Genomic DNA, 53,878 nt, shown 5'->3' with positions numbered 1-53,878 from the left:
GCGGAGGGCGATCCGGAGCGGCATGTGTTCTCCGAAAAATTCGCCTGCCCGGTGTCGGGCTTCACCATCGCCGAGATCGAGCCGCGGCTGTTCTCGTTCAACGCGCCCTTCGGGGCCTGCCCGAAATGCGACGGGCTGGGCGTGGAGCTGTTTTTCGACGACCGGCTGATCGTGCCGGACGAGAGCATTTCCATCTGGGACGGGGCGTTGGCGCCTTGGGCGAAATCCAAGAGCCCCTACTTCAAGCAGACCATCGAAGCGATTGGGAAGCATTACGAATTCAGTTATCGCACGCCCTGGCGCGACCTGCCGGAAAAGGTGCGCGAGGTGTTCCTGCGCGGCTCCGGCAAGGAGGAGATCGCGTTCCGCTATGATGAAGGCGGGCGGGTCTACTCGGTCTCGCGCCCCTTCGAGGGTGTGGTGCCGAACATGGAGCGGCGCTGGCGGGAGACGGACTCGAACTGGGTGCGCGAGGAGTTCGAGCGCTACCAGAACAACCGCCCCTGCGGGACCTGCGGTGGCGCGCGGCTGAAGCCGGAAGCGCTGGCCGTGAAGATCGGCGGCGATCACATTGGAATCGTGACGCAAAAATCGATCCGTGAGGCGCTGGCCTGGATCGAGGCCGCGCCCGAGAAACTGTCGGTGCAGAAGAACCAGGTCGCCGTGGCCATTCTCAAGGAAATCCGGGAACGCCTTGGATTTCTTGTGAATGTCGGGCTGGATTATCTGACGTTGTCGCGCGGCTCGGGCACTTTGTCCGGGGGCGAGAGCCAGCGGATCCGGCTGGCGAGCCAGATCGGCTCGGGACTGACGGGGGTGCTTTATGTGCTGGACGAACCCTCCATCGGCCTGCATCAGCGCGACAACGGCCGGCTGCTGGAGACGCTGAAGAACCTGCGCGATCAGGGCAACACTGTGATCGTGGTCGAGCATGACGAAGAGGCGATCCGCGAGGCCGACTATGTGGTCGACATCGGCCCCGGCGCCGGCGTGCATGGTGGTGAAATCATCGCCGAAGGTTCGCTCGAGGACATAGTTTCGAACCCGAAGTCTCTGACCGGCATGTATCTTTCCGGGGCCCGGGAGATATCGATCCCGACCAGGCGCCGCAAAGGCAATGGCAAATCGCTGGTGGTCGAGGGCGCGTCCGGCAACAACCTGCATGACGTGACCGCCGAATTCCCGCTGGGCGCGTTCGTCTGCGTGACGGGGGTGTCGGGCGGCGGCAAGTCGACCCTGACCATCGAGACGCTGTTCAAGACCGCCTCGATGCGGCTGAACGGGGCGAAGCAGGTGCCTGCGCCCTGCAAGTCCCTGAAAGGGCTGGAGCATCTGGACAAGGTGGTCGACATCGACCAATCTCCGATCGGACGCACGCCGCGGTCCAATCCCGCCACTTACACCGGCGCCTTCACCCATATCCGCGACTGGTTCGCCGGCCTGCCGGAGGCGAAGACCCGCGGCTACAAGCCCGGCCGCTTCAGCTTCAACGTCAAGGGCGGGCGTTGCGAGGCCTGCCAGGGCGACGGCGTCATCAAGATCGAGATGCATTTCCTGCCCGACGTCTATGTCGAATGCGAAACCTGCCACGGCAAGCGCTACAACCGTGAGACGCTGGAAGTTTTGTTCAAGGGCAAGAGCATCGCCGATGTTCTTGATATGACGGTCGAAGACGCGCAGGTGTTTTTCGCCGCCGTCCCCTCGATCCGGGAGAAAATGGACACGCTGATGCAGGTGGGGCTCGGCTATGTCCGGGTCGGGCAGCAGGCCACCACGCTTTCGGGCGGCGAGGCGCAGCGGGTGAAGCTCGCCAAGGAACTCAGCCGGCGCGCCACGGGCCGCACGCTCTATATCCTCGACGAGCCGACCACCGGCCTGCATTTCGACGACGTCCGCAAGCTGCTGGAAATTCTGCATCAACTGGTGGAGCAGGGCAACTCGGTGGTGGTGATCGAGCATAATCTCGACGTGGTGAAGACTGCGGACTGGCTGATCGACATCGGACCCGAGGGCGGCGACGGCGGCGGCGAGATCGTGGCGGTCGGCACGCCGGAGGAGGTGGCGCTCGAGCCGCGATCCCATACCGGGCGCTACCTGCGCGATATCCTGGCGTCCAAGGGGCGGGTGGCGGCGGAATAGGGCGACGGTTCAATTCCCGATTGCATCTCGCTTGACGGATGCGATCCTTGGGCGTCACGATCCGGCGGACAGGAACCGTGGACCCGGGAGGACCGCCATGACCGTCGCCAGAATTCTCCGCCTCAAGGGATCGGCCGACGTGGCCACGATCACCGCCTCCGAGACGGTGGCCGACGCCGCCGCGACGCTGTCCAGCAAGCGAATCGGCGCGCTGGTGGTGTCGAGCGACGGCAAGACGGTGAACGGCATCATCTCGGAGCGCGACGTGGTGCGCTGGCTGGGACGCGAAGGGGCGTCCTGCCTCACCCGGCCGGTGGCCGACGTGATGACCGCCAAGGTCGTGACCTGCGGGCCGAATGACGACGTGGCCGAGATCATGCAGCACATGACCAGCGGGCGCTTCCGCCATATCCCGGTGATCGACAACGGTCGGCTGGCCGGCGTGATCTCCATCGGCGATGTGGTGAAATACCGGATGGATGCGCTGCAGCATGAGGCCGAGGCGCTCACCGACATGATCAAGGGCTACTGAACCGCGCTGGCCCGGCGACGCGTCCGAGGCCCGGGCCGCTCTTGACCGCGTGGCGCGGATGGTGTCGCTTGCGCGGACGGCCGCTTCGGGAGCGACCGATAATTCGGGCGCCCGCGCGCCGGGCGTCTGCGCGACCCCGGTTCCTGCCGGGCGAACCGGCAGGGAGGGGACATGACGCGCATCTTGCAGCGCACGGGCCTGTATCCGGGCACGTTCGACCCGGTGACGCTGGGCCATATGGATATCATCCGGCGCGCGGCGACCTTGGTCGACAAGCTGGTGATCGGCGTCGCGATAAACCGCGACAAGGGTCCGCTGTTTTCGCTCGAGGAGCGGACGGCGATGATCGAGGAGCAGGTCAAGCCGGTGGCCGAACAGAGCGGCACCCAGATCGTCTGCGAGCCGTTCGAGAACCTGCTGATCCACTTCGCCGAACAGGTCGGCGCGCAGGTGATCATCCGCGGCCTGCGGGCGGTGTCGGATTTCGAATACGAATTCCAGATGGTCGGCATGAACCGGGCGATGAACGACCGGGTCGAAACCCTGTTCCTGATGGCCGATGCGCATCATCAGGCCATCGCCTCCAAGCTGGTCAAGGAGATCGCGCGCCTGGGCGGCGACGTGTCCAGCTTCGTGCCGGAAGTGATCGAGCAGAAGCTGCTGGCCCGTCTGGGCCGCTGAACCTCGCCTTCATCTTCAAGACAGGGATCGGCGGCGGGCTCAGCGCGCGCCGCCGATTCGGCTTTCCTGGCGCGTGCCGGCGCAAGGCGCGTCCATGGTCGGGCGATGCGGGGCGAAGGCGTCGGGGCGGTTGCGCGGCTCGGCCATATCATGCGCGGCATCGGCCTCCCAGCGCATGACCTCGCGCAGCTGGGCCTCGGGCATCGGCACGCCGAAATAGTAGCCCTGGAGGTTGTCGCAACCGAGTTCGGTGAGCGCGCGGGCCTGCGCCTCCGTCTCCACCCCTTCGGCGGTCACCTTCATGTCGAGACGCCGGCCCAGAGCCACGACGGCGGAGATGGTCGAGCGCGCGCGCTCCGGCTTCTGATCGAAGGCCAGCATGAAGCTGCGGTCGAGCTTGAGGCGATCGAAGCGGAAGCGCCACAGATAGGACAGGCTCGAATAGCCGGTGCCGAAATCGTCCATCGCCAGCGAGACGCCGATGGCCTTGAGGGCGTCGAGCTGCGCCTCCACCTCGTCGACATTGGAGATCAGGAGCGACTCGGTGATTTCCAGCTCCAGCCGTTCCGGGGCGAGGCCGGAGACGGCGAGCGCGTCGAGCACCATGGAAACCAGGTCGCCGGTGCGGAACTGCTCCACCGACAGGTTGACCGCGACGCTGAGCGGTTCGGGCCAGTGCGCGGCGGCGGCTGTGGCCTCGTGCAGCGCCCAGGCGCCGAGCTGGGAGATGGCCCCGATATCCTCGGCGGCGGGGATGAACTCGCTGGGCGCGATCGGCTTGCCGGCGTCATCGTTCAGGCGCATCAGCGCCTCGAAGCCCCGGGTGCGGCCGTCGATCGCGCGGATCAGAGGCTGATAGTGCAGCAAGAATCGGTTGCGCTGGATGCCGTCATGGATGCTGCGCTCCACCTGCCGGCGACGGCGCATCCGCGCCTCCATCTCCGGGAGGAAGATGCGGACGTGGCCCCGGCCGTTGGTCCGCGCCTCCTGCAAGGCGATCTCGGCGCGGCGCAGGCCGCCGTCGATGCCGATGTCGCCCGGCGCCAGGCGGCAGGCGCCGATCGAGACGCTGACCGAGATGGCGCGCCCCGCCGCCGCGATCGGGGCGGAGGCGCGGCCGGACAGGCGCGCGAGGATCGGCTCCAGCTCCGCCCCCGACGACAGGCGCACCACCAGGCCGAACATGTCGGAGCCGAGCCGGCCCAGCACGTCGCCGCGCCGCAGGCCGTTGCGCAGGGCGGCGGCGACGCGGCGCAGGACCGCGTCGCCGGTCTCCGCCCCATGCAGGTCGTTGACCAGGCGAAAGCCGTCGATGTCGATGCAGACCACGGCGAGCCCATCCTCCGCCCGGACCGCAGTCTGGGCGAGGCGGGCGGAATCGGCGGCGAAACCCGAGCGGTTGGGCAGGCTGGTCAGCTGGTCGCGCTGGCTGATCCGCAGCATCTCGTCTTCGGCCCGTCGGGATTTGCGGCGCATGATCACCCAGCCCAGCGCCGGTCCCCCGAAGCCCAGCGTCGCAACCAGCGCCAGGCCCATGCCGGCGATGCGCAGGGTGCGGGTCATCTCCTGCGAGAACCGGGTGATGTCGAGATAGACTTCGACATAGCCGACCCGCTCCCCCAGATCGGAGCGCAGGGGCAGGAAGATCTCGGCGTAGCGGGGCGGGCGGTTGCGGTCCGCGTCTTCGGCGGCCCCGGCGTCGGCGAGCTCGACCACCGTCCCGCCGCGGATCAGCGTCTCCCAGATCTCGGGATGGTCGTCGGGCAGCGCGTCGTCGCCCGCGCTGGCGAAGAGGTCGGCGACGCGATCGAGATCACGGAGGCGCCGCCGCGGATCCGGGGCGTGGATGGCGGCGGCTTCGGCGTCGCGCGTGCGGTCGGCGTCTGCGGGCAGGGCTTCGGGCTGCGCGGCGACCTCGGGCGTCGTGCGGAGGCGCACCACGGCGATGCCGTTCCAGCTGCGCAGCGCGGCGGCTTCCGTCCCGTCGATATCGAAGAGCCTGAAGGCGAAGACCTCTTCGGTCAGGCCCGCGTCGCGCAGGGCGTCGGCGTCGGCCGCGTTCAGCCGTCCGTCGCGCAGGCGCGGCGGCAGCTCCGGCATCGCATGGCGCATGCTCCCGATCCAGGACGTCGTCAGGTGGGCGGCATGGGCGTGCTGGGCGCGTTCCCCGGTCCAGGCCATCAGGCTTTCCAGCGACGCGACGATGCAGAGGGACGCGACCACGAGCAGGGCCGGCATCCGGAGGCCGGGGCCCCGTTCCGCATCCGCGCGGCCGTATCCGCCCCTCATCGAAATCTCCTCCGCCGCCTGGGACGGGTCCTGCACCGCCGGGTGGGGCGCCCTGGCCGCCCGGGATGCGGGCCCGGCGCCCGGCCCGACGCGGTCGCGGACACGGCGCGCCGAAAAGACCTAAGGCCTTGATGCTTACGGGACGCTTAATCCTGCGGCGCCGGAGCGCCGTTTGACCCCGGCCCCGATCCGCGTTACCTCCCGTTTCCCGGCGCGCCGATCCGCGCCGCGTCCCCAGAGCAGGCAGGAGCCTCCGGTGATGAAACGACTGATCGCCGCGCTGTTCGCGCTGACCCTTTTCGCCCCCCACATGGAGGCCCTGGCCGTGGAGCAGGACCCGCAGAACACCCTCGTCATCGAGCTCAAGGACGGAAACGTCCTGATCGAGCTTTTGCCGCAGGTGGCGCCCAAGCATGTCGAGCGCATCAAGACGCTCGCCAAGGAGGGCTTTTACGACGGCGTGGTGTTTCACCGCGTGATCGACGGCTTCATGGCCCAGACCGGCGACCCGACCGGCACCGGGCGCGGCGGCTCCAAGCTGCCCGACGTGCCGGCCGAATTCTCCTCGATGTCGTTCGAGCGCGGCACGGTGGGCGCGGCGCGCTCGCAGAGCCCGAACTCGGCCAACTCGCAGTTCTTCATCATGTTCGCGCCCGGGCACTTCCTGAACGGGCAGTACACGGTGTGGGGCCAGGTGATCGAGGGCATGGAGCACGTGGACAACATCGCCAAGGGCGAGCCGCCGCGGACCCCCGACAAGATGATCAAGGTCTACCTGCTCGCCGACAAGAAGTGAGCTTCGACTGACCGTTGCGGGCCGGGCGTGTTTTTCGCGCCCGGCCTTTTTCGTTCCAGGGGCCGGTCGAGGTCCGCAGCTTTCCCGGACAATCCCGATGCGCGTGGACGATTTCGATTTCGATCTGCCCGACGACCTGATCGCGCTGCGTCCGGCGCGGCCGCGATCCTCGGCGCGGCTGCTGGTTTCGAGGCCTGGCGGGATCTCGGATCGTCGGGTCTCGGACCTGGCGGAGATCCTGCGGGAAGGCGACCTGCTGGTGTTCAACGACACCAAGGTGATCCCGGCGCGCCTTTTCGGAGAGCGCAGGCGCGAGAGCGCCGACGGGTCGGGCGTGGCGCGGGTGGAGGCGACGCTGATCGCGCGCGACGGCGACGACGCCTGGCGGGCGCTGGCGCGGCCGGGCAAGCGGCTGCGGGTGGGCGACCGGATCTTCTTCGGAGCGGAGGGCGCGCTGAGCGCTGAGCTGACCGAAAAGGCCGAGGGCGGCGAGGTGCGGCTGCGCTTCGACCGGGGCGGGCCGGCGCTGGACATGTCCATCGCCGAGGCCGGCGTGATGCCGCTGCCGCCCTATATCGCCCAGCGCCGCGCGGCGGATGAGGCGGATCGGGACGACTATCAGACCGTGTTCGCTGAGAAGCTGGGCGCGGTGGCGGCCCCCACCGCGAGCCTGCATTTCGACGCGGCGTTGCTGGGCGCGCTGGCGGCGGCGGGGGTCGGCTCGACCCGTCTGACCCTGCATGTCGGCGCGGGGACCTTCCTGCCGGTGAAGTCCGACACGCTCGACGGCCACAAGATGCATTCCGAATGGGGCGAAGTGCCCGAGGCGGCGGCGGAGGCGGTGAACGCCGCGCGCCGCGCCGGAGGCCGGATCATCCCGGTGGGCACCACCGCGCTGCGTCTGGTGGAGACGGCGGGGGGCGAGGACCGGTTCCTGCGGCCATGGGTCGGCGACACCGACATCTTCATCCGCCCCGGCCACCGTTTTCGCATCGCCGACGGGCTGATGACCAATTTTCACCTGCCGCGTTCCACCCTGATGATGCTGGTGGCGGGACTGGTGGGGATGGAGCGGATGCGGGCGCTCTACGCCCACGCGCTCGCCGAGCGGTATCGGTTCTATTCCTATGGGGACGCGTCGCTGCTGTTCCCCTGAGCGGGGGAGGCGGGTTTGCACCCGCCCTACGCTAGCCCTCGCAGGCGGCTTTCAGCAGGGTGAGGGCGTACAGGATCGTGCCCTCGCGCACCTTGCCGCGGCCGAGCGCGCCGAACTGCACGGTTTCCGTCCGCACCGGGGCGGTTCCGGAGACGATGCCGAAGCAGACCATGCCCTCGGGCTTCGGGCCGGACGCGCCGGGGCCCGCGACGCCGGTGACGGAGACCGCGATCTGGGCGCGGGAGCGTTCCAGCGCGCCGGTGGCCATGGCCCCGGCGGCGGGCTCGGACACCGCGCCATGCTCGCGCAGGATCGCGCCGGAGACGCCCAGCGCCTCCTGCTTGGCGTGGTTGGAATAGACCACGTAGCCCCGCTCGGCGACCGCCGACGACCCGGCGATGGCGGTCAGCGCGCCCATGATCAGGCCGCCGGTGCAGCTTTCGGCGGTGACGATCTTGACGCCGGCGGCCCTGGCGGCGTCGAGCACCTGGGCTGCCAGCGTCAGGATCTCGGGCGGCAGCAGGTCGTCGGCGTAAAGGTCGGCGGCGGAAGTGTCGGCTTGCATAAGCTCAGAGCCATCCATGCGCGATCGCGGCCGCGGCCGTGACCAGAATCGCCGAGATCAGCCCCGCCACCAGATCGTCGGCCATGACGCCGAGCGCGCCGGGAAGACGCTCGGCCGTGGAAACCGGCGGGGGCTTCAGTATGTCGAAGGCGCGGAACAGAAGGAAGGCGCCGACCCAGCCCGGCCAGGGAAACACATGCGGCGCGGCGTTGGCGAGCCAGAGGCCCAGCGACAGAGGCGCGAGGGCGAGGAGCTGGCCGGCGAGCTCGTCGGCGATGACTTCGCCGGGATCCTCCTCGCCATGATCCGCGAGATAGCGGTCGATGGAGGTGAAGGCCAGCATGGTCACGGTGATCAGTCCGAAGGCGAAGAGCGGGAAGCCCCCCGCCCAGTGCAGCGCCCAGCCGAGGGGCAGGGCGGCCAGGGATCCGAAGGTGCCGGGCGCGAAGGGCGCGCGCTCGCCCAGGCCGAACAGGGTCGCGAAGCGGGATGTGATCATGCTCATCTCAGCTGGCGCCCTCGCCGGTCGCGACCGGGTCGGGCACGGGTTCGAGGCGTTCGGCAGGCAGCGCAAGACTGACGCAGGCCTGGGCGGCGATGCCCTCGCCGCGACCGGGAAAGCCGAGCCGCTCGGTCGTCGTGGCTTTCACCGAGACCCGGTCGGCGTCGATCCGCAATATCGTTGCAAGACGATCTTTCATTAGCGCCGAATGCGGGCCGATTTTGGGCGTCTCGCAGATGAGGGTGACGTCCGCATTGACGATGCGCCCACCGCGCGCGGCCACCCGTTCCACGGCTTTTTCCAGGAAGATGGCGGAATTCGCGCCCTTCCATTGCAGGTCGGAGGGGGGGAACCACTGGCCGATGTCGCCTTCGGCCAACGCGCCGAAGATGGCGTCGGTCAGGGCGTGCATGCCGACATCGGCGTCGGAATGACCCATGAGGCCCCGGTCGAACGGGATCGCCACGCCGCAGAGCGTGACATGGTCGCCCGGCCCGAAGGCGTGGACGTCGAAGCCGGTCCCGGCGCGGTATTCGGGCGGGGGCGGGCGAAGAGCTGCCTCGGCGCGCATGAAGTCCTCCGGCGTGGTGAGTTTCAGGTTGGCGGGATCGCCCGGGGTGAGGGCGACGGCGAGCCCGGCGGCACGGGCGAGTTCGGCATCGTCGGTGGCTTCCAAGCCGGTCTCGGCCGCGGCGCGATGGGCGGCGAGGATCGGGGCGAAGCGGAACCCCTGCGGGGTCTGGGCGCGGACGAGGCCGTCGCGGGGCAGGAGATCGCCGGCGAGCCCGGCCTCATTTCGGCGCAGGGTGTCCACCAGCGCCACGCCGGGGAAGGCGGCGGGGTGGGTGCTCAGCGCCTCGACCACGCCCGCCACAAGGCGGGGGGTGACGAAGGGGCGGGCGGCGTCGTGGATCAGCACCAGGTCGTCAGGGGCGCAGGCGAGCGCCTCCAGCCCCAGGTGCACGCTCTGCTGTCGGGTGGCGCCGCCGGCGACGGGCGGGGAGAGCGGGGCGACGAGGCCCTCGACCGCGGCGGCGTAGGCGAGGGCGTCGTCGGCGTGGATCACCACCGAGATCCGGTCGACCCCCGCGGCGGCCAGCGCCGCCAGCGTCCGGCGCAGCACCGGGACCCCGCCGAGCGTCCGGTACTGCTTCGGCCCGCCGGGACCGGCGCGGGTTCCGCGACCGGCGGCGACGACCAGCGCGTGCACCGTCGGGCGGTCCGTGCGCGGCGAAGGGTTGGGAACAGGCGCGGCGGGCTGCATCGCGTCGGGAACGCTCCGATGGGGAGGCCGGACCGGCCGGCTCGCGCTTGAGGCGAAGGACGGGGCTGGCGGAAAGACGGGTGCGAGGTGTCGCGGGGCGGACGCTACAGCGCGGTCTTGCCACGCTCAAGACCCAAGGCTATGCGTTACGCAGTGACTAAGGAATGAGCAGATGTCCGTCGACATAGGCAATCTTTCGCTCCGAGACCCCGTTCTGCTCGCGCCGATGGCAGGTATCACCGACCTGCCCTTTCGGCGGCAGGTCGCGCGATACGGCGCGGGCATGATGGTGTCGGAGATGATCGCCTCGCGAGAGATCGCGACCGGCGACGCGCGCGCGCGCGCCAAGGCGGAGATCGAGGGCGGGATGGGCCTGACCTCGGTGCAGATCGCGGGGCGAGAGCCTCATTGGATGGCGGAAGCCGCGAAGCTCGCCGAAGGGCTGGGCGCGCCGGTGATCGACATCAACATGGGGTGCCCGGCGAAGAAGGTCACCGGGGGGCTGTCGGGCTCGGCCCTGATGCGGGTTCCGGACCTGGCGCTGCGGCTGATCGAGGCGGCGGCGGAGGCGGTGTCGGTCCCGGTCACCCTGAAGATGCGGCTGGGTTGGGACGCGACGACGCGCAACGCCCCCGACATCGCCCGGCGGGCCGAGGCCGCGGGGATCGCGATGATCGCGGTGCATGGCCGCGACCGCTGCCAGTTCTACGAGGGCCGCGCCGATTGGGGCGCGATCGGGGCCACGGTGCGCGCCGTCTCGATCCCGGTCATCGCCAATGGCGACATCGCCAGCGCGGCGGATGCGCGCGAGGCGCTGGCGCGGTCCGGCGCCGCAGGCGTGATGGTCGGCCGGGCCGCCCGCGGGAAACCCTGGCTGGTGGCGCGGATCGCGGCCGGGCTCGCCGGACGGCGCCTGCCGGACGAGCCCGACGCCGCGGCGCAGGTCGAGCTGATCTGCGCGCATTACGAGGACATGCTGTCCTTCTACGGCGTCGACGTCGGCCGGCGCTGCGCGCGCAAACATCTCGGTTGGCGGCTTGACCACGCGCCCGGCGCGAAGCCGCTGATCGCCCGCATGATGCGCGAGGAAAGCCCGGACCGGGTCCTCGCCGCCCTGCGTTCGGAGCTGCCGGCGCTGCTGGCCGCCCCTGCGCCGGACGCGCGCCTCGCGCGCCGAACCCACCCCATCGAGGACGCCGCATGACCCAAGAGGCCCGCTGGTCCGCCATCTGGAACGCCGTGCCCTTCGCGGCCGTGCTGTTCGACGCCGAGGACCGGATCCTCGACGTGAACAGCGCCGCCGAGGTGTTCTTCGACCTGTCCTCCAAGGTGCTGGAAGGCCGTTCGCTCGAAACCATGTTCGGGCCGAGCTCCCGCATCGCCGATCTGGTCGGGCAGGTGCGTCGGGGCACGCTCTCGGTCGGGGAGCATGACATGGAGCTGAGCTTCGCCGATCGTCCGCCGCGGATCGCCGACATCCATATCGCCAAGATCGCTGAGGCGGGCGGCGAGATGCTGCTGCTGATCCAGCCGCAGTCGATCGCCGAGAAGATGGACCGGTCCCTGACCCACCGCGCCGCCGCGCGCTCGGTCTCGGGGATGGCTGCGATGCTGGCGCATGAGATCAAGAACCCGCTTGCCGGGATCTCGGGCGCGGCGCAGCTGCTGGCCATGCAGCTCGGCGACGAGGAGACCGAGCTGACCGACCTGATCCGCGAGGAGGCGGACCGCATCGCCAAGCTGCTCGACAAGGTGGAGCTCTTCGGGGACAACCGCCTCGCCCAGCGCGTGCCGGTGAACATCCACGACGTGCTCGACCGCGCCAAGCTGTCGGCCGCGGCGGGTTTCGCCAAGCATGTGCGCTTCGCGGAGGAATACGACCCGTCGCTGCCGTCGACGCCGGGCGATTCCGGGCAGCTGATGCAGGTGTTCCTCAACCTTCTGAAGAACGCCGCCGAGGCGACGCCGCAGGTGGGCGGCATGATCACCATCCGCACGTCGTATCGGCCGGGGATCCGCATGGCCTCGCCCGGCGGCGGGCATGAGAGCCTGCCGCTGCAGGTGACCATCACCGACAACGGCTCCGGCGTGCCGGAGGCGCTGAAACGCGACATCTTCGAGCCGTTCGTGACCTCCAAGGCCACCGGATCCGGGCTGGGGCTGTCGCTGGTGTCGAAGATCGTTGCCGACCACGGGGGCGTGGTCGAATGCGAGAGCGATCCGGGCTGGACCACCTTCCGGGTGCTGCTGCCGGTCTGGACCGATCCGGCCGAGGGGAAAGCGCGCAGCGCACGGGCGCGCGCGAAGAAGGAGAAGAAGGCATGACCGGGGGTCGTTTGAACGGGACGGTGCTGGTCGCGGACGATGACCGCGCCATCCGCACCGTGCTGAGCCAGGCGCTGAGCCGGGCCGGGTGCCGCGTGCGCTCGACCGGATCCGCCTCGACCCTGTGGCGTTGGGTGGAGGACGGCGAGGGCGATTGCATCGTCACCGACGTGATGATGCCCGACGGCGACGCGCTGGACCTGCTGCCCGCGATCCGCAAGAAGCGACCCGATCTGCCGGTGATCGTGATGTCGGCGCAGAACAACATGCTGACCGCGATCCGCGCGGCCGAGGTCGGGGCCTACGAATACCTGCCCAAGCCCTTCGACCTGCGCCAGGTGATCGAGCATGTCGAGCGCGCGCTGGAAGGCGCGCGCACGCCGGAGATGGCCTCCCCCGACCATGGCCGCGACGAGGGGCTGCCGATCATCGGCCGCTCCGCCGCCATGCAGGAGGTCTACCGGATCATGGCCCGCCTGATGAACACCGACCTGACGGTGATGATCAACGGCGAGAGCGGCACGGGCAAGGAATTGGTCGCGCGCGCGCTGCACAGTTTCGGTTGGCGCAAGGCTGGGCCTTTCGTGGCGGTGAACATGGCCGCGATCCCGCGCGACCTGATCGAGGCCGAACTTTTCGGCCATGAACGCGGCGCCTTCACCGGCGCGACCGAGCGCATGGCCGGCAAGTTCGAGGCGGCGGCGGGGGGAACGCTTTTCCTCGACGAGATCGGCGACATGCCGCTCGACGCCCAGACCCGGCTGCTGCGCGTGCTCCAGGATGGCGAATTCACCCGCATCGGCGGCCGCACCCCGATCAAGGCGGACGTTCGGGTGATCGCCGCCACCCATCAGGACCTGCGCGGGCTGATCAACGAGGGCGCGTTCCGCGAGGACCTGTTCTACAGGCTCAACGTGGTGCCGGTGCGCCTGCCGCCGCTGCGCGACCGGGCCGAGGATATTCCGGATCTGGCGCGGGCGTTCCTCAGAAAAGCCGAATCCGAGGGGCTGCCGCGCAAGGCGGTGAGCTCGGAGGCGCTGGAGGCGCTGAAGGGCCAGCCCTGGCCGGGCAACGTGCGCGAACTGGAAAACCTGATGAAGCGGTTGGCGGCGCTCTGCGCCGACGACGTGATCAGCCTTGCGGATGTGGAGAAGGAGCTGGCGGCGCGCCCGTCGGCGGCGGCGCCGGATGTGGAACGGGGGGCGTCGCTGGGAGCCTCGGTCGAGGCGCATCTGCGGGCCTATTTCCAGCTGCATGGCGACGCGCTGCCGCCGCCGGGCCTTTATGACCGGATCCTGCGCGAAGTGGAGCTGCCGTTGATCGCGCTGACCCTGTCGGCCACGCGCGGCAACCAGCTTCGCGCCGCGGATCTGCTCGGCATCAATCGGAATACGCTGCGCAAGAAGATCCGGGAGCTTGACATTCCGGTCACGCGCGGCAAGACGTTGATGTAATCTCGCAACAGTGGCGATGGTCGAGCGTGCGATCCGCCTGCGCCGACGGCGTCGCCACGAGCCGACCCGGCCTCCGCCGGGCCCAGCAACCTAGCCCGAGAGGCCCCTTTGGCCCCGCGCAGCGTCCGCGCCGCAAGATCGATGGTCGACAACGTCGCCGCCCTTCCGGGGGCGGTGATGAAGGGCGGCTGGTCGCGCGCCACCCGTCTGCGGGTCACCGTGCTGGTGGTGCTGATCGGGCCGGTGCTGGCGGCGCTGACCGGATGGGCGCTGTCGGGGGGCGTCGAGGGGCCGGTGCGGCAGGAGACGTTGCGCAGCGTCTTCCTGCTCGACGTGGTCTACATCCTCGTCATCTCGGGACTGGTGATCTGGCGGGTCACGGCGCTGATCTCGGCGCGCCGGGCGCGGTCGGCGGGATCGCGGCTGCATCTGCGGTTGACCGGCGTCTTCGCGGTGATGGCGCTGGCCCCGACCATCCTGGTCGCGGTCTTCGCCACGCTGACGGTCAGCTTCGGGATCGAGGGCTGGTTCTCGGACCAGATCGGCTCGGTGGTCCGCAACTCGCTGGTGACGGCGCAGAGCTACGAGCAGGAGCACCGCCGCCGCATCCGGGCCGAGATCCTGGCCATGGCCAACGACCTCAACCGCGCCGGGGATCAGGGGATCAACGACGGTCAGCTGGGCGAGCTGCTGCGCGCCCAGGCGCGGCTGCGCGAGTTCCCCGAGGCCTTCGTCTTCGATGGCGGCATGGAACTCAGGGCGCGGGGCGAATTCTCATACCTGTTCTCGTTCACCCCGCCGGGGCCGGAGGCGCTGAGCCGGGCGCGGGCGGGCGAAGTGGTGATCGTGTCGGACAGCGACGCCAACGAGATCCGGGCGCTGGTCTATCTGCGCTCGTTCTTCGACTATTACCTGCTGGTCAGCCGAAACGTCGACGGCGAGGTGCTGCGCCTGCTGGACGAGACCCAGGACACGGTCCAGCTCTATGAGCGGCTGGAGAAGGACCGCTCCACCATCCTGCTGGAATTCGCCTTTCTTTACGTGGGCTTCGCGCTGGTGGTGACGCTGGCCGCGATCTGGGCGGGGCTCTATTTCGCCGAACGGCTGGCGCGGCCCATCGGGCGGCTGGCCGGGGCCGCGGAGCGGGTTGGCGCGGGCGACCTGGATGTGCGTGTGCGCGAGGAGCGCGGCGACGACGAGATCGCGGTCCTGTCCCGGATCTTCAACCGGATGACCGAGCAGGTGAAGGGTCAGCGCGACGCCCTCGTTGCGGTCAACCATGAGACGGAACGGCGGCGCCGCTTCATGGCCACGGTGCTGTCAGGCGTCACCGCGGGGGTGGCGCGGCTCGATGCGCTCGGGCGGATCGAGCTGCTGAACGAGGCCGGCGCAAGAATGCTGGGCGTGACCCCGGTGGAGGCGGCGGGGCGGCCGCTGGGAGAGCTCGCGCCGATGTTCCAGCCGCTGCTCGACCAGGCGCGGGACCGGCGAGCGGGCCATGCCACCGACCGGGTCCATGCCAGCATCCAAGGCGCGGACCGGGACTTCCTCGCCCGCGTGGCGCGCACCGCGCCCGATGGCGACGCCGAGGCCTTCGTGCTGACCTTCGACGATCTCACCGAGCTGGTCGCGGCGCAGCGCATGGCGGCCTGGGGCGACATCGCCCGGCGCATCGCCCATGAGATCAAGAATCCGCTGACCCCGATCCAGCTGTCGGCGGAACGGCTGAAGGCGAAGTTCTCGGCCAAGCTGGAAGGGCGGGAACGGGAGCGGTTCGACGGCTATTCCGACATGATCGTGCGCCAGGCGGGCGACATCCGGCGGATGGTCGACGAATTCTCGCGCTTCGCCCGGATGCCGGCGCCGGTGCTGGAGCGCAACCGCTTGGGCGACATCCTGCGCGAGGCGGTGCTGCTGCAGTCGGAGGCCGGCGGCCCGGTGGGCTTCGAGCTGGAGGAGGAGGGCGAGCCGCGCGCCCTGCGCTGCGACCGCGGTATGCTCGCGCAGGCGGTGACCAACCTGCTCAAGAACGCCGGCGAGGCCGTGGAGGCGCGGCTTGCCGCGCGCCCGGAACTGGCGGGCAAGGTGCGCGTCGAGCTGACCCATCTGGCCGACGCGGAAGTCATCCGGATCATGGACAACGGCGTGGGGCTGCCGGAGACCGGCCGCGCCCGCCTGCTGGAGCCTTACGTGACGACCCGCGACAAGGGCACCGGGCTCGGCCTCGCGATCGTCAAGAAGATCGTGGAAGAGCATGGCGGGGGATTCGCGCTCGACGATGCGCCGGAGGGCTGGGACGGGTCGCCCGACGACAGCCCGCGCGGCGCGATGGCGGTGATCCGGCTGCCGGTGACGGCGGGACCGGGGAGTGCAGGTCGGGACGCGGGCGAAATGACAGGCGGCGCCGCCGGACGCGGCGACGCCGCGGAGCGCATGACGGGGCATGGGACGGGGCGTTCAGACCTCGCCGGCCCCGGAGAGGCAGGAGCAGGGCAACATGGCTGATATTCTGGTCGTCGACGACGAAGCGGACATCCGCGAACTGGTCGCCGACATCCTGGAGGACGAGGGCCACGCGACCCGCAAGGCCGCCGATGCCGACGGGGCGTTGCGCGCGGTGGAGACGGCGCGGCCCGACCTGATCATCCTCGACATCTGGCTGCAGGGCAGCCGCATGGACGGGATCGAGATCCTGAAGACCGTGCGGCGCAACCAGCCGGACATTCCTGTGGTGATCATCTCGGGCCACGGCAATATCGAGGTGGCGGTCGCCGCGGTGAAGCAGGGGGCCTACGATTTCATCGAGAAGCCCTTCACCACGGACCAGTTGATGCTTGTGGCGACCCGGGCGCTGGAGGCGAGCCGCCTGCGGCGCGAGAACGCCGCGCTGAAGATGTCGGACCAGCAGCAGGCCGAGATCCTGGGCGCCAGCCACGCGGTGACGGCGCTGCGCCAGAAGCTCGACCGTGTGGCGCGGACCGCGAGCCGGGTGCTGCTGTCGGGGCCCTCGGGGTCGGGCAAGGAAGTGGCGGCGCGGTATATCCATGCGCGGTCGGAGCGCTCGGGCAAGGCCTTCGTCGTGCTGAACTCGGCCACCATCGAGCCGGGCAAGATGGAGGAGACCCTGTTCGGGCGCGAGCGCGAAGATGGCGGGGTGATCCCGGGCCTGTTCGAGAAAGCCCATGGCGGGACGCTGTTCCTCGACGAGGTGGCGGAGATGCCGCCGGGGACCCAGGCCAAGATCCTGCGGGTGCTGGTCGACCAGCGTTTCGCGCGCGCGGGCGGCGCGGATGTGGTGCAGGTGGACACGCGGGTGATCTCGGCCACCACGCGCGATCTGGAGGCGCTGATCGCGGCCGGGAAGTTCCGCGAGGATCTTTACCATCGGCTGTCGGTGGTGCCGCTGGAGACGCCGGCGCTGTCGGCGCGGCGCGAGGATATCCCGATGCTCGCCGCGCATTTCCTGGCGCGGTTGTCGGAGACGGAGGGGCTCGCCCTGCGCAAGCTCTCGACCGATGCGGCGGCGCTGCTGCAGACCCAGAACTGGCCGGGCAACGTGCGCCAGCTGCGCAATGTGATGGAGCAGGTGCTGATTCTGGGCCAGGGCGCCGGCGACATCCGGCCCGAAGAGCTGCCGTTGCAGAGCGGCGAGCCGGCCGAGGGCGGCACGATCCTGTCGCCGGCGATGGCGACGCTGCCGCTGCGCGAGGCGCGGGAATTGTTCGAGCGGGACTACCTGATCGCGCAGATCAACCGCTTCGGCGGCAATATTTCGAAGACCGCGGCCTTCGTGGGGATGGAGCGTTCGGCCCTGCATCGCAAGCTCAAGAGCCTCGGCGTCGCCACGGTGACGCGCGGGGGGGCGCGGGTGGCGGTGGCGGGCGAGGGCGACGAAGAGGATTTCGAGGATTGATCGGGGGCGGGGTCAGACCCGCTCCAGCGCCTGGTGAGGCGGAGGGGGGAGGACGAGCGCGATCGGCGCGCCGGTCCGGATCTCTCCGCCGGTCAGCACCACCGCCATCACGCCGGCGCGCCGGATCAGGGCGCCGTCGCGGCGCAGCAGGACCTTCGCGAGCAGGCCGGGGCGGAAGGCCTCGATCTGGGCGCAGGGGTTTCGGAGGCCGGTGAGTTCGATCTCGGCGCCGGACGGGAAGCCGAGACGCGCGCCGCGTGGGAGGGCGTGAAGGTCGAGGCCTTCGGTCAGGATGTTCTCACCGAGATCGCCAGGGGCGAGGGGGAAACCCGCCTCGGCCAGCATTTCCAGAATTTCGAACGGGATCAGGTGGACCTGGCGCAGGTTGGGCTGCGTGGGGTCGATGCGCACGCGGGAGCGGTGTTTTACGGTGACGCCGCGATGGGCGTCGCCCGCCACGCCCTCGCCGGCGATCAGGGTGATCGCGACGGCGGGAGTTTTGGAGAATCCATGAGCGGCGGCGCAGGACAGGGATGCCACGCGCGGCAGGGGCATCAGCCCAGCAGCTCGGGCAGCAGCGCCTCGGCGGCGGCGGCGGGGGTGGTCAGCGCCTCGCGGTCCTCGCCGGGACGGAAGCGGGCGCGAAGCGCGGTGGGCATCGCCGGGGGGGTCAGGTGCTTGACCTGGTGGGGGAACTTGGCGATCTCCGCCGCCCAGGCGGCGGTCAGCGCGCGCCCGGCGGACTTGGAGGCGGCGTAGGTCCCATGGAAGGGGCCGGCATTCGCGGCGTCGTCGAAGAAGATCGCCCGACCGGCGGGGGCCATGCGCAGCAGCGGGTCGACCACGCGCACCAGCCGGCCGGTGGCGCGGGCGTTGACCGCGAAGGCCTTGTCCCAGTCCTTGACGTCCGCGTGCTCGGCCGGCGAGAGGGGCGGCGCGTGAACGGCGCAATGCACCCAGAGGTCGAGCCGGCCCCAGCGGGAATGGATCGCGGCGCCCAGCCGTTCCAGCCCCGCATCGTCGGTGATGTCGAGCGGCACGAGCGTGGCCGCGGGGCCGCCGGCGGCGCGGATGGCGTCGTCCAGCTCCTCCAGCCCGCCGACGGTGCGGGCCACGGCGATGACCTCGGCCCCGCGCGCGCCCAGAGCGAGGGCGATGGCGTGGCCGAGGCCGCGGGAGGCGCCGGTGACCAGCGCCGCCTTTCCGGAAAGTTCCAATGTCATAAGGGTCTTACTCGGCGGCCTTGAGCGTGATCCGGCCCATCTCGATCATGTCGGAGGGCTGGACGGGATATTCGCCCGAAAAGCAGGCGTCGCAGTATTGCGGGCGTTCGTCGTCGCGACCCGCCTCCTCGCCCACGGCGCGGTAGAGGCCGTCGAGCGAGACGAAACGGAGCGAATCCACGCCGATATGGTCGCGCATCTCTTCCTCGGTCATGCTCGAGGCGAGAAGTTTCTCCTTGTCGGGCGTGTCGACGCCGTAGAAGCAGGGCCAGGCGGTGGGCGGGGAGGCGATGCGGAAGTGCACCTCCTTCGCGCCGGCGTCCATGATCATGTCCTTGATCTTCATCGAGGTGGTGCCGCGCACCACCGAGTCGTCGACCAGGATCACCCGCTTGCCGCGGATGATGGCGCGGTTGACGTTGAGCTTGAGGCGCACGCCCATGTTGCGGATCTGCTCGGTCGGTTCGATGAAGGTGCGGCCGACATACTGGTTGCGGATGATCCCCATCGCGAAGGGGATGCCCGATTCCTGGGAATAGCCGATGGCGGCGGGGGTCCCTGAATCGGGGACCGCGCAGACCAGGTCGGCGTCGACCGGCGCCTCGCGGGCCAGCTCGACGCCGATGCGGCGGCGGCTTTCGTAGACCGAGGCGCCGCCGATGACGCTGTCGGGGCGCGAGAAATACACATGCTCGAAGATGCAGAAGCGCGGGCGCTGCGGCTCGAACGGCATGGTGGAGCGCAGACCGGTGTCGTCGATGGTCACCATCTCGCCGGGGAGCACGTCGCGGATGAACTCGGCCCCGACGATATCGAGCGCGCAGGTCTCCGACGCCAGGATCCAGGCCTCTCCGATCCGGCCCAGCACCAGCGGGCGCACGCCCAGCGGGTCGCGGACGCCGATCAGCGCGTCGGAGGTGAGGGCGAGGACGGAGAACGCCCCCTCCACGCGCCGCAGGGCGTCCTTGAGGCGTTCGGGGATGGTGCGGTGGAAGGAGCGCGCCATCAAGTGCAGCACCGCCTCGGTGTCCGAGGTGGTGTGGAAGAGCGATCCACGCTCGATCAGCTCGCGCTTGATCTGGAGGGCGTTGGTCAGGTTGCCGTTATGCGCGATGGCGACGCCGCCGACGGCGAGATCGCCGTGGAAGGGCTGCACGTCGCGCATCGTGGTCTGGCCCTTGGAGCCGGTGGTCGAGTAGCGCACATGGCCGATGCCGGAGCGGCCGGGCAGCTGCTCCATGGTCTCGGCCGAGGTGAAGTTGTCGCGGACATAGCCGAGCTTCTTCACCACGCAGAAATTGCGCGCGTCGTCATGAGTGACGATGCCGCCGGCCTCCTGGCCGCGATGCTGGAGCGCGTGGAGGCCGAGGGCGACGAAGTTCGCGGCGTCGCCGAGGCCGTAAATGCCGAACAGGCCGCATTCCTCGCGCAGCTTGTCGCCATCGGCGGTCTCGAACGGGTCGGAGAGCGGAAGGCGGCGGGGCTCTTGCATCGGCTGGAGGCTCCCAGGTGCGGAATCGTCGGCGAGCGGGAACATAGGTGTCTTCGCCCGGATTGTCATCGCGTCGTCATGTAGCGTCGCCGGAAAGCGCGGGAACGCCGCCGCATTCGGCCATCAGTCCGTTGACCGGTTCGAACAGCCAGCCGGGCAGGGTGGTGGGCAGCTCGGCGCTCAGCATTTCTGCGGTGTCGGAGATCATGCCGATCAGACGCGAATCGTCGATCATCGCCATCCGCTCCGACGGGGGGACCACCTGATCGTAGATCAGGTAGACCACGGCGGCGAGCACCAGCCCGCGCGCCACCCCGAAGACGAAGCCGAGGCCCTTGTCGATGGGGCCGAGCACGCTGTCCTGCACCGCCGAAGAGAAGAGCGGCGTGAAAATCGACAGCAGAATCAGCGCCACGGCGAAGGCGACCGCGAAAGCCGCGATCTTGGAGAGCGTGCAGGACGAGGCGAGCATCGGGCCGATGCCCGGGATCTCCTGCAGCAGCGGCTCGATGAGGAGCGAGACGTGCAGCGCCGCGATGGCGGCGAGGATCCAGCCGAGGATCGACAGCGCCTCGCGCGTGAAGCCGCGCGACCAGGCCAGCAGGCCGGAAATCAGCAGCACGGCGAGGATGACCCCGTCCGCGATCGTGAAGCTCATGCGTTCTCGTCCCTCGCCAAGCGCGCCGGAGACCCATCGCCGGGTCGGCTCGTCCCACCTGAGCGGGGGCGCGCATCGTGCGGTCCCCACCCGATTCCCCCATCCGAATTCGCGCGGGCGCTCAGGCCTCTGCGTCGAGGATGCGGGCCACCAACCCGCGCAGATCCTCGATTCGGTGCACCGTCATGCCAGAATCCGCCCCCGGCTTCACCTGCGAAGGGGCGAGCGCGACGTTGAAGCCGAGCTTCGCCGCCTCCCGCAGCCGGACGTCGGTCTGGGGCGCCGGACGCACCGCGCCTGACAGGCTGATCTCGCCGAACACCACGGTGTCGGGTTCCAGCGCGCGGTCCTGGGCGGCCGAGAGCAGCGCCGCGGCCACGGCCAGGTCCGCCGCGGGCTCCGACACGCGAAGGCCTCCGGCGACGTTCAGATAGACGTCCCGGCCGCCGAGCGCCACCCCGCAGCGCGCCTCCAGCACCGCGAGGATCATCGCGAGCCGGCCGCTGTCCCAGCCGACCACCGCGCGGCGGGGCGATCCGGGGGCGTTGGCGCCGACGAGGGCCTGGATTTCGACCAGCAGCGGGCGCGTGCCCTCGACCCCGGCGAAGACCACGGTGCCCGGCGAGGCGCGGCCGCGCTCCGACAGGAACAGGGCGGAGGGGTTGGAGACCTGGGCGAGGCCGCGGGCGGTCATCTCGAACACCCCGATCTCGTCGGAGGGGCCGAAGCGGTTCTTCACGGCGCGCAGGATGCGGAACGGGTGGCCGCGCTCGCCTTCGAAATAGAGCACGGTGTCGACCATGTGCTCGATCACCCTCGGGCCGGCGAGCTGGCCGTCCTTGGTGACGTGGCCGACCAGAATCACGGCGGCGCCGCGGGTCTTGGCGAAGGCGGTGAGCGCATGGGCCGCGGCGCGGACCTGGGAGACGGAGCCGGGGGCGCTGTCGACCGAGTCGAGCCACATGGTCTGGATCGAATCGACCACGACCACGTCGGGGCGTTCCTCCTCCAGCGTGGCCAGGATTTCGCGCAGGCCGGTTTCGGCGGCGAGCTGGACGGGGCTGTCCTGCAGGCCGAGGCGCGCGGCGCGCATGCGGATCTGGCCGGTGGCTTCCTCGCCGGACACATAGATCGCCTTCGCGCCCTGTCGGGCGAAGGCGGCGGTGGCCTGGAGGAGGAGGGTGGATTTGCCGATGCCGGGATCGCCGCCGACCAGCACGGCCGAGGCGGTGGCGAGACCGCCGCCGAGCACGCGGTCGAGCTCCCCCACGCCGGCCGACATGCGGGTGGGCGCGGCCTCGGAGCCGGACAGCGGGACCAGCGGCACGCGGCGGATGCTGCGGTTCTTGCCTGGGCCGGTGGGCGCGGGGAGGGCGGGGCCGAGGCCCGCGTCCTCGGTGATCGAGTTCCACGCCCCGCACGCGTCGCAGCGCCCCGCCCATTTGCCATGGACGGCGCCGCATTCGGCGCAGGTGAACTGGGGGGCGATGCGGGCCATGGCGCGGTTGTGGACGTTCAGCCCCCGAAGGGCAAGCCGGAGGCGATGGCGATGCCGAACCCGGCCTGCGCGAGGGGGAGGAGACGGTTCCAGCCGCGCTCCGCCACCGCGAGATAGATGCCGGCGGCGGCGAGCAGCAGCGCGGGGGGCAGCGCCGCCACGGGGGCGGGCCAGCTGAGCGCGGCCATGGCGGCGATGGCCGAAACGATGGCCAGCCCGTGGGCGATGCGTTGCCGGCCGGAGGTTCGGAAAATCTGGGCGAGGCTCCAGATCAGGCTCGCGAACAGCACGCCGGCGAGGATGATGCCGGCGAGCAGGGTGATGATCTGGATCATGGGACGCTCCGGTGACGGCGGGAGGTGATCAGCGAAAGGGCGAGCGAGAGCAGCACGCAGAAGGCGAAAAGCCAGAGGCCCCAGGCGGTCTCGACCCGGCCGACGCCGACGCCCTTGACGATGACGACGGTCATGGCGAGCAGGAACACGTCGGCCATGGAGAGCTTTCCGAGCAGTTCCAGCGCCGGCAGGACGCGGGGCGGGAGCCGGCCGACATGCACGGCGGCGAGCGCCAGGGTTTTCGCGTAGGGAAGCGCGAGGGCGAGAAGGCCGACGAGGATGGCCAGCGCGGGGTCGGCCTCCCACAGTGACCCGAGGCCGGAGAGGATCGACACGTCCTCCCCGCCCAGGAAGGGCAGGAAGCCGGTGCGGGCGACGGGCGCGATCCAGGCCAACGGGTAGAGGATCAGAAGCGCCAGGTTGGCGATGGCGACGAGGCGCTGCGTCATGGGGGCTGGGTCCCGGCGCGGGGCGGGCTCAGCGGATCGCTGCGATCGGGCCTTCGGAGCGGCCATGGATGAACTGGGAGACATAGGGGTCCTCGGTCTCGTCGAGGTCGTCGACGGCCCCCTCCCACCGGATCTTGCCGTCGTGGATCATGGCCACCCGGTCGGCGATGGCGCGCACCGAGGTCATGTCATGGGTGATGGTCATCGCGGTGGCGCCCAGATCGGTGACCAGCTCGCGGATCAGTTCGTTGATCACGCCCGACATGATCGGGTCGAGGCCCGTGGTCGGCTCGTCGAAGAAGATGATCTCGGGGTCCGCGGCGATGGCGCGGGCGAGGCCGACGCGCTTCTGCATGCCGCCCGAGAGCTCGGCGGGGAAGAGGTCGGCGGTCTCGGGCGTCAGACCCACGCGGCGCAGCTTTTCGATGGCGGCCTCGCGGGCCTCGACCTTGGATTTGCGGTTCGAGCCGTGGCGCATGCGAAAGGCCACATTCTCCCACACCGTCATCGAATCGAACAGCGCGCCGCCCTGGAACAGCATGCCGAAACGGGCGAGCAGCGCCTCGCGGTTGCGGCTTGTGGCGCGTTCGCCGTCGATCATCACTTCGCCGGCGTCGGGGGCGATGATGCCGAGCACGCATTTCAGGGTCACCGACTTGCCGGTGCCCGAGCCGCCGATGATCACCAGGCTTTCGCCGCGCGCGACCGAGAGGTCGACGCCGCGCAGCACCTTCTTGGGCCCGAAGGCCTTGTGAACGCCCTTGAGCGCGATGCGGGGCGGGTGGTCCGTGGTCGCTTCGGTCATGCGGGGAACAGCGCCTCGGTCAGGATGTAGTTGGCGGCGAGGATCAGGATGGAGGCGGAGACCACCGCATTGGTGGTCGCCTGGCCGACGCCCTGCGCGCCGCGGCCGGAATTGTAGCCCTGGTAGCAGCCCATCAGCGCGATGATGAAGCCGAAGGCCGCGGCCTTGATGAGGCCGGAGGTGACGTCGCCGGTGGTCAGATACTGCTCGGTATTGCGGATATAGGCCGAGGGCGAGAAGTCCAGCCGGCCGACGCCGACCAGGAACCCGCCCATGATGCCGATGACGTCGCTGATGAAGGCGAGCAGCGGCATGGCGAGCGTCGCGGCCAGCAGGCGCGGTGCGACGAGGTATTTCATCGGGTTGGTCGAGAGCGTGGTCAGCGCATCGATCTGCTCGGTCACCCGCATGGTGCCCAGCTCCGCGGCGATGGAGGCGGAGACGCGGCCCGCCACCATCAGCCCGCCCAGCACGGGGCCGAGCTCGCGCACCATGCCGATGGCGACGATGGAGGGGACCACCGACTCGGCGTTGAAGCGCGAGCCGCCAGAATAGATCTGCAGCGCCAGGGCGCCGCCGGTGAAAAGCGCGGTCATGCCGACCACGGGCAGCGAGAAATAACCGATGCGCAGCAGCTGGCGGCCGAATTCGGCGGGATACCAGGGCGGGCGGAACACGTGGCTGGCGGCTGAGATCGCGAAGAGGGTCAGCGCGCCGGTGGCCCGCAGCAGGGCGAAGACGGTGGCGCCGATGGCGGCGAGAAAGCTCGCCACGGTCGACGCGATGCGGGCGGGGACGCCCGGGGCGCGGTCGGCGGTCCGGTTCATGCGGGCGCTCCTTCGGGGGCGTGAGGGGCGGCGGCGCGCCCGGGGAACGGCGGGTGGCCGAGGCGCTTCTCCAGCCAGGCGACGTCCTGGCGGGTGGCCTGGCGAACGCGGGACTTGACCGCGTCGGGCAGATCGAAGCGGGGGCCGCGCAGGGTTTCGAGCCGCCGCAGGATCCGGGTCGGGTTACGGCGCGCGAAGTCCATGGAAAACGCCTCCATCATGCGGTTGCGAAGATCGTGAAGCTGCGCCGCTCGCCGCGTCATGGCGGTGTTGTCGTTGAGCCGGGCGGGGCGGTCCAGGGCGGCTTCCAGCCCCGGCTCGCCCACCGCCTCCAGGAAGTCGGCCAGCACGTCGCCGTCGCGGAGCCGGGCGCGGTCATAGACCCGGATCTCGACGTTTCGCGTCCCGAACGCGCGACGATAGCGGCCGATCCGCTGGCGATAGGCCGGGAGCGGCGGCCTGAGGGCCAAGTCGCGCAGGGTGCGGCCGGCCTTCAGGCGCTGCTGGGTCATCGAGACCGCGTAGGCCACCGGCTCGCGCACATACACGATGACGCGGGTCTCGACGCCGGCAAGGTCGAAGGCCTCGGCCATGCGCTTCAGGTCGTCCGGCCGCAGCATGTCGTAGAGCTGCTCGCCCGAGAGGATCACCTTCGGAGCGGCGGACGGGTGGAGCGCGTCGCGCAGAACCTCCCGGCTGCGGGCCTTGGCCGCGACCAAGCTCTCGGCCAGGTTTCGGCCGAACGGGCGGCTGCGGCGGGCGATATGTTCAGGGGCGCCGAACATGTGCACCAGCGGCCAGCCGTGGCAGGCGCCGAGATCGGGATACAGCACGCCGTGCGCGGCCAGACGCGCGCGGTTATGGTCCAGCACGTTCTGGATCCAGGTCGTCCCCGTCTTGTGATGTCCGATATGCAGGTAGATGCGTCTCGGAACGGAAGGCGTAGACATCTGGCTCGCTTCGCTGCTGAGGGCCGCGGCCGGGGGGGCGGACGCCGTCAGCTATACTGACGCAGGTAGCGCGGGCCAAGGCCCGTCAGAACCTCGTAACCGGTGGTGCCGCTGGCGGCGGCGAGGCGGTCGACGCCCTGGTGGGGTCCGAGCAGCTCGGCGAAGGCGCCCGGCGCCGGTTCGGGCAGATCGGTGAGGTCCACGGTGATCATGTCCATGGAGACGCGGCCCACCACCGGGGCGGCCCGTCCATCCACATAGACGTGGAAGCCTTTGGAGAGGCGATGCAATCCGTCGGCGTAGCCGATGGGCAGCACGCCGATGCGGCTGGGACGGCGCGCGGTCCAGGTCGCGCCGTAGCCGACGCTGTCGCCCGCCGGGATCTCGCGCACCTGCAGGAAGGGCGCTTCGAGCGTGACCACGGGCCGCGCGTCCATGAAGGGCTCCCCACCATAGAGGCCGACGCCCGGGCGCACGAGATCGAAGTGGAAGGCCTCGCCCAGCAGGGTTCCGCCGGTGGCGGCGAGCGAGCGGCGGGCGTTGGGGGCGATGCGGGCGGCGAGTTCGGACCGGCCGGCGAAGGCGCCGCGCTGGCGGGCGTTCATCGAGTTCGCGGGTTCGTCGGCGTTGGCGAGATGGGACATGACCAGGGTCAGGTCCAGCCCCTCCGGCGGATCGGCGCGCAGGGCGTCGAGCTCGGCCGCGGTGAAGCCGAGGCGGTTGATGCCGCTTTCAATATGCAGGCCGGGACCGGAGCCGGGGGCGGCGGCGACGTCGGCGCGCGCCGCAATCCAGGCGGCGAGCTGGAAGGGCGAGGACAGCACCGGGCGCAGATCGGCGCCGCGGAAGGCGGGCGCGTCTTCGGGCAGGAAGCCGTTGAAGACGTAGATCGCGGGGCCGGGGCCGAGGATGTCGCGCAGGGCGGCGCCTTCGCCGGCCTGGGCCACGAAGAAGGTGCGGGCGCCGGCCTTGCGCAGCGTGGCCGCGGTGGCGCTCAGGCCTGTGCCGTAGGCGTCGGCCTTGACCACCGCGGCGGTCTCGGCCGTGGGGGCGAGAGCGGCGAGCGCGCGCCAGTTCGCGGCGATGGCGTCGAGATGGATGGTCAGCCGGGCCTTGGAGCCGGCGGCGACGGGCTGGGCGGCGAGGGAGGCGGGGGCTGTGCGCATCGGCTCAGAAAGCATCGTCGCGTCCGGTCTGGTTGTAGACGTCGCGGGCGAGATCGCCGAAGCGGGTGAACCGGCCTTCGAAGGCGAGCTCGACCGAGCCGATCGGCCCGTGCCGTTGTTTGCCGATGATGACCTCGGCCTTGCCGCGCACGTTTTCCATGGTCTCCTGCCACTTCATCGTGGCCTCCACGTCGGTTTCGGACGGCTTCTCGCGCTCTTTGTAATATTCCTCGCGGAACACGAACATCACCACGTCGGCATCCTGTTCGATCGAGCCCGATTCCCGAAGGTCCGACAGCTGCGGCCGCTTGTCCTCCCGGCTCTCCACCTGACGCGACAGCTGGGAGAGGGCGATGACCGGGATCTGAAGCTCCTTGGCGATGGCCTTGAGACCCATGGAGATCTCCGCGATCTCGTTCACCCGGTTCTCGGTCTTGCCGGCGCCGCGGCAGAGTTGAAGGTAGTCGACGAAGAGCGCGTCGAGCCCGTGCTGGCGCTTCAGGCGTCGGGCGCGGGCGGCGAGGGTGGAGATCGGCAGGGCCGGCGTGTCGTCGATGTAGAACGGCATCTTCTCGAGCTCGCGCGCGGCTTCGACGAAGCGGCGGAACTCCTCCTCCTCCATGTCGCCGCGGCGGATCTGCTCGGAGGGCACGCGGGACTGTTCGGAGAGGATGCGGGTGGCGAGCTGTTCGGCCGACATCTCGAGGCTGAAGAACCCGACCTTGCCGCCGTTGATGGCGCCGATGGTGCCGTCGTGCTTTTCGCCTTCGCGGTAGGCCTTGGCGATGTTGAAGGCGATGTTGGTGGCGAGCGAGGTTTTGCCCATGGACGGGCGGCCGGCGAGGATCAGCAGGTCCGAAGGATGCAGGCCGCCGAGGCGGCGGTCGAGATCGACGAGGCCCGACGAGATGCCGGCGAGGCCGCCGTCGCGCTGGTAAGCGGCGTTGGCGACTTCGATCGCCTCGGTCGCCGCGGACAGGAACGAGCGGAAGCCGCCGTCGGAGCGGCCCTTCTCGGCCAGCGAATAGAGGCTCTGCTCGGCTTCCACGATCTGCTCGCCCGGCTCGGTCTCGGCGTCGGCCTGCTGGGCGCGGTCGCGGATTTCGAGCCCGATTCGCATCAGCTCGCGCCGGATGGCGAGGTCGTAGATGGCCTGGGCGTAGTCCTTGGCGGAATAGATCGAGATCGCGGCGCCGGCGAGACGCGCGAGATAGGCGGCGCCGCCGAGCTCCTTGAGCCCTTCGTCGTCCTCGAGAAAGGTCTTGAGGGTGACGGCGTTGGCCTGGAAGTTCTTCTGGATGCGGCGCGCGGCGGTGGCGTAGATCCGGGCGTGGACCGGGTCGTAGAAGTGATCGGCCATCAGGAAGCCGGCGACGCGGTCGTAGACCTCGTTGTTGATCAGGATCGCGCCGAGCAGCGCCTGCTCCGCCTCGATGTTCGAGGGGGAGCTTGCGGGCGACATGGGGGCGAGAGCGTTCGCCGAAGCCTCCGCCGGCAGGGCGGGGGGGGGCGGGCCGTCATCCATATGGGTCTCCGTGCTGGTCATGCCTGCCTTGCGCCGGACTCCGGCTGTCCCCGGCGGGCGACGATCGGGGACGAGTCGGGGCGCGGTGTTGCGCTTGCGCGGGCCTCTCATCATGTTAACACGCAGCCGAGACAAGCGCAGCCAGGGAGCGGGCGATGACCTTGCGGATCAATGACACGGCGCCGGATTTCGAAGCGGACACCACCGAAGGTAAGATCCGGTTCCACGACTGGATCGGGGACGGCTGGGCGATCCTGTTCAGCCATCCCAAGGACTTCACCCCGGTCTGCACCACCGAGCTGGGGACGATGGCGGGGCTGGCGCCGGAGTTCGAGAAGCGGAACTGCAAGATCATCGGGATCAGCGTCGATCCGGTCTCGAGCCATGTGAAGTGGAAGGCGGACATCGCCTCGGCCACCGGACATGACGTGAGCTATCCGATGATCGGCGACGAGACGCTGGCCGTGGCCAAGGCCTTCGGGATGCTGCCCTCGGATGCGGGGACCAGCGCCGAGGGGCGGACGGCGGCGGACAACGCCACGGTGCGCACGGTGTTCGTGATCGGGCCGGACAAGAAGATCAAGATGCAGATGGCCTACCCGATGACCACGGGTCGGAACTTCAACGAGCTCTTGCGGGTGCTGGATTCGCTGCAGTTGACCATGGGCCACAAGGTGGCGACCCCGGCGAACTGGGAGCAGGGCGGCGACGTGATCGTGGTCCCCTCGGTGTCGGATGCGGACGCGGAGGCCCAGCACGGGTCGTTCGAGCGCAAGCTGCCGTATCTGCGGATGGTCAAGCAGCCGGGCTGCTGATCCCGCCTCTCGGCGATCAGGACTTCGGGGGCCGCGCGCCGGGCATGGCGCGCGGCCCCTTTGCGTTCGCGCTGAGACGGCCGGCGGGAAGCGCGCCGTCGAGCAGGGTCACGGCGACGCCGCGGGCGATGTGCACGGCGGCGTCGGGCACGACGCCGCGGTCGGTGAGCGCGGCGAGCGCCTCGTGCCCGGTGAGCGCGACAAGGGCGCGGGTCAGGTCGTCGAACGCCTGGGCCGGCATCCGGTCGCGGACCGCGACGAGGGCGGCGCGATAAGCGGCTTCGGCCCGCGGGCTGGGGGAGGGCAGGCCGGGAGGGCCGTTGCCGGACGGGCGAAGACGGGCCTGCTGGCGCAGGGCGAGGTGGCGGCGCAGGGCGGCGGCATGGGTCTGCGCGAAGCTGAGACGCCAGTCGCAGACCGCCAGCGCGCGCGCGCGCGGCGCGGTCAGGCCGGCGAGGATGTCGGGGATGGGCGCGGCTTCGGGGTCCTCGACCGCGGCTTCGGCCAGCAGCTCGGGCGAGGGGAACTGTCGGTAGGCGGTGGCGCGGCTGATGCCGGCGGCGCGAGCGGCCTCGGTCACGCTGGGCGATCCGCCGGCGGCGTAGAGCGCGCGCGCGGCCGCGACAAGCGCGGCGCGGGAGGCGGCGGCGCGGCGGGCGGCGGCGGAGAGGAGTGCGTCGGGCTCTGGCATGATGGGCCAGGGCATTTCGCCCGGCCAGGGTTTGCACAAGGTTAAGCGAAGGGGGTGAGACCGTCGTCTCCGCGTCTTTTATTCCGAGGCGGCGGTCGCTCACGCGGTCGCGGGCGGCCCGGGCCGGGCGACGACGGGCAGGGCGTTGGCCGGCGAGGTCGGGCGGGAACGCAGGACGCGATGCGGGCGCGAGGCGTCGCGAAAGACCCGCCCGGAAAAGCGAAACGGCCGCGGCTTGCGCCGCGACCGTTCGCTGAAGGCCGTCGATCCTAAGGGGATCAGCGGCGGTCTTCGTCTTCCTCGTCGCCGCGAGGATCGGAGAGAAGGCCTTCGCCCTCCTCCTCGTCTTCTTCGAACAGCTCCTGAATGTCGAACTCGGCCGCCGCGTCCTCTTCGGCTCGGGCGTCCTGGATCGACTTGCCGGTGGCCTGAAGTTCGGCCTCCTCGACGGAGCGGGCGACGTTGACCGCGATGGTCGCCGACACCTCGGGATGCAGCACGACGCGGATGTCGTGGATGCCCAGTTCCTTCACCGGCTTCTCCAGCGACACCTGACGGCGGTCGACGGCGAAGCCGCCCTCGGCCGCGGCTTCGGCCACGTCGCGGGGGGTCACGGAGCCGTAGAGCGCGCCCATATCCGAAGCGGAACGGATGATGATGAAGCTCTGACCATCAAGCTTGTCGGCGACGACCTGCGCCTCCGCCTTAAGCTCGAGGTTGCGGGCTTCGAGCGTCGCGCGCTGGGCGTCGAAACGGGCGATGTTGACCTTCGTGGCGCGCAGGGCCTTGCCCTGCGGCAGAAGGAAGTTGCGGGCGAAGCCGGGCTTGACGTTGACCACGTCGCCCATCTGACCAAGCTTCTCGACACGCTCCAGAAGAACCACTTCCATTTGTCAGTGCTCCTCAGCTGATCGCGTAGGGGAGAAGGGCGAGGAACCGGGCGCGCTTGATGGCGCGCGCGAGCTCGCGCTGCTTCTTGGACGAGACGGCGGTGATGCGGGACGGGACGATCTTGCCGCGCTCTGAGATGTAGCGCTGCAGGAGCTTGACGTCCTTGTAATCGATCTTCGGCGCGTTCTCGCCGGAGAACGGGCAGGTCTTGCGACGGCGGAAGAAGGGCTTGCGAGCCATGTTCTGGTCCTTTCCCTATCAGTCGCGCGGACGGCGGTCGCCGCCCCGGTCGCCACGGTCGCCGCCGCGATCGCCACGGTCGCCGCGATCGCGGTCGCCGAAGCGGGGACGGTCGCCACGGTCGCGGCCGCCACGGCCGCCGCGGTCGTCGCGCGAGGCCTTGGCCTGAAGAACGGCCGAGGGGCCTTCCTCATGCGTCTCGACCTTGACGGTCATCACGCGCAGCACGTCGTCGTGGAGGCGCATCAGACGCTCCATCTCCATGACCGCGGCCGAGGGGCTGTCGGTCTTGAGATAGGCGTAATGCCCCTTGCGATTCTTGTTGATCTTGTAGGCCATGGTGCGGACGCCCCAGTACTCGGAGCCTTGGACGTCGCCGCCGTTGTCCTTGAGGATCTGGCCGAAATGCTCGATGAGCCCCTCGGCCTGCGCGTTGGAAAGATCCTGACGCGCGATGAAGACGTGCTCGTAAAGAGCCATCGGTTCACCTGCCATATGTCGGTGCGCTTCACCATGCGGAGGCGAACCCTTCCGAAGCCCGCATACGAGAGGCGCCCTGGTCATTCTTTTTCGGAAGGTTGCGAGCCTATGCCGCAAATGCAGGCGGAAAGCAAGAGCTGCGGGACGTGGCGGGCGCTGGCGGGAGGGCGGCGGTTGCGGGGCGGGGACGCGAAAGGTAAAGCGAGTCCGACCGACGCGGGGAGGAACTTACGTGCGCGCATTCTTGTTTCCGGGCCAAGGGGCCCAGGCCGTGGGCATGGGCAAGGCCTTCGCCGAGGCCTATCCGGCCGCGAAAGCGGTGTTCGAGGAGGTGGACGACGCGCTGGGCGAAAAGCTGAGCGCGCTGATCTGGGAAGGTCCGGCCGAGCAGCTGACCCTGACCGCCAATGCGCAGCCGGCGCTGATGGCGACTTCGCTCGCCGCGTTCCGGGCGCTGGAGGCGGAGGGAGTGAGCATCGCCGACGCGTCATTCGTGGCGGGGCATTCGCTGGGCGAATATTCGGCGCTGTGCGCCGCAGGCGCGATAGGGGTCGGCGAGACCGCGAAGCTTCTGCGTCTGCGCGGGCAGGCGATGCAGGCGGCCTGCGCGCCCGGCGTGGGCGCGATGGCGGCGCTGCTTGGGCTTGGGCTGGCGGATGCGCAGGCCGCGGCGGCGGAGGCCGCGCAGGGCGAGATCTGCGAGGCGGCCAACGACAACGAGCCGACTCAGGTGGTGATCTCGGGTCACAAGGCGGCGGTCGAGCGGGCCGGCGAGATCGCCCGGCGCATGGGCGCCAAGCGGGCGATGTTGCTTCCCGTCAGCGCGCCGTTCCATTGCGCGCTGATGCAGCCTGCGGCGGACGCGATGGCCGAAGCGCTGGCGGGCGTGGACATCAAGGCGCCGGCCGTGCCGGTCGTGTCCAACGTCAAATGCGAGGGGGTCACCGACCCCGATGAAATCCGAAAACTGCTGGTGGCCCAGGTGACCGGCGCGGTGCGCTGGCGCGAGGGCGTGCTGTGGATGGCGTCGCAGGGCGTGACCGAGCTGATCGAGATCGGCGCGGGCAAGGTGCTGTGCGGGCTGGCGAAGCGCATCGACAAGGGGTTGGCCGCCAAGGCGGTGAACGGTCCCGACGACGCGAAGGCGGTCGCGGCCGCGATGGGAGACGCATGATGTTCGATCTTACCGGCAAGCGGGCGCTGATCACCGGCGCTTCGGGCGGCATCGGGGGCGAGATCGCCCGGGCGCTGCATGGGCAGGGGGCGACGGTGGCGCTGTCCGGCACGCGGGTGGAGCCGCTGGAGGCGCTGGCCGACGCTCTGGGCGAGCGGGCGCATGTGACGCCCTGCGATCTGGGCGACGCCGCCTCGGTCGAGGCGCTGCCCAAGATGGCGGCCGAGGCGATGGGCGGGGTCGACATCCTGATCAACAATGCCGGCGTCACCCGCGACCAGCTGTTCATGCGGATGTCGGACGAGGACTGGGATACGGTCCTGCGCATCAACCTGACCGCCGCCTTCCGGCTGTCGCGCGGCGTGCTGCGCGGCATGATGAAGGCGCGCTGGGGGCGCATCATCTCGGTCACCTCGGTGGTCGGGGTGACCGGCAATCCGGGGCAGGGCAACTACGCCGCCTCCAAGGCCGGCCTGATCGGCATGTCCAAGAGCCTGGCGGCCGAGGTCGCGAGCCGCGGCGTCACGGTCAACTGCGTGGCCCCGGGCTTCATCGCCACGGCGATGACCGACAAGCTGCCCGAGCCTACCAAGGAGAAGCTGTTGGGCGCGATCCCGGCCGGTCGGATGGGCGACGCGGCGGAGATCGCGGCGGCCGCGGTCTTCCTCGCCTCGCCTGAAGCCGGCTACGTCACCGGCGCGACCTTGCACGTGAACGGCGGCATGGCCATGATCTGAGCGGCCGCGAACGGGCATGGGACCGCGGATTTCGCGGTTGCCACCCTTCGCCGCTATGATATAGGCCGGCCTCACGCGGCGGGCCGGAACCGCGTCACGGCCGGGTCTGGCCGATGGCCCCCGATACAAGTAACGGCAAGCGGCCCAAGGGCCTGCGAAGAGTGAGGAGCACTCGCATGAGCGACATTTCGGATCGTGTGAAGAAGATCGTCGTAGAGCACCTGTCGGTCGAAGAGGACAAAGTGACGGAGAGCGCGAGCTTCATCGACGACCTTGGCGCGGACTCGCTGGACACGGTCGAGCTGGTCATGGCCTTCGAGGAAGAGTTCGGGATCGAGATCCCCGACGACGCCGCCGAGACGATCCAGACCGTAGGCGATGCGGTGAAGTTCATCACCGAGAATTCCGAGGGCTGAGCCTTTCGGGTTCAGGTCCGCCGGGGCGCCTCCGCACGGATGCGCACGCCCGCGTGAGGGCGCCCGGCTTGCAGCCGGTGGGGGGCGCGGCTAGGGTCGCGCCCGTTGAGGAACCAAGAAACGGAGCGCGCGTGTGAGGCGGGTCGTCGTCACCGGAATGGGATTGCTGACTCCGCTGGCTTGCGGAGTGGAGGAAACTTGGTCGCGGCTGCTGGAGGGCAAATCCGGCGCTGGAAAGATCAAGCATTTCGATGCGTCGCATCTGCCTTGTCAGATCGCCTGCGAGATTCCGCTGGGCGACGGCACGGATGGGACGTTCAACCCTGATGACTGGGTGTCATCCAAGGACCGTCGCAAGACGGACCGATTCATAACCTATGCGCTGACCGCCGCCGAACAGGCGGTGAAGGATTCCGGCTGGGTTCCCGCGACCGACGAGGACGCGGAGCGCACGGGGGTCCTGATCGGCTCGGGCATCGGCGGTGTCGAGTCCATCGCCGAAGCCGCGCTCACGCTGAGAGACAAGGGGCCGCGACGGGTGTCGCCGTTCTTCATTCCGGGCGCGCTGATCAACCTCTGCTCCGGCCATGTCTCGATCAAATACGGATTCAAGGGACCGAACCATTCGGTGGTCACCGCCTGTTCGACCGGGGCGCACGCCATCGGCGACGCGGCGCGGCTGATCATGCTGGGCGACGCCGACGTGATGGTCGCGGGCGGGGCCGAGAGCCCGGTCTGCGAAATCGGCGTGGTGGGCTTCTGCGCCTGCAAGGCGCTGTCCACCGGCTTCAACGACACGCCGGAGAAGGCCTCGCGCCCCTATGACAAGGATCGCGACGGCTTCGTCATGGGCGAAGGCGCCGGCATCGTGGTGCTCGAGGAATACGAGCACGCCAGGGCCCGCGGCGCGAAGATCTACGCCGAGATCCTCGGCTACGGCATGTCGGGCGACGCCTATCACATCACCTCCCCGGCGCCGGACGGCAACGGCGGCTTCCGCTCCATGTCCGCGGCGCTGAAAAACGCCGGGCTGACCGCCGAAGACATCGATTACGTCAACGCGCACGGCACCTCGACGCCGCTGGGGGACGAGATCGAGCTGAGCGCGGTGACCCGGCTGCTGGGCGACCATGCCTCGAAGGTGACGATGAGTTCGACCAAGTCGGCGATCGGACATCTGCTGGGCGCGGCCGGGGCGGTCGAGGCGATCTTCTGCGCGCTGGCGATCCGCGACCAGATCGCGCCGCCGACGCTCAACCTCGACAACCCCTCGGTCGAGTCGAAGATCGACCTTGCGCCGGGCAAAGCGGTGAAGCGGGAGATCAAGGTGGCGCTGTCCAATTCCTTCGGGTTCGGCGGGACCAATGCCTCGCTGATCATCGGCAAGGTCGATTGAGGGCGCCTTGATGCGCCATCTGGCGGCCAATGCCCTGACCATCCTGATCGTGCTCGGCCTCGCCGTGGCCGGCGTGATCGCGTGGGGTGTGAACCAGTACCGGGCCGAAGGGCCGCTGACCGCGCCGACCGAGGTGTCGATTCCCAAGGGGACGAGCCTCGAGCGGGCGGCGGCGATTCTGGCGGATGCGGGCGCGATCTCGGATCCGAGGATCTTCCGGCTTGGCGCGCGCTACGGCGAGATGCAGGCCCGGATTCAAGCCGGCGAGTTCGAGATCCCGGCGGGATCCTCCATGGAATCGGTGCTGCGCTGCCTGGTGGATCAGTCCACCTGCCGGCGCGTGGTTTATCAGATCACCGTGGTGGAGGGCTCCACCTCCTGGCAGGTGGTCGAGCAGCTCAAGGCCATGGACACCCTGACCGGCGAGATCGCGGAAATCCCGCCCGAAGGATCGCTGGCGCCCGAGACCTACCAGGCCAATCGCGGCGACAGCCGCGCCGAGATGATCCGGCGGATGCGCGCGGCGCAGAGCGCGATCCTGGCGGAGGCCTGGGCGAACCGGGCCGAGGGGCTGCCGATCTCGACGCCGGAGGAAGCGCTGATCCTCGCCTCGATCATCGAGAAGGAGACCGGGCTGCCGGAGGAGCGCGGCCGCGTGGCCTCGGTCTTCGTCAACCGGCTCAAGCGCGGGATGCGGCTGCAGACCGACCCGACGGTGATTTACGGGATCACCGAGGGCAAGGGCGTGCTGGGGCGCGGGCTGACCCGCAGCGAGCTGAACCAGCGGACGGCCTGGAACACCTACCAGATCGACGGATTGCCGCCGACGCCGATCGCCAATCCGGGCAAGGCCTCGATCGACGCGGCGGTGAACCCGTTGGAAACCAAGGATCTGTATTTTGTCGCCGATGGCAGCGGCGGGCATGCGTTCGGCGAGAGTCTGGTCGAACACACGCGCAACGTGCAGAAATGGCGCCGGATTGAAGCGGAACGTAAGCAGAGTCAATAGGTTGGCGGCGGGTTGGGTTCGGGTTCCGAAACAACCCATTCAACCTTGAATAAAACAATTGACGGCGCGCTCGCTCTAAGGTAGAGTTCAGGCAAGCTGGGAAAAGCAGGTCGAAAACGGCTCCGGATCGCATGATCCGGGGCCGTTTTCGTGTCGGGCGACCCGGGCCTTGGAACGAGGGGCCCAAGGGGATGACGCGTGGCGACGATGCGGAGGAGCTGACGACAGGTCAGATGCTCCAGAATGCCCGACGCACCTACATGGCCTTGCACCTGGCGTTGACTGAAAGGGTGGAGGCCTTCGCCTGGGTCAAGGTGGAGCAGGGGCGGGAAGAGCGGGCGAAGGCCGAGGCGGCGGAGGGGGACGCCAAGGCGCGGATGGAAGGTCTGGAGCGCGAGAAGCTGCTGCAGGCGGAAATCAACTCGCTTCAGAAATCGTTGGAAGCGGTCATGGACTGCGAGAGGAAACTTGAGCGGATCATCTCGGAACGGGCGGGACGCCGATCGGGGGACGTCGATTTCGACGCCGCCCGACGGGAGATCCTGGGCGAGTTGGCTCGGCTCGCTGAGCGGGGCTGAGCGGGCGGCCTTCGTGGCGGGCCTGAGCGACAACGCGACGGCGGCGCTGCCCTGGCTTTTCGAAGTCTGGGGGATGCCGGGCCACCAGGTCGCGCCGGCGGGCGACTGGCGCACCTGGGTGGTGCTGGGCGGCCGCGGGGCGGGAAAGACGCGGGCGGGTACCGAGTGGGTCCGCGCCCGGGTCGAGGGGAGCACGCCCCTCGGGCGGGGGGCGTGCCGACGGATCGCGCTGGTGGCGGAGACCCTCGACCAGGCCCGCGAGGTCATGGTCGAGGGGCCGTCGGGGATAAGGGCCTGTTCGCCCCCCGACCGGCGGCCGGTCTACGAGGTCACCCGCAAGCGGCTGGTCTGGCAGAACGGGGCGGAGGCGCGGCTGTTCTCCGCCCATGACCCCGAGGGGCTGCGGGGGCCCCAGTTCGACGGGGCCTGGAGCGACGAGCTCGCCAAGTGGCGCAAGGGGCGGGCCGCCTGGGACATGCTGCAGTTCGCGCTGCGGCTGGGACGGCGGCCGCAGCAGCTGGTGACCACGACGCCGCGGAGAAATCCGCTGCTGAAGGAGATCTTGGCGGCGCCGGACACGGTGTCGACCTCGGCCCCGACTTCGGCCAACGCAGCCAACCTGGCGGCGGAGTTTCTGGACGCGGTGAATCGCCGTTACGAAGGCTCCGCTCTGGGGCGACAGGAGCTGGAGGGCGCGCTGCTCGATGATGTCGAGGGTGCGCTGTGGAACCGGGCTCTGATCGATGAGGGCCGGGTGGCGCAGGCGCCGGAGCTGGCGCGGGTGGTGGTGGCGGTGGATCCGCCGGCGACCTCCGGGCCTTCGGCGGACGCCTGCGGGATGGTGGTGGCCGGGCTCGGCGCCGACGGGGTCTGCTATGTGCTGGCGGATCTGACGGTGCAGGGCGCGGCGCCTTCGGCCTGGGCGGCGCGGGTGGTGAAGGCGCTGGAGGATTTCCAGGCCGACCGGATCGTCGCCGAGGTCAACCAGGGCGGCGAACTGGTCGAGACGCTGATCCGGCAGATCGACCCGCGCGTCCCCTACAAGGCGGTGCGGGCGACGCGGGGCAAGGTCACCCGGGCCGAGCCGGTGGCGGCGCTTTATGAACAGGGTCGGGTCCGGCATGCGGGGCGTTTTCCGCTGCTCGAAGACCAGATGTGCGCCTGGACCGGCGAGACCGGGCAGGGCAGTCCGGACCGCATGGACGCCCTCGTCTGGGCGGTGACCGAACTGAGCCTGGGCGCGGGATCCGCGCCGCGGGTGCGGCGGCTCTAGCCGCCTTTCGCCGCGGGGCGGCTTTCGCTGAAACCGATGAAGCAAGGGAGAAAGCCGATGGCTTTCAATTGGCTGCGTGCGGCTGCGACGGCGCCGGAGAGCCGCAAGACCTCGGCCGTCGGCGCGGCCATCGCCTATTCGGGCCCCGGCCGGGCGGCTTGGTCGCCGCGCGATACCGTGTCCCTGGCGCGCAACGGCTTCGCGCGCAACGTGATCGGGTTTCGTTGCGTGCGGATGGTGGCGGAGGCGGCGGCGTCCCTGCCGGTGATCCTGAGCGAGGATGACCGGCGCATGGCGGCGCATCCGCTGCTCAAGCTGCTGGGGCGGCCCAATCCGGGGCAGACGCGGGGCGCGTTCCTGGAGACGGTCTACGGGCATCTGCTGCTGTCGGGCGACGCCTATGTGGAGGCGGCGGGGGCCATGGCCTCGGGCATTCCGGCGGAGCTTTACGCGCTGCGCCCGGACCGGATGCGGGTGGCGCCGGGGGCTGACGGGTGGCCGGAGGCCTACGAGTATCAGGTCGGCGGCAAGAAGGTGCGGTTCGACATGACCGCCGAGACTCAGCCGATCCTGCATATCAAGAGCTTCCATCCGCTCGACGACCATTACGGGATGTCGCCGCTGGAAGCGGCAGGGTCGGCGGTGGACATTCATAACGCGGCGGGCGGCTGGTCGAAGGCGCTGCTGGACAACGCGGCGCGGCCGTCCGGCGCCATCATCTATCGCGGCGCCGATGGCGGCACGATGAGCGAGGAGCAGTACCAGCGCCTGGTCGATGAGCTGGAGGAGAACCACCAGGGGGCGCGCAACGCCGGGCGGCCGATGCTGCTGGAGGGCGGGCTCGACTGGAAGCCGATGGGGTTTTCGCCCTCGGACATGGAATTCCTCGAGACCAAGACGGCGGCGGCGCGCGACATCGCCATCGCCTTCGGGGTGCCGCCGATGCTGCTGGGTCTGCCGGGGGATGCGACCTATGCGAATTACCAGGAGGCGAACCGCGCCTTCTACCGTCAGACCGTGGTGCCGCTGGCCCAGAAGGTGCTGACCGGGATGGCCGGATGGCTGTCGAGCCAGGTGGGGGAGGTGGTGAACCTCGCCCCCGATCTGGATGCCGTGCCGGCGCTGGCGCCGGAGCGCGAGGCGCTTTGGCGGCGGGTGTCGGGTGCGGACTTCCTGAGCGAGGACGAAAAACGCGCGCTGCTCGGCCTCGGCCCGGCGGCGCGGTGATGCGCAACAGCCTGCGCAACCAGTCGGGCGGCTCCAAGTTCCTCTACGAGCCGTTCGACAGCGCGCATGCCCGCATCGAGGCGCTGGAACGTGTGCTCGATGAGCGATGGGCGGCGCTGGAGCGGTCGCTCGACCGGATCGACCAGGCCGTGGAACGGCTGGAGAAACGGCTGTGGCTCGCGGTGTTCGGGGTCGCGGCGGCGCTGGCGAGCCAGTTCGCGGCGGCCGTGATCGAAGGCCGTTTCAACCCCTGAGGATCTGCACATGACGGAATTCATCCCATCCGGCCCGAGCGCATTCGGGCTGGAGACGAAGTTCGTCGCCTTCGACCAGGTGGCGACGGTGGCCGATGACGGGCGGATCGAGGGCTACGCCTCGTTGTTCGGGACGCCGGATCAGTCGGGCGACGTGGTCGAGCCGGGGGCCTTCGCGGCGAGCCTGGCCGCGACCCGGGCCGCGAGGCGGTCGGTGAAACTTCTCTGGCAGCACGATCCCGCGCAGCCGATCGGCGTGTGGGACCAGGTGCGCGAGGACGAGCAGGGGCTGCTGGTCCGCGGGCGGCTGCTGACCGAGGTGCGGCGCGGCGCGGAAGCGCTGTCGCTGCTCAGGGCGGGGGCGGTCGATGGGCTTTCCATCGGCTACCGCGCCCTCAAGGCGGGGCGCGCGCCGGGCGGCGGGCGGCTTCTGCAGGCGGTGGAGCTTTGGGAGGTGTCGCTGGTGACCTTCCCGATGCTGCCCCAGGCGCGTGCTTCGGCGGCGAAAGCGGCTGACGACGACGCCGAAGACGCGGCGCTGGCGGAGGCCCTGGCCGACGCGATCGCCGAGGCGCGGGGCCGCTTTCGCGGCTGACCTCTCGACCCTTCAAGCATTCGTATGGACGAAGGAAAGTCTTACATGACCAACGCAAATCCGGGCCAAGGCTTTGAGACCAAGTCGGCGGTCGCCGGCTTCCTGCGGGAATTCGGGGTGTTCCAGGACGAGATGAAGTCCCGCCTGAAGGCGCAGGACGATCGCCTGGAAGCCATCGACCGCAAATCGGTCGGGGTGTCCGGCCGGCCCGCGCTGAGCCGCTCGGCCGATCTCGACCTGCCGCATCGCAAGGCCCTGTCGGCCTATCTGCGCTCGGGCGACGACGACGCGCTGCGCGGCGTGACGGTCGAGCGCAAGGGGATGTCGACCTCGGTGAACGCCGAGGGCGGCTACCTGGTCGACCCGCAGACCTCGGCCCGCATCCAGTCGGTGCTGACCGGGGCGGGGTCGGTCCGCGCCATCGCCAACGTGGTGCAGGTGGAGGCCAACGCCTTCGACGTGCTGGTCGACCATGCGGATTTCGGCCATGGCTGGTCCTCGGAGTCGGGCTCGGTCTCCGAGACCTCGACGCCGCAGATCGAGCGCGTGTCGATCCCGCTCCATGAGCTGTCGGCCCTGCCCAAGGCGAGCCAGCGGCTGCTGGACGACGCGGCCTTCGACATCGAGGGCTGGCTCGCCGACCGCATCGCCGACAAGTTCGCCCGCGCCGAGAGCGACGCCTTCATCAACGGCGACGGGTCCGACCAGCCGACCGGCTTCCTCGACTATCCGGTGGCGCATGTGAGCTCGGGCGAAAGCTGGGGCACGCTCAACTACGTGCCGACCGGCGTTTCGGGCGACTTCTCCTCGGCCGATCCGGCGGATGCGATCGTGGACCTGGTCTACTCGCTCGGCGCCCGCTACCGCGCCAAGGCGACCTTCGTGATGAACTCGAAGACCGCCGGCGCGGTGCGCAAGATGAAGGACGCCGACGGGCGGTTCCTGTGGTCGGACGGGTTCGCCGCCGGCGAGCCGGCCCGCCTGATGGGCTATCCGGTGCTGATCTGCGAGGACATGCCCGACATCTCCGCCGGGGCCAAGGCGGTCGCCTTCGGCGATTTCGGAGCGGGCTACACCATCGCCGAGCGTCCCGACCTGCGGGTGCTGCGCGATCCGTTCTCCGCCAAGCCGCATGTCCTGTTCTACGCCACCAAGCGCGTGGGCGGCGACGTGACCGACTTCTCGGCGATCAAGCTGCTGCAGTTCTCGGCCTCCTGATCGGGGCCGGACCGTTCCGCGGCGCGGCCGGAGCCGCACCGCGGAGGTCGATCTGATCGGATCGACCGGGGCGCCTCCGCGCGGGATGCTCGCATCCTGCTTCCCCAATGTCGTGACCGGGTCCGCGCGGGGGCGCGCCTTCTTGTCGAACGTTCCGCCGGCGCTTCGCCGGAGGAGAGCCGGAGGATGCGGCGATGGGCGGGTACCTGACCAAGCGATGCGACGAGACCCGGCCTGTGGCGCTGGCCTGGCTGGATCTCGCGCCCGGCGAGTCGGTGCGCGAGGATCTGGGCTGGATGATCGTGCCCCAGGAACTGGACGCGCTGGCGCTGGAGCTGGTCGGCGCAAGCTGCGGGGGCGGGGCCTCGACCGCGGTGCTGCGCGGGGGGCGGGCCGGCCATGTCTACCACCTGTCGAACCGGGTGCGCACCAGCGCGGATCGGGTGCTGAGCCAGGGCGTGATGCTGCGCGTGCTGGCGGCCTGAGGAGGATGTCCGATGATCACGGAACTTGAGCCGGCCGCGGTCGCGCCGGTGGACCTGGACGCGCTCGCCGCTCATCTGCGCCTGGCGACGGGCTTCGCGGGCGCGCCGGATGAGGCGGCGCTGATCGAGCGCTGCGCCCGGGCGGCGGGGGCGGGGATCGAGGGGCTGGTGGGCAAGCGCCTGATCCGGCGGCGGTTCAAGTGGACCGTGACCCGGTGGCGGAACCCCGCGCGGGTGGCGATCCCGCTGGCGCCGGTGGCGCAGATCAACGCGGTCACGCTGGTCGATGCCGAGGGCGTCTGGGAGGCGGTGGACGCCGACCGCTGGGTGCTGATCCCCGACGGGTTCCGGCCGTGGCTGGCCGGGCAGGGCGGGCGGTTCCTGCCCGCGATCCCTACCGACGGCGTGGCCGAGGTCGAGGTGATGGCGGGGTTCGGCGACGCGCCCTCGGATATCCCCGAGGAGCTTCGTCAGGCGGTGATGCTGCTGGCGGCGCAGTATTACGAGCAGCGCCATGCCGCGGCCGAGCCGCTGGACACGCTGCCCTTCGGCGTGCGGGCGCTGGTCGCGCGTCACCGGGAGCTGCGGCTGTGAGCGCCGCGGTCCCCATGGCCCCGGTGCTGAACCGCCGGCTGGTGCTGGAGGCGCCGCAGCGCGTCGCCGACGGCGCCGGCGGGGGGGCGGTGAACTGGGCGGAGCTGGGCGTGCTGTGGGGCGCGGTCACGCCGCGCAGCGGGCGAGCGCTGGAGCGAGGTGAGCGGCAGGGGAGCCGGGTCTCGCACCGGATCCTGGTGCGGGCGGCCCCGGTGGGAGCGGACACGCGACCCCGCGCCGATCAGCGGTTCCGTGAGGACGGGCGCACCTATCGCATCCGCGCGGTGACCGAAGCCGATGCCCGCGGGCGGTTCCTGACCTGCTGGGCCGACGAGGAGATCGCGGAATGAGCTATGAGGCTTCGGCCGCGTTGCAGACCGCGATCTTCGCGGCGCTGAGCGGTTCGACCGGGTTGGCGGCGCTGGCCGGCGACCGGATCTGGGACACGCCTCCCCATGCGGACGGACCGGAGAGCGCCGGGGGCCTCTACGTGCTGATCGGCGAAGAACGGGTGGCGGACTGGTCGGCCCAGGGGCTGGCCGGGTCTGCGCATGAGGTCGATATCTCGGTCCTCGCGGCAGGCGAGGGCTTCGCGGCGGCGAAGCTCGCGGCGGAACAGGTGGCGGCCGCGATGACCGGGAGCGTGTCCGCCTTGCCGTCCGGCCGGGTGGCGAGCGCGGATTTCATCGGCGCCAAGGCCCGCCGGGAACAAGAGGGCGGGCGCAGGATCGACCTGCGGTTCCGGTTCCGGATCGAACACTAATCCACTGGAAAGGCGACTGAAATGGCTGCTCAGATGGGGAAGGACCTTCTGTTGAAGGTCGATACGGGCTCCGGCTACGCCACGGTGGCGGGACTGCGGGCGACGCGGATCGCCTTCAATGCCGAGACGGTGGACGTGACCCATGTCGGCTCGACCGGGCGGTGGCGCGAGCTGCTGGCGGGGGCGGGGCTGCGCAGCGCCTCGATCTCGGGGTCGGGGGTCTTTCTCGACGCCTCGACCGACGCGACCATGCGCCAGGCGTTCTTCGACGGATCGGTCCCGTCTTTCCAGGTGATCGTGCCGGATTTCGGGACGGTCGAGGGTGCGTTCCAGATCACAGCGCTGGAATATTCGGGCCAGCATGACGGGGAGGCGGTCTACGAGGTATCGCTCGCCTCCGCCGGCGCGCTGAGCTTCGCGGCCGCCTGAGATGGCGAACGCGGCGCGGGGCGAGGTGGAGCTGGTGGTCGACGGGGTTCCGCGCGTCCTGCGTCTGACGCTGGGCGGGCTGGCGGAGCTGGAGACGACGCTGGGCGTCGGCGGTCTGGCGGCGCTGGTGGAGCGGTTCGAGGGCGGCGGCTACCGGGCGGGCGATCTGATCGCGCTGCTGGCGGCGGGGTTGCGGGGCGGGGGGCTCGAGGTTTCCGACAATGCCTTCGCGGCGATGCAGGTCGAGGGCGGCGCGGGCGGGGCGACCCGGGCCGCGGCGCAGCTGCTGTTCGCGACTTTCGCGCCGCTGGAGCGCTGAGCGATGGCGGATGAGCCGGGCGCGCTGATCGACTGGCCGGCGCTGATGCGGCTGGGCCTGGGCGGGCTGAGGCTGCCGCCCGACGTGTTCTGGGCGATGACGCCGCGCGAATTCCGCGCGGCGGCGGAGCCGGCGGGCGGGAGCCGGTCCGTGGGACCGATGGCGCGCAAGGACCTTGCTGCGCTGGCCGCGCGGTTTCCCGACGCGGCGAAACGGGAGAACGAGGCATGAGCATCTACTCGGACACCGATATCGGCACGGCGCTGCGCGATGTCTCGAGCGCTGCGGGCGGCACCGAGGAGGGCGCCGCCGGCGTTTCGGACGAGCTGCGCCGGATGCGCGGCGAGATGCGCGACACCACGCGCGAGGCCAAGGGGCTGGCGGGGGCGATCTCGGGCTCGTTGCGGGGCGCGTTCGACCGACTGGTGACGGGCGGGGGCGGCGCTTCGGCCGTTCTGCAGCGGCTGGGGACTGACCTGGCCGGGCGGACGTTCGATGCGGCGCTGGCGCCGGTGCATGGGGCGGTGACGCAAGGGCTTACGGGCGCGATCGGCGTGGGAATCGCGGGGCTGTTTTCGGGGTTCTCGGCCTTCGCCCGGGGCGGCGCATTCTCGGGCGGTCGGCCGCGGGCTTTCGCGGGGGGCGGGGTGGTGGAAGGGCCGACGCTGTTCCCGATGCGCGGCGGGACCGGGCTCATGGGCGAGGCGGGACCTGAGGCGATCCTGCCGCTTCAGCGCGGGGCGGACGGTAGGCTCGGCGTCGCGTCGGGCGGCGGACGGGCCGTCAACGTGACGGTCCACATCCATACGTCGGATGTCGCCGGCTTCCAGAAATCGCAGAGCCAGGTCGCGGCGCAGCTGGCGCGGGCGGTCCGCATGGGTCAGCGCAACGGGTGAGGACGGAAGATGGCTTTTCATGACGTGCGCTTTCCGGACCGGCTGTCGGTCGGATCCTCCGGCGGGCCGCAGCGCCGGACCGAGATCGTGTCGCTCGCCAACGGGTTCGAGCAGCGCAACACCAACTGGGCGGAGTCGCGCCGGCGCTACGATGCGGGCGTTGGGCTGAGCTCGCTCGACGATCTGGCGGAGGTGGTGGCGTTCTTCGAGGCGCGGCGCGGGCAGTTGCACGCGTTCCGCTGGAAGGACCCGATGGACCACAAATCATGCCTCCCGGGCGGCGTGATCGCGCCGACCGATCAGCGGATCGGGACGGGGGACGGGACCCGGACCGCGTTCCAGCTGGTCAAGATCTACCCCGCGGTGGTCAACGCCTGGACGCGGGTGATCTCGAAGCCGGTGGCGAGTTCGGTGCGGATGGCGGTGGACGGCGAGGAGAAGGTCTACGCAGCCGACTTCATCGTCAATCACGCCTCGGGTCTGGTGAGCTTCACCACCGCGCCGGACGCCGGGGCGTCGATCACCGCCGGATTCGAATTCGACGTGCCGGTGCGTTTCGACACCGACCGGATCGTGGCGACGCTGTCGGCGCTCGAGGCCGGCGACATCCCCTCGATCCCCGTGGTGGAGGTTCGGGTCTGATGCGCGAATTCGATGAGGATCTGGCCGCGGAGCTCGCCTCCGAGGCGACGACATTGTGCCGGTGCTGGACGGTGGCGCGCAAGGATGGGGTGGTGCTGGGCTTCACCGACCACGACCTGCCGCTGAGCTTCGATGCGGTGGAATTCGAGCCGGAAACCGGCTTCGCGCGCACCGAGATGGAGCAGTCGCTGGGCCTGGCGGTGGACAATGTGGAAGCTTCGGGCGCGTTGCGCTCGGAGGCGATCACGGAGGCGGATATCGGACGCGGGTTCTATGACGGGGCGGTGATCACCCAGTGGGTGGTCGACTATCGCGACGTGGCGCGGCGAGCGAAGCTGAGCGTGGGGCGGGTGGGTGAAATCCGGCGCGGTTCCAATGCGTTCGAGATGGAAGTTCTGGGCCAGGCTGAGCTGCTCAACCGACCGATGGGGCGGATTTTCCAGCGGCTTTGCGATGCCGATCTGGGGGATGCACGGTGTCGCGTGGATCTGAGCGGCGCGCTGAACAAGACCGGGACGGTGAGCGCGGTTCAGGATGCGCGGCGCTTCGTGATCGCCGGGAACGCGGGCGATCAGGAGGCAGGGTTCTTCTCGGCCGGGCGGTTGGAATGGACCTCCGGCGCCAATGCCGGGACCAGCGCCACGGTGCGCAGCTTTTACGCGCAGAGCGGGCTGCGGGTGATCGACCTTTGGAACACGCCGGAGGCGGCGATCAAGCTCGGCGACAGCTTCCGGGTCTATGCGGGCTGCGACAAGACCGCGACGACCTGCAAGGCGAAGTTCTCCAATTTCATCAACTTCCGCGGCTTTCCGATGATCCCGGGCGAGGATTGGCTGACGACCTATCCTCGCTTGGACGAGAACCATGACGGGGGCTCGCTGTTCGATGTCTGACTGCGCGGCGATCGTGGCCGCCGCGCGCGGCTGGCTCGGCACACCCTATCGCCATCAAGCCAGCGTGCGGGGGGCGGGCGCGGATTGCCTGGGCCTGGTGCGGGGCGTGTGGCGGGAAGTGGTTGGACCTGAGCCCGAGGCGCCGCCCGCCTACAGCTCCGACTGGTCCGAGCCCAGCCGCGAGGAGCGGCTGATGGAGGCCGCGCTTCGCCACATGGGGCCGGTCGCGCCGCCTCAAGCGCGGCCGGGCGACGTGCTGCTGTTTCGCATGCGCGAGCGGGGGCCCGCCAAGCACCTGGGCATCCTTGTCGAAACCGGGCCGGGCGAGGCGCGGATGATCCACGCCTATTCGGGGCGAGGCGTCGTCGCCTCGTCCCTCGGGCCGTCCTGGCGCCGCCGCATCGTCGCGGCCTTCAGCTATCCGGAGTAGATCATGGCGACGCTCGTACTAGCCGCGGCCGGCACGGCCCTGGGGACCGCGGCCGGCGGCTCGATTCTGGGCGTCGGCGCGGCGGCCATCGGCCAGGCCGGGGGCGCGGTGCTCGGCGCCGTGCTCGACCAGACCATCCTCGGCGGCGGTTCCGACGCCGTGGTGCGGGGCCGGGCGTCGGGGCTCAAGATCCAGGCGGCCAACGAGGGCGCGCCGGTGCCGCGGGTCTACGGGCGGATGCGCGTGGCGGGTCAGATCATCTGGTCGACCCGGTTCCGCGAGCATGTGCGCGAGAACGGCGGCGGCAAGGGCGGGCCCAGCGTTCGCGACTACAGCTACACGATCAGTTTCGCGGTGGCGCTTTGCGAGGGGCCGATCACCCGGATCGGGCGCATGTGGTTCGACGGCAAGCAGGTCAACACCGACGCCATCCAGTGGCGGCTGCATCGCGGCACGGAGGAGCAGGGCCCGGATTCCGCCATCGAAGCGGTGGAGGGCGAGGCGCCCGGATTCCGCGGCGTCGCCTACATGGTGTTCGAGGATCTGCCGGTCGGCGATTACGGCAACCGTATCCCGCAGATCTCGGTCGAGGTGTTCCGGCGGCCGCGCTCCCCCAAGAACGTCGAGGTCGGGGAAGAGGGCGAGCTGCGCATCCACAAGATCGTCAAGGCGGTGGCGATGTCGCCAGGCTCGGGCGAGTTCGTGCTGGAGACGGACCCGATCCGAGTGATCCAGGGCGAGGGACAGGAGCGTTACGCCAACCTCAACGCCTGGTCGGATCGGACAGACGCCGTGGCGGCGCTGGATCAGCTGGTCGAGGAGCTGCCCAACCTCGAGGCCGTGTCGCTGGTGGTGAGCTGGTTCGGTGACGACCTGCGCTGCGGTGAGTGTCGGCTGCGGCCGGGCGCGGAATACGCGGAGACGGTCACGGCGCCTCATGTCTGGGAAGTGGCCGGGCAGAAGCGCGACGCGGCCTATCTTGTCAGCCGCGATGGCGAGGGGCGACCGGTTTTCGGAGGCACGCCCTCGGACGGGTCGGTGGTCCGCTACATCCGCGAACTGAAATCGCGCGGGATCCGGGTGAATTTCTATCCATTCATCCTGATGGACGTGCCGGGCGACAACGGCAAGACCGATCCTTGGGGTTGGAATTCGGAGCAGTCGGCTTTTCCGTGGCGGGGGCGGATCACCACCTCGCTGGCGCCGGGACAGGCGGGATCCCCCGATGGGACGGCGGCGGCGGTCGATGAGGTGGCGGACTTCTTCGGCACGGCTGAGCCTTGGGAATTCGTGGCCAGCGGCGACACGGTGGTCTATGGGGGCGGCTCCGACTGGCGGATGCGGCGGTTCATCCTGCACTACGCGCATCTCTGCGCTCTGGCGGGCGGTGTGGACGCGTTCTGCATCGGGTCGGAGATGCGGGCGTTGACCCAGATCCGGTCGGCGCGCACGGCCTATCCGGCGGTGGACGAGTTCATCCGGCTGGCCAAGGACGTGCGCGGAGTGCTTGGCGACACGGTGAAGCTCGGCTACGCGGCGGACTGGTCGGAGTATTTCGGCCATCAACCGGCTGACGGCACCGGGGACCGGCTGTTCCACCTCGACCCGCTCTGGGCCAATCGTCATATCGATTTCGTCGGCATCGACTGGTACGCGCCGCTGAGCGACTGGCGGGATGGGCGCGCGCATCTGGATGCGCAGGAGGCGTCGACGATTTACGATCTCGACTATCTCGCCTCACGATTTTCGGCGGGCGAGGGCTATGACTGGTACTACGCCTCGGATGCCGACCGGCTGGCGCAGGTGCGCACGCCCATCGTCGACGGTCTGCACGGCGAGGACTGGATCTGGCGCAACAAGGACCTGAAGAACTGGTGGAGCCGGGCGCATTACCAGCGCGTCAACGGTGTGCGTGAGGAGGACCGGACCGCGTGGCGCCCGCGCTCCAAGCCGATCTGGCTGACGGAGATCGGGTGCAGCGCCATCGACAAGGGGACCAATCAGCCGAACGTGTTCGCCGATCCGAAATCGTCGGAGCATGGCTATCCGTATTTCTCGTCCGGTCTGCGCGATGACCTGATCCAGAGGCGCATGCTTCAGGCGGCGCAGCTGCACTGGGGCAAGGCGGAGAACAACCCGGACTCGACGCGCTATCCGGGGACGATGCTCGACCTGTCCAACAGCTATGTGTGGACCTGGGATGCGCGGCCATGGCCGGAGTTTCCGCGTCGGCTCGACCTTTGGTCGGACGGGGATAACTACGAATTCGGGCACTGGCTGAACGGGCGGGTCACGGCGGGGTCGCTGGACCGGATCGTCGCGGAGATCTGCGACGAGGCGGGACTGGTTGACGTGGACGTTGCCGGGCTTCACGCACTGGTTGACGGCTTTGTTCAGGAAAAGGTCCAGACCCCGCGCGAGGCGCTGCAGGCGCTGATGATCGCCGAGGGGTTCGATGCCTATGAGAGCCAGGGCAAGCTGCGCTTCGTGATGCGGGGCCAGCTGCCGACCATCGCGTTGGACGAGACCGAAGTGGTGGCCGAAGGTGCGGGGCCGGACCGGGATGTCGAACGGATCCGCGCCTCGGAAAGCGCAGCGCTTCGCGAGGTCCGGATCGGGTTCCTGAGGACCGATGCGGGCTATCAGACCGGGGCGGCCGAGGTGATCAACCCGGACGGCGCGGCGCGGGGCGTGCAGGGTTCGGACTTGCCCATCGCCATGTCGCGGGGCAGGGCGGTGGCCATCGCCGAGCGATGGGCGCGGGAAAGCGCGGTGGCGCGCGAAACGCTGAGCTTCGGCCTGCCGAACGCTCAGTTGTCGCTGGAGCCGGGCGACGTGGTGCGCTTCGGCGCCGAAGGCGATCCAGAGTTCCGCATCGACCGGATTGTCGAGGGGCAGTTCCGCCGAATCGACGCCACGCGGATCGAGCCGGCGAACTATCAGCTCGGCGCGCGCGCATTCCCGTCGCAACCGGAGTCTGCGCTCGACTCCCGCACCAGCGTGGGAGCGCCGGGATACCGGTTGCTCGACGTGCCCTGGGCGATCTTCGACGGGTCGGAGACGCGCGGCTACGTGGCGACCTGGTCGACGCCCTGGCCGGGAACCGTCGCGGTCTACGGATCGGACCGGGACGAAAGCTATACGGCGCTGGGGGCGACCAGTCGGCCCGCGGTGGTCGGGCAGCTGATCGGCGCAATGGCCAAGCGCGAGCCCTGGCGTTGGACACGGGGGCTCGAGGTGCAGGTGCGGATGCTGTCGGGCACGTTGAGTTCGGCGGACGAGCTGGCGGTGTTCAACGGGGCCAACCTGGCGGCGCTGTCTTCCCCACTCGGAGGGTGGGAGCTGATCCAGTTCCGCACCGCGCAGCTGGTCTCGACCAACACCTACAAGTTGTCGAATTTCCTGCGCGGGCTGGGCGGCACCGAGACGCTGATCGGCGATCCGACGCCGACGGGTTCGACGCTGGTGCAGCTGGATAACCGGCTGGTCGGGCTGAACCTCGGCGAGGCGGCGCTGGACGTCATGCGTCACTACCGGATCGGGCCGCGATCAGCCGATATCGGGGACTCGAGCTTCGCTCATGCGGTCTGGACCTGGGAGGGCGCGCCCTTGCGGCCGCACGCACCGACCATGCTGCGGGCGGAGCGGGGGCCAAATGGCGACGTGTCGGTGACCTGGATCCGGCGGGGGCGGCGCGACGCCGACACCTGGCCGGCCGGCGAGACGCCGCTGTTCGAAGAGGCTGAGCGCTACCGCGTGCGGGTGCGCTCTCCCGGAGGTTCGGTGGTGCGGACCACGGAAGTGACCACGCCAGCCTTCCTCTATACCACGGCGCAGCAGGCCGGAGACGGCATAGGCGCCATGGCGACGTTCGAAATCGCGCAGATCTCCGCGGCCGTCGGGCCGGGACATGATGGGAAGGTGACGATCGATGGCTGACACCGCCAACCTGGAACTCCCGCTTCTGGCCGCCGGTCAGGCGCAAAAGCACATCACCGTCAACGAGGCGCTGTCGAAGCTGGACTGGCTGGTGCAGCTCTCGCTGAAAAGCCGGACGCTCGCCACTCCGCCGGGCGGAGCGGCGGAGGGCGACCGCTACGCGGTGGCGACCGGGGCGACCGGCGTCTGGGCGGGGCAGGCGCAGAAGATCGCCATCTTCCTCAACGGCGGCTGGGACTTCGTGCAACCGCTCACTGGCTGGCGGGCCTTCGTGGAGGACGAGGGCGCCGAGTCGGTCTTCGCCTACGGCATGTGGACGACGCTGACCTTGCCTGCGGCGCAGGCGGGGGCCATCGAGATCATCGAGATCGAACACATGATCACGGCGGGGGGAGCGCAGACCACGACCGGCCAGATCCCGTCACGCTCCGTGGTGCTGGGCGTGACCGCGCGGGTCAAGGCGCAGATCACCGGCGTCACCGGCTGGTCGCTGGGCATCAATGAGGCCGAGACCCGCTACGGCTCCGGCCTGACCACGGGCGTCGGCGGGCAGGTCCGCTCCGGCCTGACCGCCCCCATCGCCTATTCCAGCAACGTAAAGCTGAAGCTGAGCCCCGAGGGCGGCAACTTCACTGGCGGTCGGGTGATGATCCATGTCTACCGGGTGGAGCTGGTCGCGCCGCCGGCCTGAGGGTAGCGGTGTGGTGGCGATCGATCATCGTATTCGTCACGATTCAGGATGGGCGCTTGGCTTGAAATCAAAACTGGGGCAACGATCTCCCTCCAAGCAGCGCGTCTTCGCGCGATCCTAGGGAGAGATCGACATGTCCGTCGCCCCGAAGGACCAGGCCCTCGCCAAGCTCGACCCGGTCTGGTCGCGCATCCGTGAAGAGGCCCGGGACATGGTGGAGCGGGAGCCGCTGATCGGCAGCCTGGTCCACGCCACGGTCCTGCATCATGAGAGCTTCGAGGATGCGCTCGCCTATCGCATCGCGCAGAAGCTGTCGGCCGCCGACATGTCGGCGCTGATCCTGCAGGACATCGCCCGCCAGACGATTGGCGACAACACCGGCATCGGCGCCGCCGCGCGCGCCGATGCCGTCGCAGTTTACGAACGCGATCCCGCCTGCCATTTCTACATCCAGCCCCTGCTGTTCTTCAAAGGCTTCCTGGCGGTGCAGGCCTATCGGGTCGCGCACGCGCTTTGGACGCAGGGACGTCGGGACGTGGCCTGGTTCATCCAGATGCGCGCTTCCGAGGTGTTCGGCGTGGACATCCATCCCGGCGCCAAGGTGGGCCGTGGCATCATGATCGACCACGCGCATTCGATCGTCATCGGCGAGACGGCGGTGGTGGGCGACAATTGCTCGATGCTGCATTCGGTGACGCTGGGCGGGACCGGCAAGACCGATGGCGACCGTCATCCCAAAGTGGGCAACGGGGTGCTGATGGGGGCTGGGGCGAAGATCCTCGGCAACATCACCATCGGGCATTGCAGCCGAATCGCGGCCGGCTCGGTGGTGCTCGCCGACGTGCCGCCCTGCAAGACCGTGGCGGGCGTTCCCGCCAAGGTGGTGGGCGACGCGGGTTGCGACCAGCCCTCGCTGAGCATGGACCAGATCATGTGACCCGTCGGACCGCAGCCTGAAACGCGAAACGCCGGCCCTTCGGGGCCGGCGTTTTTTTCGTTTCCAAGGCGGATTCTTTGACCCTCAGGCCAGCATCGCCACCGGATTTTCCAGCGCTTCCTTCACCGCGGCGAGGAACTGGGCCCCCAGCGCGCCGTCGATCACCCGGTGGTCGACCGAAAGCGTCACAGACATCATCGTCGCCACCTTGATCTCGCCATCCGCCCCGACCACCGGCTTCTTCAGCCCGGCCCCGACCGCGAGGATCGAGGCATGCGGCGGGTTGATCACCGCGTCGAAATTCTCGATCCCCATCATCCCGAGATTGGAGATCGCGAAGGACCCGCCCTGATATTCCTTGGGCGCGAGCTTGCGGTCGCGGGCGCGGGCGGCGAGGTCCTTCATCTCGGCCGAGAGCGCCGAGATCGACTTCGCATCGGCCGAGCGCAGCACCGGCGTGAACAGCCCCCCCTCGATCGCCACAGCCACCGCCACGTCCGAAGCCTGGAACTTCAGGATCCGGTCGCCGGCCCAGACCGCGTTGCAGTCCGGCACCTGCTGCAGAGCCAGCGCGCAGGCCTTGATGATGAAGTCGTTCACCGAGAGTTTCACGCCACGCGATCCCAGCGCCGCATTCAGCTCGCCGCGGAACGCCATCAGCGCATCGAGCTCGATCTCCCGCCGCAGGTAGAAATGCGGGATGGTCTGCTTGGCCTCGACCAGCCGGGTGGCGATGGTCCGGCGCATGCCGTCTAGCTTGACCTCCTCGAAGGCCACGTCGGCATAGAGCTTCTTGACCGCCTCGGCGTCGGCCGGGGTCGGCGCGGCGGGTTTGGCGACAGGCGCGGCGGCCTCGGCGCTCTTGGAGTCAGCCGGCTTCGCCTCCGCGGGATTCGCCGCCTCGACATCCGCCTTCACGATGCGGCCGTGCGGACCCGAGCCCTTGACCGAGGCCAGGTCCAGCCCCTTGTCCGCCGCGATGCGACGGGCGAGCGGCGAGGCGAAGATGCGCTCCCCCTCCGCGTCCTTGGTCGCCGCCGGTGCGGCCGAAGCCGCCTCGGCAGGCGCTTTCTTCTGCGCGGGCGCTTCGGCTTTCTCCGGCTCGGACTCCGGCGCCGCCCCCGGTTTCGGCGAACCGGCGGTCTCCGCGGCGGAGGCGTCCTCGCCTTCCTCCAGCAGCACCGCGATGGGGGTGTTGACCTTCACCCCCTCGGTCCCCTCCGCGATCAGGATCTTCCCGATCACGCCCTCGTCGACGGCCTCGAATTCCATCGTGGCCTTGTCGGTCTCGATCTCCGCGATCACGTCGCCGGAGGAGACCT

Annotated in this window: 57 protein-coding genes; 36 read left to right on the top strand and 21 right to left on the bottom strand. The window is 69.8% G+C overall.

Features of this window, described 5'->3' with window-relative positions:
- The 3 genes from uvrA to coaD form a co-directional block, all read left to right on the top strand.
- A partial coding sequence (gene uvrA / locus ACTB72_RS03985) for an excinuclease ABC subunit UvrA (RefSeq protein ID WP_463035688.1) occupies positions 1–2,139 on the top strand: 2,139 nt, incomplete at its 5' end.
- A 97-nt stretch (positions 2,140–2,236) separates the two neighbouring features.
- Positions 2,237–2,671, top strand: coding sequence for a CBS domain-containing protein (locus ACTB72_RS03980; protein ID WP_463035687.1), 435 nt, complete (start codon positions 2,237–2,239; stop codon positions 2,669–2,671).
- A gap of 171 nt (positions 2,672–2,842) precedes the next feature.
- Positions 2,843–3,352, top strand: a complete 510-nt coding sequence (gene coaD / locus ACTB72_RS03975) for a pantetheine-phosphate adenylyltransferase (RefSeq protein WP_463035686.1) — start codon at positions 2,843–2,845, stop codon at positions 3,350–3,352.
- A 39-nt stretch (positions 3,353–3,391) separates the two neighbouring features.
- Here the strand turns inward: coaD and ACTB72_RS03970 are convergent, their stop codons facing one another.
- The gene (locus ACTB72_RS03970; RefSeq protein ID WP_463035685.1) at positions 3,392–5,641 is read right to left on the bottom strand and encodes a putative bifunctional diguanylate cyclase/phosphodiesterase; all 2,250 of its coding nucleotides are present in this window, start codon (positions 5,639–5,641) and stop codon (positions 3,392–3,394) included.
- A gap of 319 nt (positions 5,642–5,960) precedes the next feature.
- Between ACTB72_RS03970 and ACTB72_RS03965 the strand changes: the two genes are divergently transcribed.
- The gene (locus ACTB72_RS03965) at positions 5,961–6,437 is read left to right on the top strand and encodes a peptidylprolyl isomerase (RefSeq protein WP_463035692.1); all 477 of its coding nucleotides are present in this window, start codon (positions 5,961–5,963) and stop codon (positions 6,435–6,437) included.
- A gap of 97 nt (positions 6,438–6,534) precedes the next feature.
- Positions 6,535–7,593 (top strand): tRNA preQ1(34) S-adenosylmethionine ribosyltransferase-isomerase QueA, encoded by a 1,059-nt coding sequence (gene queA / locus ACTB72_RS03960; RefSeq protein ID WP_463035684.1) that lies wholly within the window; start codon positions 6,535–6,537, stop codon positions 7,591–7,593.
- Between the two features lie 31 nt (positions 7,594–7,624).
- On the opposite strand, the gene ACTB72_RS03955 is transcribed toward queA, so the two are convergent.
- From ACTB72_RS03955 to ACTB72_RS03945, 3 genes are read right to left on the bottom strand one after another with little or no spacing between them, the layout of a single operon-like run.
- Positions 7,625–8,158 (bottom strand): CinA family protein, encoded by a 534-nt coding sequence (locus ACTB72_RS03955; protein ID WP_463035683.1) that lies wholly within the window; start codon positions 8,156–8,158, stop codon positions 7,625–7,627.
- A gap of 4 nt (positions 8,159–8,162) precedes the next feature.
- The gene (locus tag ACTB72_RS03950; protein ID WP_463035682.1) at positions 8,163–8,663 is read right to left on the bottom strand and encodes a phosphatidylglycerophosphatase A family protein; all 501 of its coding nucleotides are present in this window, start codon (positions 8,661–8,663) and stop codon (positions 8,163–8,165) included.
- A gap of 1 nt (position 8,664) precedes the next feature.
- Positions 8,665–9,924, bottom strand: coding sequence for a bifunctional 2-C-methyl-D-erythritol 4-phosphate cytidylyltransferase/2-C-methyl-D-erythritol 2,4-cyclodiphosphate synthase (locus ACTB72_RS03945; protein WP_463035681.1), 1,260 nt, complete (start codon positions 9,922–9,924; stop codon positions 8,665–8,667).
- A gap of 172 nt (positions 9,925–10,096) precedes the next feature.
- On the opposite strand from ACTB72_RS03945, the gene dusB reads away from it, so the two are divergent.
- The 5 genes from dusB (at position 10,097) to ntrX (ending at position 17,616) form a co-directional block, all read left to right on the top strand.
- Complete coding sequence (gene dusB, locus ACTB72_RS03940) at positions 10,097–11,128, top strand: tRNA dihydrouridine synthase DusB (RefSeq protein WP_463035680.1); 1,032 nt, start codon at positions 10,097–10,099, stop codon at positions 11,126–11,128.
- Complete coding sequence (locus tag ACTB72_RS03935) at positions 11,125–12,249, top strand: two-component system sensor histidine kinase NtrB (protein WP_463035679.1); 1,125 nt, start codon at positions 11,125–11,127, stop codon at positions 12,247–12,249. Before dusB ends, ACTB72_RS03935 begins: the two co-directional genes overlap by 4 nt.
- A complete protein-coding gene (gene ntrC / locus ACTB72_RS03930; protein WP_463035678.1) occupies positions 12,246–13,703 on the top strand; it encodes a nitrogen regulation protein NR(I) in 1,458 nt (485 codons plus the stop codon). The genes ACTB72_RS03935 and ntrC overlap by 4 nt, the downstream gene beginning before the upstream one ends.
- Positions 13,704–13,844: 141 nt before the next feature.
- Positions 13,845–16,208, top strand: coding sequence for a sensor histidine kinase NtrY-like (locus ACTB72_RS03925; protein ID WP_463035677.1), 2,364 nt, complete (start codon positions 13,845–13,847; stop codon positions 16,206–16,208).
- Complete coding sequence (ntrX, locus tag ACTB72_RS03920) at positions 16,201–17,616, top strand: nitrogen assimilation response regulator NtrX (protein ID WP_463035676.1); 1,416 nt, start codon at positions 16,201–16,203, stop codon at positions 17,614–17,616. Before ACTB72_RS03925 ends, ntrX begins: the two co-directional genes overlap by 8 nt.
- 12 nt (positions 17,617–17,628) lie before the next feature.
- On the opposite strand, the gene ACTB72_RS03915 is transcribed toward ntrX, so the two are convergent.
- From ACTB72_RS03915 to ACTB72_RS03860, 12 genes are all read right to left on the bottom strand, one after another.
- Positions 17,629–18,171, bottom strand: coding sequence for an MOSC domain-containing protein (locus ACTB72_RS03915; protein ID WP_463035675.1), 543 nt, complete (start codon positions 18,169–18,171; stop codon positions 17,629–17,631).
- A complete protein-coding gene (locus ACTB72_RS03910; protein ID WP_463035674.1) occupies positions 18,171–18,839 on the bottom strand; it encodes an SDR family NAD(P)-dependent oxidoreductase in 669 nt (222 codons plus the stop codon). Before ACTB72_RS03910 ends, ACTB72_RS03915 begins: the two co-directional genes overlap by 1 nt.
- 7 nt (positions 18,840–18,846) lie before the next feature.
- Positions 18,847–20,331 carry an amidophosphoribosyltransferase gene (gene purF / locus ACTB72_RS03905; protein ID WP_463035673.1) on the bottom strand — a complete coding sequence of 495 codons (1,485 nt, stop codon included), beginning with the start codon at positions 20,329–20,331 and terminating at the stop codon, positions 18,847–18,849.
- A 76-nt stretch (positions 20,332–20,407) separates the two neighbouring features.
- The gene (locus ACTB72_RS03900) at positions 20,408–20,989 is read right to left on the bottom strand and encodes a CvpA family protein (RefSeq protein ID WP_463035672.1); all 582 of its coding nucleotides are present in this window, start codon (positions 20,987–20,989) and stop codon (positions 20,408–20,410) included.
- Positions 20,990–21,110: 121 nt separating this feature from the next.
- Positions 21,111–22,487: a DNA repair protein RadA gene (radA, locus tag ACTB72_RS03895; protein ID WP_463035671.1), complete on the bottom strand. Its 1,377-nt coding sequence runs from the start codon at positions 22,485–22,487 to the stop codon at positions 21,111–21,113.
- 17 nt (positions 22,488–22,504) lie between these two features.
- Entirely contained in the window at positions 22,505–22,822 is a 318-nt protein-coding gene (locus ACTB72_RS03890) for a hypothetical protein (protein WP_463035670.1), read from the bottom strand.
- Positions 22,819–23,271, bottom strand: a complete 453-nt coding sequence (locus tag ACTB72_RS03885; RefSeq protein ID WP_463035669.1) for a paraquat-inducible protein A — start codon at positions 23,269–23,271, stop codon at positions 22,819–22,821. The genes ACTB72_RS03890 and ACTB72_RS03885 overlap by 4 nt, the downstream gene beginning before the upstream one ends.
- Positions 23,272–23,299: 28 nt before the next feature.
- Positions 23,300–24,076: an ABC transporter ATP-binding protein gene (locus tag ACTB72_RS03880; RefSeq protein ID WP_463035668.1), complete on the bottom strand. Its 777-nt coding sequence runs from the start codon at positions 24,074–24,076 to the stop codon at positions 23,300–23,302.
- Positions 24,073–24,903, bottom strand: coding sequence for an MlaE family ABC transporter permease (locus ACTB72_RS03875; RefSeq protein WP_463035667.1), 831 nt, complete (start codon positions 24,901–24,903; stop codon positions 24,073–24,075). The genes ACTB72_RS03880 and ACTB72_RS03875 overlap by 4 nt, the downstream gene beginning before the upstream one ends.
- A complete protein-coding gene (locus ACTB72_RS03870; RefSeq protein ID WP_463035666.1) occupies positions 24,900–25,853 on the bottom strand; it encodes a hypothetical protein in 954 nt (317 codons plus the stop codon). The genes ACTB72_RS03875 and ACTB72_RS03870 overlap by 4 nt, the downstream gene beginning before the upstream one ends.
- Before the next feature lie 47 nt (positions 25,854–25,900).
- Positions 25,901–27,034, bottom strand: a complete 1,134-nt coding sequence (gene alr / locus ACTB72_RS03865; RefSeq protein ID WP_463035665.1) for an alanine racemase — start codon at positions 27,032–27,034, stop codon at positions 25,901–25,903.
- Positions 27,024–28,481 carry a replicative DNA helicase gene (locus ACTB72_RS03860; protein WP_463035691.1) on the bottom strand — a complete coding sequence of 486 codons (1,458 nt, stop codon included), beginning with the start codon at positions 28,479–28,481 and terminating at the stop codon, positions 27,024–27,026. The genes alr and ACTB72_RS03860 overlap by 11 nt, the downstream gene beginning before the upstream one ends.
- A 218-nt stretch (positions 28,482–28,699) precedes the next feature.
- On the opposite strand from ACTB72_RS03860, the gene ACTB72_RS03855 reads away from it, so the two are divergent.
- Positions 28,700–29,359 carry a peroxiredoxin gene (locus ACTB72_RS03855; RefSeq protein WP_463035664.1) on the top strand — a complete coding sequence of 220 codons (660 nt, stop codon included), beginning with the start codon at positions 28,700–28,702 and terminating at the stop codon, positions 29,357–29,359.
- A 16-nt stretch (positions 29,360–29,375) separates the two neighbouring features.
- On the opposite strand, the gene ACTB72_RS03850 is transcribed toward ACTB72_RS03855, so the two are convergent.
- From ACTB72_RS03850 to rpsF, 4 genes are all read right to left on the bottom strand, one after another.
- Positions 29,376–29,939, bottom strand: a complete 564-nt coding sequence (locus ACTB72_RS03850) for a hypothetical protein (RefSeq protein ID WP_463035663.1) — start codon at positions 29,937–29,939, stop codon at positions 29,376–29,378.
- A gap of 389 nt (positions 29,940–30,328) precedes the next feature.
- Positions 30,329–30,940, bottom strand: coding sequence for a 50S ribosomal protein L9 (rplI, locus tag ACTB72_RS03845; protein ID WP_463035662.1), 612 nt, complete (start codon positions 30,938–30,940; stop codon positions 30,329–30,331).
- Positions 30,941–30,953: 13 nt separating this feature from the next.
- Complete coding sequence (rpsR, locus tag ACTB72_RS03840) at positions 30,954–31,181, bottom strand: 30S ribosomal protein S18 (protein WP_092679781.1); 228 nt, start codon at positions 31,179–31,181, stop codon at positions 30,954–30,956.
- Positions 31,182–31,199: 18 nt separating this feature from the next.
- A complete protein-coding gene (gene rpsF / locus ACTB72_RS03835; RefSeq protein WP_463035661.1) occupies positions 31,200–31,661 on the bottom strand; it encodes a 30S ribosomal protein S6 in 462 nt (153 codons plus the stop codon).
- Positions 31,662–31,893: 232 nt separating this feature from the next.
- Here rpsF and fabD point away from each other — a divergent pair, with 232 nt between their 5' ends.
- From fabD to cysE, 25 genes are all read left to right on the top strand, one after another.
- Positions 31,894–32,835, top strand: a complete 942-nt coding sequence (gene fabD, locus ACTB72_RS03830; RefSeq protein ID WP_463035660.1) for an ACP S-malonyltransferase — start codon at positions 31,894–31,896, stop codon at positions 32,833–32,835.
- On the top strand, positions 32,835–33,572 hold the full coding sequence (gene fabG, locus ACTB72_RS03825) for a 3-oxoacyl-[acyl-carrier-protein] reductase (RefSeq protein WP_463035690.1): 738 nt from the start codon (positions 32,835–32,837) through the stop codon (positions 33,570–33,572). The genes fabD and fabG overlap by 1 nt, the downstream gene beginning before the upstream one ends.
- A gap of 176 nt (positions 33,573–33,748) precedes the next feature.
- Positions 33,749–33,988, top strand: coding sequence for an acyl carrier protein (locus ACTB72_RS03820; RefSeq protein WP_092679785.1), 240 nt, complete (start codon positions 33,749–33,751; stop codon positions 33,986–33,988).
- Between the two features lie 133 nt (positions 33,989–34,121).
- Complete coding sequence (gene fabF / locus ACTB72_RS03815; protein WP_463035659.1) at positions 34,122–35,384, top strand: beta-ketoacyl-ACP synthase II; 1,263 nt, start codon at positions 34,122–34,124, stop codon at positions 35,382–35,384.
- A gap of 7 nt (positions 35,385–35,391) precedes the next feature.
- Positions 35,392–36,393 (top strand): endolytic transglycosylase MltG, encoded by a 1,002-nt coding sequence (mltG, locus tag ACTB72_RS03810; RefSeq protein ID WP_463035658.1) that lies wholly within the window; start codon positions 35,392–35,394, stop codon positions 36,391–36,393.
- Between the two features lie 191 nt (positions 36,394–36,584).
- Positions 36,585–36,971, top strand: a complete 387-nt coding sequence (locus ACTB72_RS03805; protein WP_463035657.1) for a hypothetical protein — start codon at positions 36,585–36,587, stop codon at positions 36,969–36,971.
- Positions 36,972–36,984: 13 nt separating this feature from the next.
- Entirely contained in the window at positions 36,985–38,244 is a 1,260-nt protein-coding gene (locus ACTB72_RS03800; RefSeq protein ID WP_463035656.1) for a DNA-packaging protein, read from the top strand.
- Between the two features lie 57 nt (positions 38,245–38,301).
- Positions 38,302–39,471 (top strand): phage portal protein, encoded by a 1,170-nt coding sequence (locus ACTB72_RS03795; RefSeq protein ID WP_463035655.1) that lies wholly within the window; start codon positions 38,302–38,304, stop codon positions 39,469–39,471.
- A complete protein-coding gene (locus ACTB72_RS03790) occupies positions 39,471–39,725 on the top strand; it encodes a GTA head formation protein, RCAP_rcc01685 family (RefSeq protein ID WP_463035654.1) in 255 nt (84 codons plus the stop codon). The genes ACTB72_RS03795 and ACTB72_RS03790 overlap by 1 nt, the downstream gene beginning before the upstream one ends.
- 10 nt (positions 39,726–39,735) lie before the next feature.
- Positions 39,736–40,320 carry an HK97 family phage prohead protease gene (locus ACTB72_RS03785; RefSeq protein ID WP_463035653.1) on the top strand — a complete coding sequence of 195 codons (585 nt, stop codon included), beginning with the start codon at positions 39,736–39,738 and terminating at the stop codon, positions 40,318–40,320.
- A 45-nt stretch (positions 40,321–40,365) separates the two neighbouring features.
- Positions 40,366–41,538 carry a phage major capsid protein gene (locus tag ACTB72_RS03780; RefSeq protein WP_463035652.1) on the top strand — a complete coding sequence of 391 codons (1,173 nt, stop codon included), beginning with the start codon at positions 40,366–40,368 and terminating at the stop codon, positions 41,536–41,538.
- Between the two features lie 194 nt (positions 41,539–41,732).
- Positions 41,733–42,023, top strand: coding sequence for a phage fiber-tail adaptor protein (locus tag ACTB72_RS03775; RefSeq protein WP_463035651.1), 291 nt, complete (start codon positions 41,733–41,735; stop codon positions 42,021–42,023).
- Positions 42,024–42,035: 12 nt separating this feature from the next.
- Entirely contained in the window at positions 42,036–42,617 is a 582-nt protein-coding gene (locus tag ACTB72_RS03770) for a head-tail connector protein (RefSeq protein WP_463035650.1), read from the top strand.
- 14 nt (positions 42,618–42,631) lie between these two features.
- Positions 42,632–42,967, top strand: coding sequence for a phage head closure protein (locus ACTB72_RS03765; RefSeq protein ID WP_463035689.1), 336 nt, complete (start codon positions 42,632–42,634; stop codon positions 42,965–42,967).
- A complete protein-coding gene (locus ACTB72_RS03760) occupies positions 42,964–43,380 on the top strand; it encodes a DUF3168 domain-containing protein (RefSeq protein WP_463035649.1) in 417 nt (138 codons plus the stop codon). Before ACTB72_RS03765 ends, ACTB72_RS03760 begins: the two co-directional genes overlap by 4 nt.
- Before the next feature lie 21 nt (positions 43,381–43,401).
- Positions 43,402–43,809, top strand: a complete 408-nt coding sequence (locus tag ACTB72_RS03755; RefSeq protein WP_463035648.1) for a phage major tail protein, TP901-1 family — start codon at positions 43,402–43,404, stop codon at positions 43,807–43,809.
- Between the two features lies 1 nt (position 43,810).
- A complete protein-coding gene (locus ACTB72_RS03750) occupies positions 43,811–44,128 on the top strand; it encodes a gene transfer agent family protein (protein WP_463035647.1) in 318 nt (105 codons plus the stop codon).
- Between the two features lie 3 nt (positions 44,129–44,131).
- Positions 44,132–44,359 (top strand): rcc01693 family protein, encoded by a 228-nt coding sequence (locus tag ACTB72_RS03745; protein WP_463035646.1) that lies wholly within the window; start codon positions 44,132–44,134, stop codon positions 44,357–44,359.
- On the top strand, positions 44,356–45,024 hold the full coding sequence (locus ACTB72_RS03740) for a phage tail tape measure protein (RefSeq protein ID WP_463035645.1): 669 nt from the start codon (positions 44,356–44,358) through the stop codon (positions 45,022–45,024). The genes ACTB72_RS03745 and ACTB72_RS03740 overlap by 4 nt, the downstream gene beginning before the upstream one ends.
- Before the next feature lie 9 nt (positions 45,025–45,033).
- Complete coding sequence (locus ACTB72_RS03735) at positions 45,034–45,666, top strand: phage distal tail protein, Rcc01695 family (RefSeq protein ID WP_463035644.1); 633 nt, start codon at positions 45,034–45,036, stop codon at positions 45,664–45,666.
- Positions 45,666–46,559: a DUF2163 domain-containing protein gene (locus ACTB72_RS03730; RefSeq protein WP_463035643.1), complete on the top strand. Its 894-nt coding sequence runs from the start codon at positions 45,666–45,668 to the stop codon at positions 46,557–46,559. The genes ACTB72_RS03735 and ACTB72_RS03730 overlap by 1 nt, the downstream gene beginning before the upstream one ends.
- A complete protein-coding gene (locus tag ACTB72_RS03725; protein WP_463035642.1) occupies positions 46,552–46,989 on the top strand; it encodes an NlpC/P60 family protein in 438 nt (145 codons plus the stop codon). Before ACTB72_RS03730 ends, ACTB72_RS03725 begins: the two co-directional genes overlap by 8 nt.
- Positions 46,990–46,992: 3 nt before the next feature.
- Positions 46,993–50,928, top strand: a complete 3,936-nt coding sequence (locus ACTB72_RS03720; protein WP_463035641.1) for a baseplate multidomain protein megatron — start codon at positions 46,993–46,995, stop codon at positions 50,926–50,928.
- The gene (locus ACTB72_RS03715; RefSeq protein ID WP_463035640.1) at positions 50,921–51,619 is read left to right on the top strand and encodes a DUF2793 domain-containing protein; all 699 of its coding nucleotides are present in this window, start codon (positions 50,921–50,923) and stop codon (positions 51,617–51,619) included. The genes ACTB72_RS03720 and ACTB72_RS03715 overlap by 8 nt, the downstream gene beginning before the upstream one ends.
- Positions 51,620–51,752: 133 nt before the next feature.
- On the top strand, positions 51,753–52,556 hold the full coding sequence (cysE, locus tag ACTB72_RS03710) for a serine O-acetyltransferase (protein ID WP_463035639.1): 804 nt from the start codon (positions 51,753–51,755) through the stop codon (positions 52,554–52,556).
- A gap of 84 nt (positions 52,557–52,640) precedes the next feature.
- On the opposite strand, the gene ACTB72_RS03705 is transcribed toward cysE, so the two are convergent.
- On the bottom strand, positions 52,641–53,878 hold a 1,238-nt coding region (locus tag ACTB72_RS03705; RefSeq protein WP_463035638.1), incomplete at its 5' end, for a pyruvate dehydrogenase complex dihydrolipoamide acetyltransferase.

It is taken from the genome of Albimonas sp. (assembly GCF_055129145.1).
Note: the sequence above shows the minus strand (reverse complement) of the source record. Positions and strands in the feature narration are given on the sequence as shown.

Excerpts from the sequence above, each read along its gene's own strand:
- ACTB72_RS03980 (WP_463035687.1), top strand. The coding sequence starts at position 2,237 with ATGACCGTCGCCAGAATTCTCCGCCTCAAGGGATCGGCCGACGTGGCC.
- coaD (WP_463035686.1), top strand. The coding sequence starts at position 2,843 with ATGACGCGCATCTTGCAGCGCACGGGCCTGTATCCGGGCACGTTCGAC.
- ACTB72_RS03970 (WP_463035685.1), bottom strand. The coding sequence starts at position 5,641 with ATGAGGGGCGGATACGGCCGCGCGGATGCGGAACGGGGCCCCGGCCTC.
- queA (WP_463035684.1), top strand. The coding sequence starts at position 6,535 with ATGCGCGTGGACGATTTCGATTTCGATCTGCCCGACGACCTGATCGCG.
- ACTB72_RS03955 (WP_463035683.1), bottom strand. The coding sequence starts at position 8,158 with ATGCAAGCCGACACTTCCGCCGCCGACCTTTACGCCGACGACCTGCTG.
- ACTB72_RS03950 (WP_463035682.1), bottom strand. The coding sequence starts at position 8,663 with ATGAGCATGATCACATCCCGCTTCGCGACCCTGTTCGGCCTGGGCGAG.
- ACTB72_RS03945 (WP_463035681.1), bottom strand. The coding sequence starts at position 9,924 with ATGCAGCCCGCCGCGCCTGTTCCCAACCCTTCGCCGCGCACGGACCGC.
- dusB (WP_463035680.1), top strand. The coding sequence starts at position 10,097 with ATGTCCGTCGACATAGGCAATCTTTCGCTCCGAGACCCCGTTCTGCTC.
- ACTB72_RS03935 (WP_463035679.1), top strand. The coding sequence starts at position 11,125 with ATGACCCAAGAGGCCCGCTGGTCCGCCATCTGGAACGCCGTGCCCTTC.
- ntrC (WP_463035678.1), top strand. The coding sequence starts at position 12,246 with ATGACCGGGGGTCGTTTGAACGGGACGGTGCTGGTCGCGGACGATGAC.
- ACTB72_RS03925 (WP_463035677.1), top strand. The coding sequence starts at position 13,845 with ATGGTCGACAACGTCGCCGCCCTTCCGGGGGCGGTGATGAAGGGCGGC.
- ntrX (WP_463035676.1), top strand. The coding sequence starts at position 16,201 with ATGGCTGATATTCTGGTCGTCGACGACGAAGCGGACATCCGCGAACTG.
- ACTB72_RS03915 (WP_463035675.1), bottom strand. The coding sequence starts at position 18,171 with ATGCCCCTGCCGCGCGTGGCATCCCTGTCCTGCGCCGCCGCTCATGGA.
- ACTB72_RS03910 (WP_463035674.1), bottom strand. The coding sequence starts at position 18,839 with ATGACATTGGAACTTTCCGGAAAGGCGGCGCTGGTCACCGGCGCCTCC.
- purF (WP_463035673.1), bottom strand. The coding sequence starts at position 20,331 with ATGCAAGAGCCCCGCCGCCTTCCGCTCTCCGACCCGTTCGAGACCGCC.
- ACTB72_RS03900 (WP_463035672.1), bottom strand. The coding sequence starts at position 20,989 with ATGAGCTTCACGATCGCGGACGGGGTCATCCTCGCCGTGCTGCTGATT.
- radA (WP_463035671.1), bottom strand. The coding sequence starts at position 22,487 with ATGGCCCGCATCGCCCCCCAGTTCACCTGCGCCGAATGCGGCGCCGTC.
- ACTB72_RS03890 (WP_463035670.1), bottom strand. The coding sequence starts at position 22,822 with ATGATCCAGATCATCACCCTGCTCGCCGGCATCATCCTCGCCGGCGTG.
- ACTB72_RS03885 (WP_463035669.1), bottom strand. The coding sequence starts at position 23,271 with ATGACGCAGCGCCTCGTCGCCATCGCCAACCTGGCGCTTCTGATCCTC.
- ACTB72_RS03880 (WP_463035668.1), bottom strand. The coding sequence starts at position 24,076 with ATGACCGAAGCGACCACGGACCACCCGCCCCGCATCGCGCTCAAGGGC.
- ACTB72_RS03875 (WP_463035667.1), bottom strand. The coding sequence starts at position 24,903 with ATGAACCGGACCGCCGACCGCGCCCCGGGCGTCCCCGCCCGCATCGCG.
- ACTB72_RS03870 (WP_463035666.1), bottom strand. The coding sequence starts at position 25,853 with ATGTCTACGCCTTCCGTTCCGAGACGCATCTACCTGCATATCGGACAT.
- alr (WP_463035665.1), bottom strand. The coding sequence starts at position 27,034 with ATGCTTTCTGAGCCGATGCGCACAGCCCCCGCCTCCCTCGCCGCCCAG.
- ACTB72_RS03860 (WP_463035691.1), bottom strand. The coding sequence starts at position 28,481 with ATGTCGCCCGCAAGCTCCCCCTCGAACATCGAGGCGGAGCAGGCGCTG.
- ACTB72_RS03855 (WP_463035664.1), top strand. The coding sequence starts at position 28,700 with ATGACCTTGCGGATCAATGACACGGCGCCGGATTTCGAAGCGGACACC.
- rplI (WP_463035662.1), bottom strand. The coding sequence starts at position 30,940 with ATGGAAGTGGTTCTTCTGGAGCGTGTCGAGAAGCTTGGTCAGATGGGC.
- rpsR (WP_092679781.1), bottom strand. The coding sequence starts at position 31,181 with ATGGCTCGCAAGCCCTTCTTCCGCCGTCGCAAGACCTGCCCGTTCTCC.
- rpsF (WP_463035661.1), bottom strand. The coding sequence starts at position 31,661 with ATGGCTCTTTACGAGCACGTCTTCATCGCGCGTCAGGATCTTTCCAAC.
- fabG (WP_463035690.1), top strand. The coding sequence starts at position 32,835 with ATGTTCGATCTTACCGGCAAGCGGGCGCTGATCACCGGCGCTTCGGGC.
- ACTB72_RS03820 (WP_092679785.1), top strand. The coding sequence starts at position 33,749 with ATGAGCGACATTTCGGATCGTGTGAAGAAGATCGTCGTAGAGCACCTG.
- ACTB72_RS03805 (WP_463035657.1), top strand. The coding sequence starts at position 36,585 with ATGACGCGTGGCGACGATGCGGAGGAGCTGACGACAGGTCAGATGCTC.
- ACTB72_RS03795 (WP_463035655.1), top strand. The coding sequence starts at position 38,302 with ATGGCTTTCAATTGGCTGCGTGCGGCTGCGACGGCGCCGGAGAGCCGC.
- ACTB72_RS03790 (WP_463035654.1), top strand. The coding sequence starts at position 39,471 with ATGCGCAACAGCCTGCGCAACCAGTCGGGCGGCTCCAAGTTCCTCTAC.
- ACTB72_RS03785 (WP_463035653.1), top strand. The coding sequence starts at position 39,736 with ATGACGGAATTCATCCCATCCGGCCCGAGCGCATTCGGGCTGGAGACG.
- ACTB72_RS03780 (WP_463035652.1), top strand. The coding sequence starts at position 40,366 with ATGACCAACGCAAATCCGGGCCAAGGCTTTGAGACCAAGTCGGCGGTC.
- ACTB72_RS03775 (WP_463035651.1), top strand. The coding sequence starts at position 41,733 with ATGGGCGGGTACCTGACCAAGCGATGCGACGAGACCCGGCCTGTGGCG.
- ACTB72_RS03770 (WP_463035650.1), top strand. The coding sequence starts at position 42,036 with ATGATCACGGAACTTGAGCCGGCCGCGGTCGCGCCGGTGGACCTGGAC.
- ACTB72_RS03765 (WP_463035689.1), top strand. The coding sequence starts at position 42,632 with ATGGCCCCGGTGCTGAACCGCCGGCTGGTGCTGGAGGCGCCGCAGCGC.
- ACTB72_RS03760 (WP_463035649.1), top strand. The coding sequence starts at position 42,964 with ATGAGCTATGAGGCTTCGGCCGCGTTGCAGACCGCGATCTTCGCGGCG.
- ACTB72_RS03755 (WP_463035648.1), top strand. The coding sequence starts at position 43,402 with ATGGCTGCTCAGATGGGGAAGGACCTTCTGTTGAAGGTCGATACGGGC.
- ACTB72_RS03750 (WP_463035647.1), top strand. The coding sequence starts at position 43,811 with ATGGCGAACGCGGCGCGGGGCGAGGTGGAGCTGGTGGTCGACGGGGTT.
- ACTB72_RS03745 (WP_463035646.1), top strand. The coding sequence starts at position 44,132 with ATGGCGGATGAGCCGGGCGCGCTGATCGACTGGCCGGCGCTGATGCGG.
- ACTB72_RS03740 (WP_463035645.1), top strand. The coding sequence starts at position 44,356 with ATGAGCATCTACTCGGACACCGATATCGGCACGGCGCTGCGCGATGTC.
- ACTB72_RS03735 (WP_463035644.1), top strand. The coding sequence starts at position 45,034 with ATGGCTTTTCATGACGTGCGCTTTCCGGACCGGCTGTCGGTCGGATCC.
- ACTB72_RS03730 (WP_463035643.1), top strand. The coding sequence starts at position 45,666 with ATGCGCGAATTCGATGAGGATCTGGCCGCGGAGCTCGCCTCCGAGGCG.
- ACTB72_RS03725 (WP_463035642.1), top strand. The coding sequence starts at position 46,552 with ATGTCTGACTGCGCGGCGATCGTGGCCGCCGCGCGCGGCTGGCTCGGC.
- ACTB72_RS03720 (WP_463035641.1), top strand. The coding sequence starts at position 46,993 with ATGGCGACGCTCGTACTAGCCGCGGCCGGCACGGCCCTGGGGACCGCG.
- ACTB72_RS03715 (WP_463035640.1), top strand. The coding sequence starts at position 50,921 with ATGGCTGACACCGCCAACCTGGAACTCCCGCTTCTGGCCGCCGGTCAG.
- cysE (WP_463035639.1), top strand. The coding sequence starts at position 51,753 with ATGTCCGTCGCCCCGAAGGACCAGGCCCTCGCCAAGCTCGACCCGGTC.